Here is a 57671-nt window from a genome sequence, read left to right as displayed (position 1 = left end):
GTGGATCGAGCGGCGTTTGCCGCCGAACAGCCAGGTGAACAGGAACACGCTGAACGCCACCATCACCACGACCTGTACGAGCCAGAGGGTGAGTGGGTCGGCGCCCAGGAACGACGCCGAGCCGAGGAAGAACACGATCACCGTGGAGACGAGCACGTAGAAGGCGTCGAACCCCATGATCGACGGGGTGAGGATGCGATTCTGCGTGATGGTGTGGAACACCACGGTGGACACGCCCACCGCGGTGGCGACGAGCAGCATGGCGAGCACGGTGAGGCTGCGGATCTTGACCGCGAAGGCCAACGAGCCGGGCACATCCGTGAAGAAATACACCGCGACCAGGGTGAGCGCCACGACCGCGAGCAGGGCCAACCGCAGCCCGGGGCGGGCCCAGAGCGCGCCGAGCCGGGCGGGCGCCGGCGTGCGGCCGGTGACGGTGTCAGTGAGCACGACCCCTCCTTCGCAGTAGCAGCCAGAGGAACAGGGCCGCGCCGATGATGCCCACGATGACCGACAGCGGGATCTCGTAGGGGAAGCGCACCAGCCGGGCGATGATGTCGCAGGCGATCACGAACACGGCGCCGAGGCCGGCGATCCACGGGATGGACCGGCGCGCGTTGTCGCCGATGATGAGGCTGACCACATTGGGCACCACCAGGCCGAGGAACGGGATCACCCCGGAGGTCACGAGGACCGACGCCGTGATGAGGGCGACGATGACCATGCCCACGGCCACGACGCGGCGGTAGTCGAGGCCGAGGTTGGTGGCGAAGTCCTCGCCCATGCCGATGACGCTGAACCGGTCCGCGGCGAACCAGGCCACGACCACCATGGCCCCGGCGATCCAGACGAACTCGTAGCGGCCCTGCATCACCGAGGCGAAACTGCCCTGTGACCACTGCCCGAGCGACTGGAGCAGGTCGAGCCGATACGCGAAGAACACCGTGACCGACCCGACGATGCCGCCGAGCATGATGCCCACCAAGGGCACGAGCACCAACTGGCGCACGGGCACCGCGCGCACGACCCTCAGGAACACCCAGGTGCCCAGCAGCCCGAACACCGCGGCGACGGCCATCTTGCCGACCACCGCCATCCCGGGGCAGAAAACGGTGCTGATCAGCATTCCGAGTGTCGCGAATTCGGTGACCCCGGTGGTGCCGGGCTCGACGAACCGGTTTCGCACCAGCATCTGCATGATCAGGCCGGCGATGCCCAGGGAGGCGCCGGCCAGGAGAACGGCGACGGTGCGCGGGATGCGGCTGGTCACCAGGAGGAACGCCGCACTACTGTCGGGCCCGCCGGTGAGCAGCGCCAGCGGCGAGACATCGGAGACCCCGATGAACAGGCTCGCGATCGCGAGGATCCCGAGGATGGCGCCAATGAGCACCCCCACCCCGGTGCGCCGCGGACGGGCGGGCACCGGGGTGGGGGTGCGACGGGTGAGGAGGTCGGTCACAGTGTGCGGGCGATCCCGGGGGTCACTCGGCGATCTGCAGGACGTCGTCGATCATCAGCTGGGTGGTGGTGATGCCGCCGAACACGATGTACCAGGCGGTGGGGTTGAGGTAGACGATCTGGTCTCGCTGCGCGGCGGTGGTCTGCTTGACGATCGGGTTGTCGAGAACGGTCGCGGCCGCCTGGGCGTCCTCGGTGCCGGTCGCGGCGTCACGGTCGACGACCCAGAGGTAGTCGGGGTTCTGCTCGAGCAGGAACTCGAACGAGACCGGCTCACCGTGGGTGGCCGCCTCGATCTCTTCGACGACGGGCGTGACGCCGAACACGTCGTAGATCAGGCCGCCGCGGGCGTTGCGCCCGGTGGCGTCGGCGCCGGCGGGGGCCATGGCGTTGAGCTTGCCGCCGGAGACCATCAGGCCCAGGCCGGTGCCGGCATCCGCCGTCACGGCCTGTGCGTCGGCGATACCGGCCTCGAGGTCGGCCAGGGCAGCCGCGGCCTCGTCCTGAGCGCCGAGCACCTCACCGAGGAACTCGGTGTTGCGCTCGAGAGTCTCGAGGAACGAGCCGCTGATGCTCAGGTCGACGGTGGGCGCGATCGCGCTGAGGTCTTCGTAGAGCGCCGCCGAGCGGCCGCCGATGACGATGAGGTCGGGCTGCTCTGCTTCGATCGCGATGAGGTCGGCCTCGAAGAGAGTGCCCGCGTTGAATGCGTCGCTGGTCAGGTGCTCCTGCAGGTAGTCGGGCACCGAGTCCAGCGGGGCGCCGGAGATCTCGCCGCCGAGGGCACCGATGGTGTCGAGGCTGGCCATGTCGAACACCACGATGTTCTTGGGGTTGGTGGGCACCTCCACCGTGGTCGGCTCGTACTGCGGGTCTTCGTCTTCGCCGGCGATGTTGCGGTCCCACGAGAACGACACCGTCGTGGCCGCGGGGGTTGCGGCGGTGCCGGCAGTGCCGGCGTCGGCCTCGGTTGACGCGCAACCGCCGAGGATCAGCGCGGAGGCCAGGGCGAACGAGAGGGTCGCGAGAGGGCGGGTGAGGGACATCGGCGGGGCCTCCTGAGGCACTTAGGTTAGGCAATCCTTACTGGACCTTGGTTAGGGTAACCTAAGCTCTCAGAGATTGTCCAATGCGCACCCATGGCGCCGGACCCGCCGAGCCCGCCGAGCACGCCGAGCACGCGAGGCGGCGCAACCGTGCCCGAATCGGACAATTGCACCCGGCGTACCGGGTGCAATTGTCCGCTCGGGGAACAGTTGGGCGGGTTAGAAGTCGGTGTGGCCGAGGTCGGGGCGGGGGACGAAGCGGGCGAGGGTGCTCTCGGTGCCGTGCAGGCAGAGGATGACCAGCTCGTTGTCGGCCCGCAGCACCGGGCCGGGCACGTAGAGGGTGGTCTGCGGGCCTCGGTCCCAGAACCGGCCGAGGTTGAACCCGTTGATCCAGGCCTGGCCCTTGCCCCAGCCGGCGGTGCTGAGGAACAGGTCAACGCCGGGCTCGGCGGTGAACCGTCCGCGCACGAAGGCGGGACCGCTGAGCGAGCCGGAACCGGCGAGATCGAGGGCGAAGCGGGCGCTGCCGGATGCGACGAACCCGTCGACGTCGAGCGGCAGCACCTGCCAGTCGGCCAGGGTGACGCCGTCGAGGGTGGCCGGGCCGATCAGGCCCTTGTCCTCGCCGATGCGCGGGCCGTAGTTGACCCGGCCCTGGTCCTCCACGAGCAGGTCGAGGCGCTCCCCCGGCGGTAGGCCGATCGAGCGGTCGTGGTGGTCGCGCTGCAGCACACCGACGGGGTTGCCGTCGACGAAGACCTGGGCGCGGTCGCGCACCTCGCCGAAGGACAGTACCCGGGCACCCGGAGTCAGTCGGCTGCGGTACAGGGCGAACCCGGTGTACTGGCCGAGGGCATCCATGCTGGGAAGCCCGGTGGTCGGAGCGGCGCTTATGTCGGCCAACGCGGGTAGCGCGTCCCACAGCGACACGAACTCGTCGAGGGCGACCTCGAAGGCCGGGGCGGGCACGGCCGGGGCCGGCAACGACCCGGTCACCGCCGCGTACTTGGCGAGCACCTCGCGGAAGGCGAGGTACTTGGCGGTGACCTCACCGCTCTCCGAGAGGGGCGCGTCGTAGTCGTATGAGGTAACCGTGGGCTGGAACACGCCCTTGTCGTTGGCGCCGTTGGTGAAGCCGAAGTTTGTTCCGCCGGTGAACATGTACAGCGACACGCTGGCGCCGGTGGCGAGCAGGTCGTCGAGTTCGCGGGCGGAGTCCTCGGCGGAGGTGGTGTGGTGGTGCGCACCCCAGTGGTCGAACCAGCCGTTCCAGAACTCGGCGCACATCAGCGGGCCGGTGCTCTGGTGGCGGCGGAGCACCGCCAGGCGCTCGGTGGCGCGGGAGCCGAACGAGCCGGTTTTATGCAGGTCAGGCAGGCTGCCGTCGGAGAGCATCTGGTCGGTGGGCTGGTCGATGGTGGTTAGCGGCACCGTGATGCCGCCGGCCCGGTTGAGCTCGACGAGCGCGCGCAGGTAATCCTTGTCGTCGCCGTAGGCGCCGTACTCGTTCTCGATCTGCACCAGGATGACCGGACCGCCCCGGTCGATCTGCCGGGACGCCACGATCGGCAGCAGCTGCTCGAAGTACTCGGCCACGGCCGCCATGTAGAGCGGCTCGTTCCGCCGCACCCCCACGGCCGGGTCGGTGAACAGCCAGCCGGGCAGGCCGCCGTTGTCCCACTCGGCGCAGATGAACGGGCCGGGCCGCACGATGGCGTACATGCCCTCGGCGGCGATCAGGTCGAGAAAGCGGGCCAGGTCCAGCTGGCCCACGGTGTCGAAACCGCCACGAGCCGGCGAGTGCGCGTTCCAGGCCACGTAGGTCTCGATGGTGTTCAGGCCCATCAGGCGGGCCTTGTGGATGCGGTCGGCCCAGTGATCCGGGTGCACCCTGAAATAGTGGATGGCCCCGGCGAGCACCCGGAACGGCTCACCGTTGAGGAGGAAGTGCTCGTCGCCGATCTCGAACGCGCCCATGATCAGGCGGCCGTTCGGGCGCGGCCGAGCACGGCGACGCCGGTGGCCGGGAGGGTGAGCGAGTCCGCGGCGAGGGTGCTGCCGCCGAGGTCGACGGCCACGAGCGTGCCGTCGGCCTTGCCCAGCGGCACGGTCACTGCCCTGTCGGAGTGGTTGATGTAGAAGAGAAACTCCATGTCGTCGGACTGACGCAAGGCGAGCTGCACGATGCCATGCACGGCATCCGGCAGCGGTGAGACGATGTGGGCGGCGGCGGCGAACCGGCCGACCAACGCCACCAACGCGTCGGGGTCGAGGACCGTGGCGACGAAGCTGGCCCGGCCGCCGGACTCCGTCGAGACCACGCGGCTGGTCACCGCCGGCACACCGGGGAACGGGCCGTCCTGGAAGCGGGCGAGCACCTGGACGTCGGAGGCCACGGTGACGTCGTGGGTGAGCAGCGACCCCGTGGACCCGGCCGGCAGGTCGCCGGACAGGCCGACGGTCTGGCCCGGCTGCAGGCCGCCGAACTCCTCGGCGCGCACGCCGAGCAGCTCGCGGAACGCGCCGGGGTAACCGCCGGGGTGGATGTGGTCGTCGGCGTCGGCAATGCCGGAGAACACGCCGACCACCAAGTGGCCGCCGGTGCGGGCATAGTCGGCCAGGGCATCCGCCAGCGGCTGCGGCACGATGTAAAGCATCGGCGCGATGACGAGGTCGTACCCGGCGAGGCCGTGACCGTTCAGCACCGACCGGGCCGGCACAATGTCGGCCTGCAGGCCATTGGTGAGCGCGGCGGTGTACCAGGCCATGGCCTCGGCCTTGTAGCGCAGCAGCTCGGTGGGGTGCGAGTCGAGTTCGGAGGCCCACCAGGAGTCCCAGTCGAAGAGGATGCCGATGCGGGCCTGCTTGGTGCGGCTGCCGGCGACCTCGGCCAGGGAAGCGAGTTCTCCGCCGAAGCGGGTGACGCTCCGGAACACCGAGCTGTTCTCCCCCGCGTGCGGGAGCATCGCGGAGTGGAACTTCTCGGCGCCGGCCAGGGACTGGCGCCACTGGAAGAAGCAGATCGCGTCGGCGCCGTGGGCCAGGTGGGTGAGGCTGTCCCGGCGCAGCTGGCCGGGGGTTTTGGCCTGGTTCACCGGCTGCCAGTTGACGGCGCTGGTGGAGTGCTCCATTAGGAACCACGGCTCCCGGCCGGATATCTGGCCGGTGAGGTTGGCCGAGAACGACAGCTCCTCGAACGCGGCGGGGTCGGCCACGAGCAGGTAGTGGTCGTTGGAGACCAGGTCGATCTCGCCGGCCCAGTCGGCGTAGTCCATGCCGCGGGACTCGCCCATCACCATGAAGTTGGTGGTGATCGGCACGTCGGGCGTGATCTGGCGCAGGACCTCTCGCTCGGCGACGAGGTAGCCCTTGAGAGCGTCGCTGGAGAACCGGGCGAAGTCGAGCTGCTGGGTGGGGTTCGGATGCGTCGCGGCCAGCCGCGGCGGCAGGATCTGGTTCCAGGAGGTGTAGTTCTGCGACCAGAAGGCCGTGCCCCAGGCCCGGTTGAGTTCGGTGAGGGTGCCGTAGCGGGCCTCGAGCCAGGCGCGGAACGCCGCTGCCGCGTCGTCCGAGAAGTCGTAGACGTTGTGGCAGCCGAGCTCGTTGCTGATGTGCCACATCGACAGGGCCGGGTGGTCGGCGTAGCGTTCGGCCATTTTCTCGACCAGGGCCAGCGCGTAACGGCGGAACACCGGTGAGGTGGGACGCCACTGCTGGCGGCCGCCCGGCCAGATGGTTTCGCCGACCCGGTTCACCGGCAGCACCTCCGGGTGCAGCTCGGTGAGCCACGGCGGCGGGCTGGCGGTGGCGGTGGCCAGGTCGACGGCGATGCCGTTGGCGTGCAAGAGATCGATGGCGCGGTCGAGCCAACCGAAATCCCAGCTGTCCGGGGTGGGCTGCAGCAGCGCCCAGGAGAAGATGCCGACGCTGACGATGTTGACACCGGCCTCGCGCATCAGGCGCATGTCTTCGGCCCAGACCTCTTCGGGCCACTGTTCGGGGTTGTAGTCGGCGCCGTAGCCGATGCGGGCGGCGTCGGCGGGCAGGCTCTCGGTGCCGTCGGCGAGGGTGTGCGCCTCGGGCCAGCGCACCCAGCGACGCTCGATGGTCGAGACCGTGCTCACGGCGCTCATGCTGCAGCCTTGGCGGCCAGACGCACGATCGACCAGGACAGCGCGGGCAGCACGACCGTGGCGGCGGTGCCGTCGTCGGCCAGTGTCACATCCGTCAAGTCGACCGGGTGCACGGTGTCTTGATGATCAACAGTGTTGGTGGCGAACCGGTCACCACCCTCCGGCGCGAACAGGCTCTGCGCTGAGAGCACCGAGTCAGCGGGGGCGCCGGCCAGGTCTACCTCGAGGGTGAGCGGGTCGGAGCTGGAACGGTTGACAAGGAACAAGACGATCTCCTCGTCGGTAGCGGTCACCGCGGCATCCGATAGGTCGACGGTGCCGTGTTCCCTGGTGTCGTAGGTGTCGGAGTGGATGGTGGCGGCCAGCACGTCGCCGTGGGCGGCGGTTGCGGTGAGGGCGAACGGGAAGAAGGTGGTCTGGCGCCAGGCCGGACCGCTGGGCTCGGAACGGATCGGCGCGATGACGTTCACGAGCTGGGCGAGGTTGGCCATGCTGACCCGATCGCTGTTCCGCAGCAGGGAGATCAGCAGGGACCCCACCACCACGGCGTCGCTGACGTTGTATTCGTCCTCGATCAGGCGCGGCTGCGTGTTCCAGTCGCCGGTGAACAGGGGTTCCTTGTCGACCTCGTTGAACCGGGTCTGGTACCAGACGTTCCACTCGTCGACGCTGATGCCGATGGATTTGTCGAGGCCCTGCGCCACGGTGACCTCGTCGATGATCTGGGCGACGTCGCCGATGAAGCGGTCAAGGCCCACGCCGGAGGCGAGGAAACTGCCGAGGTCGCCGGGCTTTTCCTCGTAGTAGGCGTGCAGGGAGATATGGTCGACGAGCTCCGCGGTGTGCTCGAGAACGGTGCGTTCCCAGCTGCCGAAGGTGGGCATCTCGGCGTTGGAGCTGCCGGCGACGACGAGTTCGATGGTGGGGTCGACCCACTTCATCACGCGGGCGGTTTCGGCGGCGAGGCGGCCGTATTCCTCTGCGGTCTTGTGGCCGATCTGCCAGGGGCCGTCCATCTCATTGCCCAGGCACCAGACGCGGATGCCGAACGGTTCGGTGCGGCCGTTGGCTTGGCGCTGGCCGCTGAGCGCGGTGCCGGCCGGGTGGTTGGAGTATTCGAGCAGGGCGGCGGCCTCGGCGATGCCCCGGGTGCCCAGGTTCACGGCCTGCATGATCTCGACGCCGGCGCTCTCGGCCCAGTCGGCGAATTCGTGCAGGCCCACTTCGTTGGTCTCCACGGAGTGCCAGGCCACATCCAGGCGCGTGGGGCGGTCGGGGCCGACGCTGTCTTCCCAGCGGAAACCCGATACGAAGTTGCCGCCCGGGTAGCGGATCAGGCTGGGGTTCAGCTCACGCACGAGGTCCAGCACGTCTTGGCGGAAGCCATCCGCGGTCGCGGTGGGGTGCCCGGGTTCGTAGATACCCGTGTACACCGAGCGGCCCATGTGCTCGACGAACGAACCGAAGAGCCGGGGTGAGACGGGGGCCACGATGTCGTCGCGGGAGATGCTGAGCCGGGCGTGAAACACGAAGGAGATCCTCTGGTTGGAAGCTGATGGTGCGCAAAGGGTGGGCCGTCCGGTCGGACGGGCCCACCCTGTGCCGCTGCGTTACTCGGTGACCGTGAAGCCCTGCTCGTTGCCGTAGGCGACGATGGCCTTCTGCCAGTCGGTCAGGCCCGTGTTGAGGTCGGACTTGTCGGCGTAGGACTGGCCGACGGTGTCGGAGAAGATGCTGTTCGAGTAGACCTGGAACGGCAGGTAGCTCCAGCCTTCGACGACGTCCTTGGCGGACTGGACGAGGACCTCGTTGATCTTCTGGCCGCCGAAGTACTCGCTCTCGGCGCCGAGGAACTCCTCGGACTCGAGGTCGGCGACGGTGGACGGGAAGCCGCCGGCGTCGATGGAGATCTGGGTGCCTTCCCCGGAGTTCATGAACTCGACGAAGCCGGCCGCGGCGAGCTTGTTCTTGCTCTGGGCGAGCACGGCGTCGCCGCCGCCACCGTTCTCGGCGCTGGCGGTGTCGCCGGCCTCATAAACGGGCAGCGGGGCCACACGCCAGTTTCCGGAGGCTTCCGGCACGCCGGATTCCAGGTTGCCGGGCATCCAGGCGCCGATGTTGAGGGTGGCGATGGTGCCGTCGCCCAGTCCCCGGTACCACTCGTCGCTCCAGCTGGTCGTCGGTGCGATGAGGTCCTTCTCGAGCAGCTGGTTCCAGGTGTCGGCGAACTTCTTCGACCCCTCGTCCTGCAGGTTGATCTCGACGTTCGTGGAGTCGGTGGTGGTGAACGGCTGGCCGCCGGCCTGCCAGATCATGCTGGTGGCGAAGCCCGCGTCGCCGGTGTCGTTGGTGATGTAGGCGTTCGGGTTGGCCGCGTGGAGTTTCTCGGCGGTGGCGATGTACTCGTCCCAGGTGGTGGGCACGGTCAGGCCGTACTGGTCGAACACGGCCTGGTTGTAGAACATGGCCATGGGGCCGGAGTCCTGCGGCAGGGCGTAGACGCCGCCGTCGAGGTTCACCGATCCCCAGGTGCTGGCGGTGTACTGGTCTTCGAGGGAGTCCAGACCGAAGTCGCTCAGGTCGACGAGGGCCTCGGAGAGAGCGAACTGCGGCAGCGCGTAGTACTCGATCTGGGCCACGTCGGGTGCGCCGGAGCCGGCCTTGATGGCGTTCTGCAGCTTGATGTACTGGTCGTTGCCGGTGCCGGCGTTGACCACGTCGACCGTGACGTTGGGGTACTTCTTTTCGAATGCGGTGGCGATGTCTTCCACGGCCGGGGCCCAGGCCCAGACGGTGAGGGTGGTCTCCTCCTGCAGGGCGGCCTCGATGTCGGCGGCGGTGCCGGTCTCGGCTCCGCCTCCGCCGGTGGAGGCGCAGGCGGCCAGGGAGACGCTCAGGGCGAGTCCGGTGGCGACGGCGAGTGCGGTGCGGCGCAGGCGCGTGTTGCTGTGTGGTGCTTTCATTGGGGTGCCTTTCACTTCCTTGTAAACGGATGTTCGGTGCTGCGGATGACGGATGGTGCGGGGTGGATCGGTAGTGGGGCTACGACTTGACGGAGCCGGCGGCGAGGCCGGACTGCCAGTAGCGCTGTAGGAACAGGAACGCCACGACGATCGGCACGATCGTGAGCAGCGACCCGGTGATGACGAGGTTGTAGATGACGTCGCCGCCCACGGTCTGGGCCTGCATGTTCCACTGCTTCAGGCCCACGGTCAGCGGGTACCAGGTGGGTTCGCTGAGCATGATCAGGGGCAGGAAGTAGTTGTTCCAGGTGGCCACGAGGGTGAACAGGAGCACCGTGACGAGGCCGGGGGCCAGCAGCTTGAGCGAGATGGTGAAGAAGGTGCGGAACTCGCCCGAACCATCCATTCGCGCGGCCTCGAGAACTTCGGTGGGCACCGCGTCCATGGCGTAGGTCCAGATCAGGTAAAGGCCGAACGGGCTGATCAGCGAGGGCAGGATGACCGCCCACGGGGTGTTGGTGAGGCCCATCTGGCTGAACATGAGGAAGGTCGGCACCGCCAGGGCCGTGCCGGGGATGGCCACGGCGCCGAGCACGACGGCGAAGACGGCCTTCTTGCCGGGGAAGTTGAACTTGGCCAGGCCGTAGCCGCCGAGCGCCGCGAGGAAGGTGGCGCCGCCGGCGCCGACGACGACGTAGAGCACCGTGTTGCCGAACCAGCGAACGAAGACGCCGTCGTTGTAGGTGAGGGTGGCGACGATGTTGTCCCAGAGGGCGAAGTCGCCAGAGAACCAGAGGCCGAACGAGTTGAGCAGCTCGGCCTGGGTCTTGGTGGAGTTCACAAACAGCCAGAACAGGGGCAGCAGGCTGTAGATCAGCAGGGCGCCCATGATGATGGTGAGAATGATGGACTTCTTGGTGTGCAGGCCCTGGTTGGACTTGCCGGCCTTCTTCTCGCTGGTGTAGCGGGACATCCGCGGGGCTTTCGCCCGTGCGGCGGGGGCGTGGGTCTGGTCAGTCGTCGACATGTCAGGCCTCCTTCCTGGAACCGGAGTTCTGCACGATGTAGGCGATGACGGCGGTGATGAGGCCGACGATGATCGCGATGGTGGCCGAGTAGTTGTACTGCTGACCCGAGAACGACAGGTTGTAGGCGTACATGTTCGGCGAGAAATAGGTGGAGATGGTGTTGGGTGCCAGAGACTGCAGGATGCTGGGCTCGTTGAACAGCTGGAAGCTACCGATCACCGAGAAGATGCCGCCGATGACGATGGCGGGGCGCAGCGCCGGCATCTTGATGCTGCGGATGATGCGGAACGCGTTGGCGCCGTCGAGCGAGGCGGCCTCGTAGAGATCGGTGGGGATCACTCGGAGGGCGGCGTAGAACAGGATCATGTTGTAGCCGATGAATTCCCAGGTGACGATGTTGCCGATCGCGGCGAGCACCCAGGTGTTGCCCAGCGGGTTGGGGATGGCGATCGAGAAGAACTCATTGAGGTTGCCGACCAGGCCGAACTTGGTGCCGTACATGAAGCCCCACATGAGCGTGGCGACCACGGCGGGAACCGCGTACGGCAGGAAGATCGCGATGCGGAAGAAGCTGGACAGGTGCAGGCGGGCACTGTCGATGGCGAGGGCGGCGAAGAGTGCGATGCCGAGCATGATCGGCACCTGCACGACGAAGAACAGGGTGACCCGGCCCATCGACTCCCAGAACTTGGGATCGGTGAGCGCCTGGCCGTAGTTCTCGAAGCCGACGAAGGAGTTGCCGCCGACCAGCTGGTCCTTGAAGAAGGACAGGTAAATCGAGTACAGCACCGGGGCGATCAGCACGAGGGCGAAAACGATCATGAACGGGCCGATGAACTTCCAGCCGGTCCAGTCGCGCTTCTGCACGTGGGGCTTGGGCTTGCGGCGGTTCGGCTGGGCCCGTGCACTGCGTGTCTGGCCACTGGGGGGGAGTGTTGACAGCGTCGTCATGCCTTTTTCTCTGACTCGGTATGGTGATGCAACGGACGGTGAATCTGACGGCATGTTTACGTAAACATGACGTGTAAGCACGCTAGCATGTTTACGTAAACATACGGAAATCTTTTTTCGGGACCGGGGAGGGCACGTGGCAACGGCGAGCACGACAGACGGTTCTTCGGCCGCTCCCCCGGCCCGCGCGCAGCGCCTGCCGTCGATGGCGGATGTGGCCGCGCTGGCCGGCGTCTCCTCTCAGACCGTCTCCCGGGTGGTGAACGGTCGCAGCAACGTCGACGCCGACACCCGCGACCGGGTGCTCGCCGCCATGGACGAGATCGGCTACCGGCCCAACAGCGCCGCCCGCGCGCTGAAGTCGGGCAAGTTCAGCACCATCGGCGTGATCATGTTCGGCCTGTCCAGCTTCGGCAACATGCGCACCCTCGACGCTGTCGCCACGGCCTCCGCCGAGGCCGGCTACTCGATCACCCTGATCCCGGTGGCGCTGCCCACCCAGGGCGCCGTCGCCGGCGCTGTGAACCGGCTCGCCGAGCAGGCCGTGGACGGCATCGTGATCATCATGGAAGCGCACATCCTGGACCGGATCGACGTGACCGTGCCGACCGGGCTGCCCGTCGTGATCGTCGATTCCGACGCCGGCGAGCGCTACACGGTGGTCGACACCGACCAGACCGAGGGTGCCCGGCTGGCCACCCAGCACCTGCTCGACCTCGGGCACCGCACGGTCTGGCACATCGCCGGGCCGGAGTCGTCGTTCTCGGCCGGGCGCCGCACGGCATCCTGGCGGGCCACGTTGAAGGCGGCCGGCGCCCCGGTGCCGCCCGTGCTCGAGGGCGACTGGAGCGCGCAGAGCGGCTACCGGCACGGGGTGGCGCTGGCCGCCGACCCGTCGGTGACGGCGATCTTCGCCTCCAACGACCAGATGGCCCTCGGCGTGATGCGGGCGATGCACGAGGCCGGCCGCTCGGTTCCGGCCGGCGTGAGCGTGGTCGGCTTCGACGACATGCGCGAGGCGGATGTTTTCTGGCCGCCGCTGACCACCGTGCACCAGGACTTCGGCCAGGTGGGGCGGCTCTGCATCGAGAAGCTGCTGCGCCAGATCGACTCCCCCGCGGCCGTGGGCCCCGGTACGACCATTGTGCCCACGCACCTCGTCGTGCGGGCGAGCACCGCGCCCCCGCCCCGCTAGGCACCCGACCCGGGGGTCGTGGGCGGCCGCACGCCCGCAAAGGCGGAGTTTGTCGGGACACGCCGTGCCACGGGCCGGCGGATGCGGCGTGTCCGCAATTTCTCCGCCCGCTACCTCCTCTACGAGGGGCTCGGTCGCCGGGTGTTGCGGCTCACGCACCGCCACATTCTCGACGAGTGGGAGACCACGTTCCTCGTGATCAAGCGCGTCGTCGAGGATGCTCAGCGGGAGCAACAGAGGCGACACGAGCACCCGCTGGAGTGACGGGAGGATACCCCCCATTGTGGGGTATCCGCTACCCCCTCCAACGTTGCTGCGTAAAGTCCCGCACCCTTTAAATAGACGGCAAAATCAGCGATTCGTCACGGAAAAAACTTAATTTCGCGGGTTCTCTCAGAGTGCTTGTAATCGCGGCTCGCAAGACAAAGGATATTCCCGAACACGACACGGACGTCGATGCCGGGCGTCGTGCACACCCCGATTTATCTAGGAGAGTCATGTCGAATACATACCCAGCATCCGTCCCGGGAAACCCCGACCTGGACACCAGCACGGCGTCCGACAGCGGAGCCGGCCCCGATGCCAAAGAACGCGCCACCGAGGTGAAGGACACCTCGGTCGCCGCTGGCCAGCACGTCGCCGGCGTCGCCAAGGACGAGTTGCACAAGGTCGGCAGCGAGACCAAGCAGCAAGCCAAGGACCTCTATCGCCAGACGCAGGGCGAACTCGCCGACCAGGCGGCCGCACAACAGAAGCGGGTCGCCGCCGGTCTCCGTTCCCTGGGCGACGAGCTGGGTGCGATGGCCGATAAGTCCGATACTCAGGGTGTGGCCAGCGATATCGCCCACCAGGCCGCCTCGCGTGCCGCCGGAATCGCCGACTGGCTCGACCAGCGCGACCCGGGCGCCCTCCTCGACGAGGTCAAGGGCTACGCCCGGCGCAGCCCCGGCATGTTCATCGGCATCGCCGCCGTCGCCGGTGTAGTGGCCGGTCGCCTGACCCGCTCGGTCATCGCCGAGGCCAAGGACTCCTCCGAGACCGCCTCGACGGGCAGCAGCACCCCGGCCACCGCGCCCACCGGCGTCGGAACCGAGTTCGGCACCGGCGCCACCACCGGAATCGACACGGCCTTCGACACCCCCACCACGCCCACCGGCACCGCCACCGGCGTAGGCACCCCGCTCACGGCGGAGTACCCGAATTACACGGAGAACCGCAATGACTGACATGCCCACGCCTTCTGAACGCAAGGCCGAAGAGACCTCACTGGGCGATCTGCTCAGTGAGGTGACACGCGACGTGTCTACTCTCATGCGCCAGGAGGTCGAACTGGCCAAAGCCGAGTTACGGCAGTCGGCCACTCGCGCCGGCAAAGGAGCCGGACTGCTCGGCGGAGCCGGCTATGCCGCCCACCTGACGGTGTTGTTCCTGTCGTTCGCGGCCTGGTGGGGGCTCGGACACGTCATCGACATCGCCTGGGCGGCCGTGATCGTTGCCGTCGTCTGGGGCATCGTGGCCGCCGTGCTCTACTCGCGCGGGCGCAAAGAGATGAAGACCATCACGGGAGCGCCCAAGACAGTCGATTCCCTGAAGCAGATTCCTGACGCACTAAAACGAAATGAGGAAAACCGATGAGCACCTATGACGAATCCAGCACCGACCCCGAGGTTCTTCGGAGCCAAATCGAAGACACCCGACGGGGCCTCGGCGCCGATGTCGACGCCCTTGCCGACAAAGTAACGCCCAGCAAGATCATGGACCGCCAGAAGGACAAGGTGCGGGGCGTGTTCAGCTCGGCCAAGGACAAGGTCATGGGCACCGCTTCCGACCTGGGCGGCTCGGTGAGCGGCGCGACCGGCAACGTATCGGGCGCCGCTCACGACGCGGCCTCCCAGGTCAAGGGCAATCCGCTGGCGGTGGGTCTCATCGCATTCGGCGTGGGTTGGCTCGCGTCGTCTCTCCTGCCCGCCAGCACCGTCGAGAAGAAGGTCGCGGCGAACGTGAAGGAGGCCGCTGAGCCACTGACCCAGGAGGTCACCGACGCGGCGAAGCAGATGGGCGAGAACCTCAAGCAGCCCCTCGCCGACGCCGCCGATGCTGTCAAGGGCACGGCCACGGATGCCGCCGACACCGTCAAGTCCGAAACGACGGCATCCGCCGACGAGGTGCGCGACACCGCCAAGCACGCCGGACAGGGCACCGCAGGCTGACGGCGAAACCCGCACCATCCGCCAGACGATCACGAGGAGTAGTACCGGTGGCCCGCAACGACGCCCGTAGCAAGAAGAACAACGCTCCCTCGCCCGACGATCCACGCAAGCCGGATTCGCCGGGCGAGGTGAAGAAGCCGTCCTGGAAGTACGCGATGCGCAAGACCATGCGCGAATTCACCGCCGACCAATGCACCGACATCGCCGCGTCGCTGACGTACTACGCGGTGCTGGCGTTGTTCCCGGCGCTGATCGCGTTGATCTCCCTGCTGGGCGTGTTCGGTCAGGGCGAGCGGTCCACCGACACCATCCTCGACCTCGTCAACGAGGTCGCCCCCGGCGGCACGGCCGACGTACTGCGCGAACCACTCGAACAGTTCAGCTCGTCACCGGCCGCCGGGTTCGCCCTGGTCTTCGGAATCGTGCTGGCTATCTGGTCGGCATCCGGCTACGTCGGCGCGTTCAGCCGGGCCATGAACCGGATCTACGAGATCGAGGAGGGCCGGCCGTTTTGGAAGCTGCGCCCGATGCAGCTGGTGGTGACCATCGTCACCATCCTGCTGATCCTCATCATGGTCGTGGTCCTGATCGTGTCAGGGCCCGTCACCGATGCCGTCAGCAGTGCCCTGGGCCTCGGCGAAACCGTGCAGATAGTGTGGTCCATCCTCAAGTGGCCGATCCTGGCTCTGGCCGCGGTGCTGATCATCGCAATCCTCTACTACGCCACCCCGAACGCCAAGCAGCCGAAATTCCGTTGGATCAGCTTGGGCGCGCTGCTGGCGTTGGTAGCCCTGGTGATCGCGTCGTTCCTGTTCGGTCTCTACGTCACCAACTTCTCCAACTACGACCGCACCTACGGCTCGCTCGCCGGTGTCGTGGTGTTCCTGCTATGGCTCTGGATCGCCAACCTTGCCCTGCTGTTCGGCGCCGAATTCGACGCCGAACTCGAGCGCACCCGCCAGCTGCAGGCGGGTATCAAGGCGGAGGAAGACATCCAGCTGCCACCGCGGGACACCCGCAAGAGCGACAAAACCGCCGAGAAGGAACGTGCCGACATCATTGCGGGGCGGCGCCTGCGCGAAGACAGCGCGGAACGCCACGACACCAAGAGCTGACCCAGCACCACCCGAATCCGACCGTTGATCCACCACGTCCCAGGAAAGGACAATTATGTATTTCCACGTGCAACGACTCATCCACGACATCGCGCAGGACGAGCCGGATCCGGCAGCGGCCAGCGCATTGCAGGAGGGCCTCGGCGGCCAGTTCGGCGAGATGCGCACCATGATGCAGTACCTGTTCCAGTCGATGAACTTCCGTGGGCCCGCAGCCAAGCCGTACCGCGACCTGATTCAGGGCATCGGCACCGAGGAGATCAGCCACGTCGAACTGATCGGCACCACCATCTCCCGGCTGGTGGACGGCTCGCCGCGCTACCAGGGCAAGGTCACCGACCCGCTGGACAAGGCCGGCTCAGGCGGAGCGATCCCGCTGGAGATCGCCCTCGACCAGGGCAACATCCACCACTACCTGGTGGGTGCGCAGGGTGCGCTGCCGGTGGACGCCGTGGGCAACCCGTGGAGCGGCAGCTACGTGTACAACTCCGGCAACCTGGTGCTCGACCTGCTCTACAACCTGATGTTGGAGTCCACCGGCCGACTGCAGAAGTGCCGCATCTACGAGATGACCGCGAACAAGACTGCACGCTCCACCATCGCTTACCTCATCGTGCGGGACCAGGCTCACGAGAACGCGTACGCCAAGGCGCTCGAGACCCTGGGTGTGCACTGGAACACTCTGCTGCCGATCCCGAAAACCAACGCGGAGAAGTTCCCCGAGGTGAAGAAGCTGCTCGACCTCAACCTGCACAGCAAGCAGTACACCTTCGACCTCGCCGGCCAGTCGGAGGCGGGCAAGATCTTCCAGGGCATGTCCCCCTCCAAGGACGGCACGAACCTGGTCGCCGACGAACAAGCTCCTGAGGGTGTGCCGTCGGTGATCGCCGGCGAAAGGATGGAGGAGTTCGCGCCCGGGTTGGATCCGGCTCTGATGGAGCTGATCCAGGCCACCGCCGACATGGAGATGGCCGAGGTGGACGTGTCGTACGGCCCGGCGAAGGCCGCGGCAAAGGCCGCGCCGAAGACCAAGTAAGAGCCGATGCCGCCTTACCGGCCGGCAGACCAAAGGGCCCCGGGACTGTGTCACCGGGGCCCTTCACTCTCGCCAGGGTAGGCGAATCAGCTCAGTGTGAGCGGGTTCCGCTCACTTGCCGAGGCCGACCTTGTCGACCCTGTGGTGGAACCGCATGCCGGCGAGGCCGCCGAGCATCGCGCCGCCGAGGCTGACGATGGCGATCGCAACGGCCGTGAGGATGCTGCCCAGGGCCAGGTCGCCCTCCTGGACCGGGATCCGCGGGAAGCTGTTGAGGTTGGCGAGCACATTGAACTGGCTTCCCGCGATAGCGGCCACAATGGCCAGAACCACGGCCACGATCAGAGCCCACAACCACACGGCGATGCCCTGCTTTGCGCCACTGAACCGCGCCATGCGGCCGGCGACATAGCCTCCGCAGAAGTAGGACACGAAGACGACGACGGCCAGGGCGATGGCACCGATCAGGCCGACGGTCGAGGCATTCTCGGCCGCGGCATCCGCCGTCTGCGCGGGGTCGGCCTGGTTGCCGAGGCCGACGGCTGCGCCGGCGCCGGCCACCAGCGCGGTGAGGAGCACGGCTGCGCCGGTGGCGGTGAGCCAGCCGAAGAAGGCCGTGCCGAACTTCATGCCGCCGAACTGCGCCTTCTGCTTGGCGACGACTTCCTGGCGGATGGTGGTGCCCGAGGTCGCCGGCGGGGCGGCGGGTTCGAGGGGGTCGGGTGCCGTGGGACGCGAGTCGTGGGATGCCGTGGGGCGCTGGTCGTTGGGTGTCATGGGGCGCGGGTCGTTGGGTGCTGACGTCATGATGTTCTCCTCTGAAGGATGGTGCGGGGTGCGGTGGGAAATCCCTGTCGGGCATCCGCCTGACATGCTCTGCTGCTTCTTAGACGGTCCGAACCCCGCACCTGTCATGCTCCAGCGTGAAGAAATCTCACTCCGGCCTGGTCAGTCGGTGTGATTCTGGTCGGCATCCCGACCACGCGGTTCGCTGCTCAACAGCAACCCGTCTGCACTGTCGGCCGACGTCGCGAGCACCTCGATCCAGGCCCGGTTGAGCCCGGGGGTCGTGGTCCCGGTGAACTTGAAATACAGCGGGATGCCGGGGTGCAGCCACAGACTGGGCTGCGCCTCGTCTGGCGCGGCCGGGTCGCTCCAGAAGAGGGCGAAGCTCTCGCCGCGGCGAAGCTTGAGCCGATGACGCTCTGCAAGTGCACCAGCGCGCGGTCCTCGAAATCGACCTCGGTGGCGCCGGAGATGAGCTTTCCCATGTCCATTTCCCCTTAGGGCTCTCGCTGCCCTGTCCTGGATGGCGGGCGCCGCTATGGGTAGGACGGTGGCGGGTCGTCAAACGTCACGCCGAATCGGAAAATCGCCCACCGGGCACGGCGGCCCGGCGCCTCCGGACGCGCGGCATGCGCTGGCGCGCCGGGGTGGTGCGGCTAGGCCGCGGTGCGCTGGGCGCGGGCCTGGTCGAACGCGCCGCCGCCGATGGGCACGATTTCCTTGCCGAGCGGCGCGAGCGAGATCGGCACCATCTTGAAGTCGGCGATGCCCAGCGGGATGCCGATGATGGTGATGCAGAGTGCGATGCCCGACACGATGTGGGCCAGGGCGAGCCACCAGCCGGCCAGGATCACCCAGATCACGTTGCCGAGGAACGAGAAGGCTCCGCTCGACGGCTTGGCGACGACGGTGCGGCCGAACGGCCAGAGCGCATAACCGGCGATGCGGAACGACGCGATGCCCCACGGGATCGTGATGATCAGGATGCAGAGCACAATGCCGGCGGCGACATAGCCGAGGAACAGCCAGAAGCCGGAGAGGACGAGCCAGATCAGGTTGAGGAGTGTGCGCACGCCGGAATTCTACTCGCGGTCGGCCGGTCGGCATCCGTTGATCGGCGTAGACCGACAGCAAAGGCGGAGATTCTCGGGACACGCCGCGCTGCGTGGCAGCGGATGCGGCGTGTCGGGAGAATCTCCGCCTTCAGGTCTCGACGAGCTCGACCAGCGGCCGAGTTGTTAGATGACCGCGCGGGTTTCGCGGGCGATCTCGAGCTCCTCGTTGGTGGGGATGACGAGCACGGTGACGCGGGACGCATCCGTCGACACAACACGGGCGACGCGCGAGAACGGGTCGTTCTTCGCCGGGTCGATCTCGATGCCGAGGCCCTCGAGGCCGCGCAGGGCGCCCTCGCGGATGATGCCGGAGTTCTCGCCGACACCGGCGGTGAAGACGATCACGTCGAGGCCGCCGAGCTGGGCCATGTAGTTGCCCACGTAGCCCCTGATGCGGTGGTAGTAGACGTCGAGCGCGGCCTGGGCCACGGCGTCGCCGGCCACGGCCGCGTCTTCGACGTCGCGCATGTCACCGTTGCCGGTGAGGCCGAGCATGCCGCTCTTCTTGTTGAGCAGGGTGTCGAGCTCTTCGATCGACAGGCCGGCCTTGCGGTGCAGGTGGAACAGCACGGCGGGGTCGATGTCGCCTGAGCGGGTGCCCATGACCAGGCCCTGCAGCGGGGTGAGGCCCATCGAGGTGTCGATCGACTTGCCACCGTCGACGGCGGTGGCGGACGCACCGTTGCCGAGGTGCAGCACGATGGTCTTCAGCTCGCTCAGGGGACGGCCGAGGAACTCGGCGGCGGCCTCTGAGACGAACTTGTGCGACGTGCCGTGGAAACCGTAACGACGGATGTCGTGCTTGGCGGCCAGCTCGGTGTTGATCGCGTAGGTGTACGCGGCCGGCGCCATGGTGAGGTGGAACGAGGTGTCGAAGACGGCCACGTGCGGCACGTCGGGGAAGTTGGTGCGGGCGGCGACGATGGCCTGCACGTGGGCGGGGTTGTGCAGCGGGGCGAGGTCGGCGAGGTCGCTGATCTGCTGCTGAACGGCGTCGTCGATCACGGTGGGGCCGGTGAAGATGGCCCCGCCCTGAACGACGCGGTGGCCCACGGCGATGAGGTTGGCGTCGGACAGCTGCGGGCCGTGCTCGGCGAACGCGGCGATCATGACGTCGAAACCGGCGGTGTGGTCGGGGATCGGCAGGTTCGCTTCCTGGCGGCCGGCCTCCGAGGCGGTGTTGGTGTGCCGGGCGTGTCCGCTGGCCTCACCGATGCGCTCGACGAGTCCGCCGGCCAGTTCGGTCTCGGTGTCGATGTCGATCAGCTGGTACTTGAACGAGGACGAACCTGAGTTGATGACGAGGATGGCGGTCATACGGCTGCCACCACCGCTGCGAGAGATGCGGCCTGAATGGCGGTGATCGCCACGGTGTTCACGATGTCCTGCACGAGGGCTCCTCTGGAAAGGTCGTTGATGGGTTTGCGCAGACCCTGCAGGACGGGGCCGATCGCCACGGCGCCAGCGCTGCGCTGCACCGCCTTGTAGGTGTTGTTGCCGGTGTTGAGGTCGGGGAAGATGAAGACGGTGGCCTTGCCGGCCACGTCCGAATCCGGCATCTTGGCGGCGGCCACGGCGGCATCCGCTGCGGCGTCGTACTGGATCGGGCCTTCGACGGCGAGGTCGGGGCGGCGTTCGCGAACGATCGCGGTGGCCTCCCGCACCTTTTCGACGTCCGCTCCGTTGCCGGAGACGCCGGTGGAGTACGACAGCATCGCGATGCGCGGCTCGATGCCGAACTCGATGGCCGTCTCCGACGCCGAGATGGCGATGTCGGCCAGCTGGGCGGCGGTGGGGTCGGGGTTGACCGCGCAGTCGCCGTAGACGAGCACCCGGTCGGCCAGGGCCATCAGGAACACGCTGGAGACCACGGACACACCGGGGCGGGTCTTGATGATCTCGAAGCTGGGCCGGATGGTGTGCGCGGTGGTGTGCGATGCGCCGGAGACCATGCCGTCGGCCAGGCCGAGCTGCACCATCATCGTGCCGAAGTACGAGACGTCGGTGACGACGTCGCGGGCCTGGTCGATGGTGACGCCCTTGTGGGAGCGCAGGCGCGCGTATTCCTCGGCGAAACGCATCCGCAGCACGTCGTCGAACGGGCTGACGACCTGCGCCTTGGCGATGTCCAGGCCCAGGCCGATGGCGCGCGAGCGCACCTCGAACTCTTCGCCGAGAATGATCAGGTCGGCCACATCGCGGGCCAGCAGGGTGGCGGCGGCGCGCAGCACGCGGTCGTCGTCGCCCTCGGGCAGCACGATGCGCATGCGGTTCTGCCGGGCACGCTCGAGCAGGGTGTACTCGAACATCAGCGGGGTGACCACGTCGGCGCGGCTCACCTTGAGCCGGTCGAGCAGGGCGGCACCGTCGACGTGCTGCTCGAACAACGCCAGGGCGGTGTCGTGCTTGCGCTGCGAGTCGGCGGCCAGGCGGCCGCGGGTGTGGGTGATACGGAGGGCCGCCTCGTAGGAGGCCAGGTCGGTGCGGATGATCGGCACCGACGGGGCGAGGCCCTTCATGAGCTGTTCGATCGACTCGGGCAGCGCGAAACCGCCGACGAGAACCACACCGGCCAGCGACGGGAAGGTCGCGGACGAGTTGGCCATCAGGGCGGCGAGGAGCACCTCGGGGCGGTCGCTGGGGATGACGACGACGGCGCCCTCGGCCAGGCGGGGCAGCACGTTGACCATCGACATGGCGGCCACGACGACGCTGAGCGCCTCACGGGAAAGCAGCTCCGGGTCACCCTGCACCAGGGTGCCGTGGGTGGCTTCGAGGATGGTCTTCATGCTCGGGGCCACGAGGAACGCGTCCTCGGGGATGGCCCAGACGGGCACAACGGCGGCGTGCAGCGCATCCGCGGTGGCCGGGGTGTTGTCGACGCCCTCGCGCACCGCGGCGATGAGGCCGTTGAGGTTGGCGGGGTCGGCGCGGTTGACCACGACGCCCAGCAGCGAGACGTGCTCTGACGCGAGTTCGGTCAGGGCCACATCGGTGAGCTGGCGGATGTCGTCACTGGTGCGCGGTTCGCTCTGGCCGAGCTGGTCGCTCTGGTTGAGCCCCTCGCCCTGACCGAAGGCCACCCGGCCGGCCAGCACGAGCAACACCGGCACGCCGAGGTTCGCGGCGATGCGGGCGTTGTAGGCCAGTTCGGTCGGGCTTCCGACGTCGGTGAAGTCGCTGCCGATGACCACGACGGCGTCACACTGCGCTTCGACGGCCTTGTAACGGGCCACGATGCGCGCCAGCGCGGCATCCGGGTCGGCGTGCACGTCGTCGTAGGTGACGCCGACGCACTCGTCGTAACTGAGCGCCGGCTGCGCGACGGAGTGGGTACCGACGGGCTTGCGGGCCTGCAGGTGATTGAGCAGGAGTTCCAGCACATAGTCGGGCTTGTGCTTGGAGCGAGCGATCGGACGGAAGACACCCACCCGCTCAATGGAGTGCAACAGGGTGTCAAGAACACCCAGGGCGATAGTAGATTTGCCGGTATTTCCCTCGGCGGAGGTGATGTAAATGCTTCGAGCCACGGTTATACGTTATCCCCGCCGGTGGTATCTAGTGCGCGCGCAGCGGCTGCCGCGGCATCGTTCCCAGCCCACACCCAGTCGGTGACCTCGGGAATGTCTTCTCCGTGATCGCGGGTGTACTGCCGGGCACGCAGGCGGGCATCCTGCATCTGCTGGCGAAGCAGTCCGGCACGGGCTCCGAGTCCGGGCACCCGGTCGATGACATCCATCACCAGGTGGTACCGGTCGAGGTCGTTGAGCATGACCATGTCGAACGGCGTCGTCGTCGTCCCGTTCTCCTTGTACCCGCGGGCGTGCAGGTTGCCATGGCCGTGGCGCTTGTAGGTGAGCCGGTGGATCAGCCACGGGTAGCCGTGGTAGGCGAACACGATGGGCTTGTTCGCGGTGAAGTAGGCGTCGAACTCCCGGTCGCTCAGGCCGTGCGGGTGGTCGTCCTCGCTCTGCAGGCGCATCAGGTCGACCACGTTGACCACGCGCACGCTGAGGTCGGGCATGGCCTCGCGCAGGATCTTGGCGGCGGCGAGCACCTCGAGGGTGGGCACCTCGCCGGCGGCGGCGAGCACCACGTCGGGTTCGGTGCCGGGAATCTCGGTACCGGCCCACTCGAAGATGCCCAGGCCCCGCTCGCAGTGCGCGACGGCCTGATCCATGGTGAGCCAGTTCGGCGCCGGCTGCTTGCCGGCGACGACCACGTTGACGTAGTCGACGCTGCGCAGGCAGTGGTCGTAGATCGACAGCAGGGTGTTGGCGTCGAAGGGCAGGTACACCCGCACGACGTCGGCGCTCTTGTTCACGACGTGGTCGATGAAACCGGGGTCCTGGTGGCTGAATCCGTTGTGGTCCTGGCGCCAGACGTGCGAGGAGAGCAGGTAGTTCAGGCTCGAGATGGAGCGGCGCCACGGGATCTCGCGGGTGACCTTGAGCCACTTGGCGTGCTGGTTGAACATCGAGTCGATGATGTGGATGAATGCTTCGTAGCAGTTGAAGACGCCGTGCCGGCCGGTGAGCAGGTAGCCCTCGAGCCAGCCCTGGCACTGGTGCTCGCTGAGCATCTCCATGACCCGGCCCGCGCGGGCAAGGTTGGTGTCTTCGGGCAGGTATTCGCCGTTCCACTGCTTGTCGGTGGCGGCGTAGACGGATGGTGCGAGCCGGTTGGATGCGGTCTCGTCGGGTCCGAAGATACGGAAGTTGTCCGGGTTCTGGCGGATGACGTCGGCCATCCAGATGCCGAGCACCTTGGTGGCCTCGTCGACGGTGGCGCCGGGGGTCGGCACCTCCACCGCGTAGTCGCGGAAGTTGGGCAGCTTGAGCTCGCGGCGCAGCAGCCCGCCGTTGGCGACGGGGTTGGCGCTCATGCGCAGGTCGCCGTGCGGGGCGAGCGCGGTGATGTTGGCGGCGGGGGCGCCGGCGTCGTCGAAGAGTTCCTCCGGACGGTACGAACGCAGCCAGGATTCGAGCACGTCGGTGTGCGACTGGGTGTCGCGGGCGTTGACGAGCGGCACCTGGTGCGAACGCCAGGAGTCTTCCACCTGCACGCCGTCGATGACGGGCGGGCAGGTCCAGCCCTTGGGGGTGCGCAGGATGATCATCGGCCAGCGCGGCCGGCTGGTGTCGCCGGCGAGGGCGGCGCGCTTGATCGAGGCGATTTCGTTGAGCACCTCGTCCATGGTCTGCGCCATGCGCTGGTGCACGGCGAGGGGGTCTTCGCCGTCGAAACCGCCGGAGACGATGTGCGGGTTGTGGCCGTAGCCGCGCATGAGTTCGAGCAGTTCGCTCTCGGGGATGCGGGCCAGGATGGTGGGGTTGGCGATCTTGTAGCCGTTGAGGTGCAGGATCGGCAGCACGACGCCATCCTGCAGCGGGTCGACGAACTTGTTGGAGTGCCAGCTGGTGGCCAGCGGGCCGGTTTCGGCCTCGCCGTCACCGACGACGGCGGCCACGAGCAGGTCGGGGTTGTCGAACGCGGCGCCGTAGGCGTGGCTGAGCGCGTAGCCGAGCTCACCGCCCTCGTGGATCGAGCCGGGGGTCTCGGGTGAGGCGTGGCTGGGGATGCCGCCGGGGAAGGAGAACTGGCGGAACAGGCCCTTGATGCCGTCTTCGGACTGGTCGATGCTCGAGTAGACCTCGGAGTAGGTGCCGTCGAGGTAGGCGTTGGCGACCATGCCGGGCCCGCCGTGGCCGGGGCCGGTGATGTAGAGGGTGCTGATCTCGCGTTCGCGGATGACCCGGTTCAGGTGCGCGTAGAGGAAGTTGAGGCCGGGGGTGGTTCCCCAGTGGCCGAGCAGCCGCGGTTTGATGTGCTCTTTCTGAAGCGGCTCCCGCAGCAGCGGGTTGTCGAGCAGGTAGATCTGCCCGACCGAGAGGTAGTTCGAGGCTCGCCACCACGCGTCGACGCTGGCGAGAGCTTCGGCGCTCAACGCGTGCGGCAGGCGGCTGGGCCAGGTGAATGAGGTGGCGTTGGACGAATGAACCATCACGGACTCCAAGTGCTCTATGGGCGCCACAGGCGCCGTCCAAGTCTAGGAGCGACGATTCCTGCTCCGGGGGGACGTTGGTCCCCTTTGCTCGCCGGCGATAGGGCTAGGCTGACCGGTTCGCATCCGGGGCGCACTCGGGGGCGCATCCGGGCAGCATCCGGGCAGCATCCGGGCAAAGTAAAACTCCTCGCGCACCCACCAGAGCCCAGTTACCCTTGCTACGTTTCCGTCCTGGGGGAGTTGGCTGAGATAGCGCCACGCGAGGAGCCATTGCCAGTTTAGGGCGTCCGGGCCCCGGGCCCAAAACCGGCGGTTTGGTGACGTGTCACTCGGGGCCCCCGGAAGCAGGTAAGATTTTCCCTGGTCGTTGTCTTCACGATTCGGCCGGCTCAGGAGAATTCGCCTAGTGGCCTATGGCGCACGCTTGGAAAGCGTGTTGGGTGAAAGCCCTCGGGGGTTCGAATCCCCCATTCTCCGCCAGTGAAACGCCCGCTTTCGAGCGGGCGTTTCCGTTTTTAACGCCCAACTGTCGCCGAAGCAACAGCCAGTGCGGGCCGGAACGGTTCGGCGGGTGTGCGGCGGGCTGCTGCCGGCTGTCGTTGTGGCCGCATCCGCTCGGGTTGACCTCAACCACGGTTGAGGTCTTACTATCGCTCTCGTGCCCCTCCCCTCCTCGCCGCCTTCGGTCCCCCTGCGCCCGGCCTCGATCTTCGGCCGGGAGCACGTCTGGGTCACCGTCGGGATCCTCGCGCTGATCTTCCTGGCCGCGTTCGAGGCCTTGGCCGTGACCACGGTCATGCCCATCATCAGTGCGGCGCTGGACGGCGACTCGTTGTACGCCCTGGCGTTCTCCGGTCCGCTCGCCGTGGGCGTAGTGGGCATGGTGGCCGCGGGCAACTGGGCGGACCGCTCGGGGCCGGTGCCCGTGGTGCTGACCGCCGTGGTTCTGTTCGTGGTGGGCCTGGTGATCGCCGGCACCGCCGCATCCATGCCCGCCCTCATTGTGGGACGCCTGGTGCACGGCCTCGGTGGCGGGGCGCTGAGCGTGTCGCTGTACGTGGTCGTCGCACGGGTGTATCCGCAGCGGATGCATCCGGCGATCTTCGGCGCCTTCGCCGGCGCCTGGGTGGTGCCGTCGCTGATCGGGCCGTTCATTGCGGGTCTGGTGGCCGAGTACACCAGCTGGCGGTGGGTGTTCCTCGGCGTAGTGGTGCTGGTGGTGGCGGCGATGGGGATGCTGCGGCCCGGGCTGGTTGCGATCGCGGCGGCGGAGCGGGAGCGGCCGGTCGGTGTGCGGGAACCGTGGCGGCTGTCGCGAACGCTGTGGTCGCTGGGTGCGGCGGCGGCGGTGCTCTGCGCGTCGATGGCGGCGCAGCTGCCCGGCGCGCTGCTGTGGGTGGGCACCGGCGCCGCGTTCGTGCTGGCCGGGGTGGCGCTGCGTCCGCTGCTGCCGGCCGGGACGCTCAGCGGCCGGCGTGGACTGCCCGTGGTGATGACGATCCGCGGGTTGGTGTCGGGGGCGTTCCTCTCCACCGAGGTGTACCTGCCGGCGCTGCTCACCGGCGAGTACCGGCTTTCCCCCGTGTTGGCCGGGCTGGCGTTGAGTTGCGCGGGGGTCACCTGGGCTCTGGCGTCCTGGTTGCAGGGGCGGTATGCCACGGTTCTCAGCGATGCGGGCAGCATGCTGCTGGGCAGCGCGTTGCTGCTGGTGGCGATCGCCGCGTCGGCGCTGACCAGCGCCCTGGGCCTGGCGCCCGCCGTCGCCATCGCCGGCTGGGCCGTTGCCGGGGCCGGCATGGGCACCCTTGTGCCGCGGCAGAGCGGCCGGGTGCTGCGGCTGTCGGCGCCCCAGCAGCAGGGCTTCAACTCTTCCGCGCTACTGATCGCCGACTCCATCGGCGCGGCGCTGGCCCTGGCGGCCACGGCCGTGGTGTTCGTGGCCTTCGCGCCGCTGGGCGGCACCGCCACCTATACGGCCTCGTTCACGCTCTCGGCGCTGCTTGCGGTCGGCGGCCTGCTGCTGGTGGGCCGGGTCGGCCGCGACGAGGCGCCCGCGGCCGTGGCGGTTCCGTCCGCCTGAGCCGCACGGCGGCAGCAACTGTTGCCGAAGCGGACAAATGGTCCCGGTGCGCCGGGCGCAAATGTCCGCACGGGCAACAGTTGCGGGGCGGATGTCGATTGGGGACTGGTTCAGTCGTCATAGGGGTGTCAGTATCCGTAACGCGTGAAAGGACAGCTCATGCAATATTCGCTCATCAGCCAGGAGTCCGGGGACGCCGGAATCACCGAAGAGGACATGGAATGGGGCCGGGCGGCGTTCGACGCCTATGGAAAGGCCCTCGACGCGGCGGGCGTGCTCGTGTCCGCCGACATCCTGCAGCCCGTGTCGGCCTCGACGACGGTGTCGCTGCGGGATGGCGCCCTGCAGATTCAGGACGGCCCGTTCGCCGACACCAAGGAACGTCTGAACGGCACCTTCGTGATCGAGGTGCCCGACCTCGACGCCGCCCTCGACTGGGCCGGGAAATGCCCCGCCGCCCAGTACGGGGCGATCGAGGTGCGCCCGTCGGCGATCGTGTTCACCGACGGCGAATGGCACCAGGTAGCGTGACCGCCCTGGCGCGGGCGGAATTGGCCGCCCGCGCCTCCTATGGGCGCCTGCTCGCCGTGCTGGCCGCGCCCACCGGCGACATCGCGGCCGCCGAAGACGCGCTCTCGGACGCCTTCGAGCGTGCGCTCATCACCTGGCCACGCGATGGTGTTCCCCACAATCCGGAGGGATGGTTGCTCACCGTGGCCCGCAATCGGCTCAGGGACCTGTGGAAATCCGCGGCGGTGCGGCTGAGTGCCCCTCTGGCGGAGGGCGCGCTCGACGGCACCGCGCGGGACGGCGCCCGATCGACAGCAAACGGACCCGGGCGCACGGGGCCGGACGCCTGGGTCGGCAGCGCCGGCACGGTGGGGATTGATGCGCTCGAGTCCCTCGACACCGAGGCGATTCCCGACAAGCGCATCGAGCTGCTCTGCGTGTGCGCGCACCCGGCCATCGACCGGGCCGTGCGCACCCCGCTGATGCTGCACACCGTGCTCGGCCTGACCGCGGCCGACATCGCCGCCGCATACGCCGTGCCGGAGCAGACCATGGCGCAGCGGCTGGTGCGGGCCAAGCGGCGCATCCGCGCCACGCGCATCCCGTTCGTGCTGCCGTCGCTCACCGACCTGCCCCAGCGGTTGCCCGCCGTGCTCGAGGCTGTCTATGGCGCCTACGCGATCGACTGGGCCAGCGCCGAGCCGGATGCCCGTGCCGTGCCGGACTCGTTGGCCGGCGAAGCACTGTACCTGGCCGAGACCCTCGCCGCGCTGCTGCCCGAGGAGCCGGAGGTGCTCGGCCTGGCCGCCCTGCTGGCTCTCTCGATCGCGCGGCTGCCGGCCCGGATGAGCGGCAGGGGTGAGCTCGTCGCCCTCGACGACCAGGACCCGGCTCTGTGGGACACCGCCCTCATCGAGCGCGGGGAGCGCTACCTGCGGCGAGCCCAACCGTTGGGCCGGATCGGCCGGTTCCAGCTGGAAGCGGCGATCCAGTCGGCGCACTGCGACCGGGCCCGCTCGGGGGTGACGGACTGGGCGGCGCTGAGGACCCTGCACACCGCGCTGGTGCGCCTCTCCCCCACCGCGGGCGCCCGGGTGGCGCTGGCCGCGGTCATCGGCGAGGTGGACGGGCCGACGGCCGGGCTCGACGTGCTCAACGCGGTGGCCCGGGACCGCCCGGACACGGCGTCGTTCCAGCCGTTCTGGGCCACCCGGGCGCACCTGTGCGCCGAGGCCGGGCGGGTGGGGGATGCCCGCGCCGCGTACGACCGGGCGGTGGAGCTGGCCGGTGATGAGCGGCTGCGCGCGGCATTGCGGCGTCGGGCCGGGGCCCTGCCGCCCGGTTGAGCCGCAACCCGTCCGCGGGCCGCGCCCAGTTCACGCCCCGGCAGCAACTGTTGCCGAAGCGGGCTTCTGCGCACGGGCAACAGTTGTCGGGCGGGGCTACTCGCCGACGTGGCGGCGGGGGCGGGGTGGCGGGGGCGGCGGCACCTCTTTGGCGGCGACGACCTCTGCGAGCGCCAGCGTCAGTGTGCCGCGCTTGGTCTCCACTGTGCAGTGCGTGGTGTCGCAGGAACGCAGGTAGCCGAGGGCATCCGTGTAGCCGCCGGCGATGCGGGTGCGCACCACGACCCGGGTGCCGAGGGCGGTGCCGGTGAGAAACTCGACGGGACCCGTCACGGCAGTCGGCTGAACGATTCGACGCGCTCGGTCTGCCCGGCTACCAGGATGATGTCGCCGGCGAGAATCACGGTCTGCATGGTGGCGTAGCTCCAGCCCTGGCCGGCCCGGTGGAACGCCGTGACGGTGATCCCGTGCACCGTGCGCACCCTGGTCTCGCTCAGCGGTTTGCCGAGGATCTCCTGGGGCGGGGCGGTCTTCACCAGGGCGAAGTCCTCACCGATGTCGATGTAGTCCTGCATCACCCCGCGCACCAGGTGCGCGACGCGCTTGCCCATGTCTTTCTCCGGGGAGATCACGTGTTTGACCCCCAGCTGACGCAGGATCTCGCCGTGCGGTTCGCTCACCGCCTTCGCCCAGATGTTGGGGATGCCCATCTTGATCAGCAGCGACGCCGTGAGGATGTTCGCCTGGATGTCGCTGCCGATGGCGACCACCACGCTGCTGAACTCCGGCACCGACAGCTGCCGCAGGGTCTCCTCTTTGGTGGAGTCGGCCCGGACCACGTGGGTGAGCAGCCGGTTGTGCGCCTGCACGATCTCCTCGTCGCCATCGATGCCGAGCACCTCGGTGCCGCTGTCCATCAGTTCCAGCGCGAGGGCGCTGCCGAATCGGCCGAGGCCGATGACCACCACGGAGTCCTCCTCGGCCAGGCGGGCGGTCTGCCGCTGGCCGAACAGGGAATACGATGACGACCTGAACTTAGCCAATGATGGGCCTCTCTTTCGGGAGTTCGTACGTTACCGGGTGCTCGCGCAGGGCGAGGGCGGAGGCGAAGGTGATCGGCCCGAGCCGGCCGATGAACATCAGCATGATCAGGATGGCCTGACCGGCCGGCGGCAGATTCGCCGTGATGCCGGTGGACAACCCGACGGTGCCGAACGCCGAGATCGCCTCGAACAGCAGCACGTCGAGGGTGAGGTCGGTGAGCACCATCAGAACGGCCGTCGACGCGACGACCACGAACACGGCCAGGAGCACCACCGAGATGGCCTGTCGGTGCACGGCCCTGGACAGCCGCTTGCCGAACACGTTCACCACACCGTCGCCGCGGATCTCGGCGACGAGGATGAAGTACAGCACCGCGAAGGTGGTGATCTTGATGCCACCGGCGGTGCCGGCCGGGCCGCCACCGATGAACATCAGCACATCCATGCCGAGCAGGCTGGCGGAGTCCATCGCCCCGATGTCCACGCTGTTGAACCCGGCGGTGCGGGTCTGCACCGACTGGAAGAAGCCGACCAGGATCTTCGCCGGCCAGTCCATCGGGCCGAGCGTGGCCGGGTTGGACCATTCGACGGCGGTGATGTACACCGTGCCGGCCACGAGCAGGGTGATGGTGCCGGCAAGCACGATGCGGGTGTTCATGCTCCACAGGAGCGGCGACCGCAGGTGCTTCCGCAGTTGCACGATCACCGGGAAGCCCAGCCCGCCCAGGATCACGGCCGCCGCGATCGGTAGGCAGATGAACGGGTCGACGGCGTAGCTGATCAGGTTGTCACTGAACAGCGCGAAGCCGGCGTTGTTGAACGAGGACACCGCGTGGAACACCCCAAACCAGATCGCCCGGCCGAGCGGCTCGCCGTAGCCGAACAGGAACCGCAGGCTGAGCAGCACCGCCACGACACCCTCCACGATCAGCGAGATGGTGACGACGCCGAGCACCAGGCCCTTGACGTCCTCGAGGCCCACGCTGCGCACCTCGGATGCGGCGGTGACGCGGGAGCGCAACGACAACCGTCGCACCACGGCCAGCCCGATAACCGACGCGAAGGTCATCACGCCGAAACCGCCGATCTGGATCAGGACCAGGATCACGACCTGGCCGAACGGGGTCCAGAAGGTTTCGGTGTCGACCACGGTGAGCCCGGTGACACAGACCGCGGAGGTGGCCGTGAAGATCGCCTCCGCGAACGACGCCCCGCCGGGGCCGACCTTGGCGATCGGCAATGAGAGCAGTCCGGTGCCGAGGAGGATCGTGAGGGCGAAACCCGCGGCCACCGCCTGGGCGGGGTGCAGGCGGAATCTCGGCCGGCCGAGGCCCGGCCCCGTCTTCGCCCGCGAGTTCACTGTGTCACTCTACGACCCTTGGGCGACCCCGTGCGCACGAGATTTTCGCCCTGCCCTATCGCGCGTACCCCCCGAACGGTGTCTACTGGGTTGCCGGGGCATGGGGCATACTCTGTAGTACACCGGGGGGAGGGGATACGAGGGTGGGCAAAATCACGGGTACGGCCTTGCGTGTGCAAGTGCTGCGACCCCACGGGCATCTGCTGCGTCAGACGACCCTCTCGATACTGGCCTTCTTCGCCCCCGTCTTCGCAGTCCTTTACTGGCTCACCATCCCCCTCGGGGAGTGGATTCCGGTCCTCATCGTGCAGCTGTTGGTGATGCTCGGGGCCGCCGTCGGCATCGTCGGTTTTCTGCGCACCTGCGTCTGGGTCGACGACACCGGCATCTCCGAGCGGGGCTTCTTCGGCCAGGTGACAAGTTTTCCGGTGGAGCAGGTCGCCAGTGTCGTGGTTCTCGAGCTGTACCAGAGCGGCGCGATCGACACGCACCCGCAGCTTTTCGTGACCGGCGCCGACGGTCAGCTCCTGGTGCGGATGCGCGGACAGTTCTATTCTCGCGGCGCGATGGACACGGTCGTGGACGAGCTGGGCGCCCCCGTGGTGCGTGTGCCGGACCCGATGACCCTCACCGAGCTCAACCGGCTGCGCCCCGAACTCCTGTACTGGTTCGAACGCCGGATCACCGGCCGGGCACCGCAAGACTTCGACCCGGGCGCCGACCTCGGCCGTTGACGGTTCCTCGATTCCCCCGGGTTGAAGTGCGGCGGCGGCCGGACCCTAGCCGAGCGGGTCGCTGGCGTCGGTGGTGAAGACGTAGTCGTTGTCCGCCGTGAGCTCGGGGCGGAGTTCGCGGCCGAGCGCCTCGGCGAAGACCAGCCTGGAGTCCTCCCGGCGTCGGGCGGCGCCGACAGGGTCGTCGGCCCGCAGCTGCTCGAAATCCACGTCGAGCGGCCAGCTGGTCACGGCGGTCCAGTCCCGGACGGGTCCGCCGGCGAGAGCGTGCAGCACCCTTGGGGAGTCCAGACTCCAGCGCACCTCGAACCTGTCGCTGCGGTCGCTGCCCGAGATGACGTCGTCGAGCCGGCCGTAGAAATCGGGTAGGAACCCGGTCACCTCGGCCCCGAGCTTGACCAGGTTGAAGTGCGCGTTGCGGCGGATCAGCGGGTCGAAGGTCCAGCGCATCTCGGTGATGCCCTGCTCGAGGCACAGCGCACGCTGAAAGAGTTTGAGGGCGTAGCCCACGCCGCCGCCCCGGTGCCACGGCACCACCGCGGCCATGTGCGAGTGCAGGTGCACCCCGTCGGTCCAGCCCAGGAACCCGAGCGTCGCGCCGACCGGCTTGCCGTGCTGGGTGGCCAGCAGCACCGGGTTTCCCGCGAAGTCGAGCGCGAGCAGCATCGCCCGGTCGGGGCTGCGCCCCACCCCCCAGGTGCGTTCGAAGAGGCCGATGATGCCGTCGAGGTCGCGCGGTTCCGCCGCTCGCACCGTCACCGCGGCCGACGCCGCGGCGATGGTGGCCAGCCTGTAGGCCTCGGTCACGCTCTGCTCAGCAACGCTCATTCCACGAGTACACCACAGGACGGCGCCTGAATCGAGGGCCGGCGGGGGCGAGGCGCGGGCGGCGGGCGGATGCCGAGCTAGTGGCCGCGGCCGGAGACCCGGTCGGCGAGGGTCGCCAGGGGCGAGGTGCTGCGGCGGCGGGTGAGCTCGGCCCGGTCGGCGTGCGTGTAGGCCTGGTACAGGGCGGTCACGGCCAGCCAGCGTAGCGGCTCCGGCTCCCAGTTGCGCACCCGGTGGTTCACCCACGGCAGCGCCGTCAGGGCGCTCTCGCGGCCGAGGATCAGGTCGGTGAGCGTGCGGCCGGCCAAGTTGGTGGTCGCCACGCCGGTGCCCACGTAGCCGCCCGCCCAGGCCAGACCGGTCTGCCGGTCCAGGCCCACCGTCGCGGCCCAGTCGCGGGGAACGCCCAGCACGCCGCTCCAGGCATGCTCAATGGCCGCATCCGCGGTGCCGGGGAAGAACCTGTGCAGGATGCCGGTGAGCGCCTCGATGGTGCTCGCCGGGGTCTGGCCGTCGGAGTCGGTCTGGGAGCCGAACCGGTACGGCACCCCACGGCCGCCGATGGCGATGCGGTCATCCGCTGTGCGCTGGGCATACATGTAGGCGTGCGCCATGTCGCCCAGGGTGGCCCGGTCGTCCCAGCCGATGCCGGCCCAGACGGCGGCGGGCAGCGGTGCGGTGACGATCAACGAGGAGTTCATCGGTAGCCAGGCCCTGTGCAGTCCGGCCAGGCCCGCGGTGAAGCCCTCGGTGGCGCGCACGATGAACTCGGCCTGCACGGTGCCGTGTCGGGTGCGGGCGGTCTGCGGGGTGATCTCGCTCACCCGGCTGTCGTCGTAGATCTCCACGCCCAGCGCCAGGACGGCGCGGGTGAGCCCGGCGACCAGCTTGGCCGGCTGGATGCGCGCGCAGTGCGGGTGCCACATCGCGCCGGTGCTACCGGCGACATTGATGCGCGCCGTGGCGGCCTCGGCGCTCAGTAGCTCGACATCCGTGTGCGGCCAGGCCTGCTCGGCCCGCACCGCGGCCTCGAGGCGTCGCTGTTGCGGCCGGTCGTAGGCGACGGTGAACTCGCCGCCCTTGACGATGTCCGCGTCGATGCCCTCGACCGCGGCGACCCTGATCACCTCGTCGACGGTGTCGTTCATGGCGGCCTGGAAACCGGCGGCCGCGTCACGGCCGTGGCTCCGCAGGTACTGTTCGCGCCCACCGGTGACCGAGTTGGTCAGCCAGCCGCCGTTTCGGCCGGATGCGCCGTAGCCGGCGAAACGCTGCTCGAGGATCACGATGCGCAGCTGCGGGGCAGCCTTCTTGAGGTAGTAGGCGGCCCACAGGCCGGTGTACCCGGCGCCGACGATACACACGTCGGCGCGGGTGGAGCCGGGCAGCGGCGGCCGCGGCGCCGGCCGGCCGATCTGGTTCCACCAGAAAGAGACGTCTCCGTTGATCATGCGCGCACCGCTTTCGTCTGCCGGATGGTCCCACTCGATAGGGAGATCATCCCGCATCCGCGCCCGGTAGGCGCCTAGCGCAGGCCCGAGCCCTGGAAGGAGAGTCCGGGCGCCTTCGGCTGCCGGGTCACGTCGAACCGGGCGCCGGCGGCGTTGCTGGGCAGCAGGGTGAAGACCAGCAGGATGATGGCGCCCACGCCCGGGATCAGGCCCAGCAGCGCGAACCAGCCGGAGAAGTTCGCGTCGTGCAATCGGCGCACGAGCACCGCGATGCCGGGCAGAAGCACGCCGATCGCGACGATCGGGGCCACCAGCATGTAGACGATCTCAAAGTTGTGCGAGGGGTACCCGTTCCGGTCGATGCCGGTCGGGATCAGCTGCAGCAGCGACAGGGCCCCGAAGAAGACCCAGAGCAGCAGCGCGAACCACCAGTATTCGCTGCGCGGCGCCCGGCCGGTGAAGTCGGCGTACTTACGGAATACGGAGGCAATCGCCGCGGCGGGTGTCAGCATGGGGTCTCTTTCGTCGGCTCCATCGGGTCGGCGCAGGCCGACAGAGGCCGTGCGCCCCCACCTTCAGGCTACCGGGGCGGCGCGCGCATCCGGTCTATTGAAAGAGGAACAGCAGCGACGTGGCGCCGACCGTGATGGCGATCAGGGACAGGATCAGCACCCAGGTGAGCCCCTTGAGCCCGCCGCGCATCTTTCCCATGAAACCGACCGGGCGGCTCTCGTAATCGTCGTCATCCATGGGGAGACTCTAGCGCCGCCGGTCGAGCACGAGCTGTGCCGGCGGCACCGGGCGGGCTGGCTACTCCGCCCAGGACGACTGGGTGAGCGTCGTGGTGCGGATGTCGCCGACGCTGGCGGCGGGCACCGTGATCTCGTAAACCCCGGCATCCACCTTGGCCAGCCGCAGCCCCTCGGCGAGGTCGGCGTTGTGGTCGAGGTAGCAGCCGCGGTACAGCTTGGTGCCGTCGGTGTCGGCGAACTCGTCGACGATCCGCAGGTTCAGGCCGTTCCAGTTCGCCTCCATGTCGAGTTCGAGCACACCCTGCGCCTCGTCGAACGGGATCTCGTACTTCCACATGCCGCGGCCGGTGCGCACAAAACGCTCATCGGTGGGCTGCGAGTGCGTCGCCAACACGATGCGGCGGCCCTGGTCGATCACGTCGGCGGTGAGGTGCACCCCGTTCCACTCGGCCAACGTGCCGATGTAGCGCGAGAACGGGGTCGAGCGACCCACGGATGCGCCGTCCACCATCCAGCCGTCGGCGATGTTGGGGAACACGGCCAGCTCGGTCGAGGTCCCGTCGGCGAACACCCGCACCAGGTGGGTGTCGGGGACCAGCCGGGTGTGCCGCATCCACCAGACCGGCACGATGTGTCCGGCGACCGGGGCGAAACCGGTGCCGGTGAACGGCGGCCGGTCCACGAACGGGCCGCCGGTGAGCGCCCGGGTGGCCTGGTCGACGCCGCCGATCGCGTTCTCCAGCCGCAGGCTCGCCCGCGCCGGAAACCGGATCACGTCGACGTACGGGTCGTCAGGAGTGAACGGCGACCCCGGGAAGCCCAGCCCATGCACGTCGAAAAGCTGGGCGGGTGTGGTGGCGAATGCCGCGGCGGGCACGGTGACCACGAACCCGGACACCCGGTCCCACCCGGCGGTGAGATAGGCGTGGCTGAGCTGCGGGGTGACGGCCTTCTGGAGAATTGTCATGCGACTCCTCGGGGTGTCACGTCGGCGTCAGGAGAGCGTCTTGCTCGTGTTCCAGGCCGGCATGGCGCTGCCGGTGTTCGGGGCAGCGTCGAAGCGGGCGCCGTTCGGTTGGCTGGGCAGCAGCGCGAAGACCACCATCACAATGACGCCGAGGTACGGGATGCAGGCGAGGAAGTAGAGCCACCCGGAGAAGTCGGCGTCGTGCAGGCGACGCACGTAGACCGTGATGTTCGGAATGATCAAGCCCAGTCCCACGACCACGACGATACCGAGGGCGATGGCCATCGACGGGGGCACCGAGTCGGGCTCGGGCGAGTTACCGACGCCGAGACCGCCGAGCACCATCACGACGACGTAGAGCACAACCTGGAACAGCGTGAACCACCAGAACTCGCTGCGCGGCGCCCGCCCGGCCAGGGTGGCGTAGTTACGGAAAACGGACTTAATGGCCGCGAGCGGAGTCAGCATTGTGTTCTCAAATCCCCCATTTGATGGGCCGTCCGGAGGGGACTACCGCAGTGGTTCACCCTAGCAGCGGCGTCGAACCGGCCCGGGCCGGTGCATCCGTGGCCTGAGAGCGTGGATGCCGGCGTGCCGGGCCCGGTCAGGGGGCGGGGGTGCGCTCGTCCAGGCCCCAGGGCTGGCCGTAGCCGGCGGGTTCGGGAGCGGCCATCAGGTCGAGGTAGGGCTTGGCGTCGAAGGCCTCCGGGCCGAGCACCCCGGTGCCGGTCCATACCCCGGTCGCGAGCAACTCCAGGGCGATCGCGGGGTTCAGCGCGGTCTGCCAGACCACGCACTGGGCGTCGTATTCCGCCATCGTCCACTCGTTGTCGCTCACGTGATAGAGGTAGACCTCCCGCGGCGCACCATCCAGGCCCAGGCCGGTCACCCAGACGCCGGCGCAGGTCTTGCCGGTCATCCGCGGGCCGATCGTGGCCGGGTCGGGCAGGCTCGCCGCGACCACGTCACGTGGCGCCACCATCGCCGGGCCGTCCGCGGTGCGCACCCGCACCGGCGCGACGCTGTCGAGGCCGAGCAGGTGCAGGGTGCGCAGCACCCCGATGAACTCCTCGCCGAGGCCGTACTTGAAGGTGACCCGCTTCGCATCCAGCCAGCGCGGCATCAGCAGCACCTCTTCGTGCTCCACGTTCACGCACTCCACCGGGCCGATGCCCTCCGGAAAGTCGAAGACCTCGGGCTCGCTGAACGGCGGCGTCGTGAACCAGCCGCGGTCCTTCTCGAAGATCACCGGCGGGTTCAGGCACTCCTCGATGGTGGTCCAGATGCTGAACGACGGCGCGAAGATCTCGTTTCCGGCCTCGTCGCGCACGACCAGGTTGGCGCCATCCCGGGTGCCGAGCTCGTCGATCTCGCTGAACAGGTGATCGGACGCGTACCGGGCGAAGACGTCGCTCAGGCCGGGCTCCACGCCCATGCCCACCAGCGCGAGCCGGCCGCTGGTCTCCCAATCACCCGCCTGTTCGAACTGGTCGTCGCCGAGCTTGATGCCGGTCTGCGCGTGCGGATCGGTCGGATGCGGCTCGCTCAGGCTCATCGCCATGTCGAGGTAGTCGGCGCCGGCGGCCAGCGCACCCGTGAAGATGCTCTGCACGAACTTCGGTTCCACGGCATTCATCACGTGGGTGACCCCGTGCTCGCGTGCCACCCGGGTCACCACCTCGGGGTCGGATGCGTCGATCTGCGCCGCCGTGAACCGGGCGGCGGTCTCCCCGCCGTGGCGGGCGGCGATCGACGCGATCGTGCGCTCCGCCCGGCCCAGGTCGTAGTCGCTCACCACGACGTGCTCGTAGAAGGAACGGCGGGCAATGATCTTCGCGAAGGCGTCACCGACGCCACCCGCCCCAACGAGAAGGATCTTCATTCCCCGAAGCTAGCGTGCGGGGGCCGGGATGTCAGCCCTCCGGCCCACATCCGTCTGCCAGCCGGATGGTTCCCGCCGCTACCAGAAGATGGAGTCGACGGGCAGAACACTTCGATCGGCGGGCTGCGCCGTGTAGACGAAGGGTGTCGTCTCGTTCGCGTCGACCGAGGTGCGGTTGAGGTACACGAGTGCCCCGCTGTCATCTCCGCCCTCGACGGTGTAGGTCTGGCCCTGCCAGGTGGTGGTCGCGGTCACCTGCCGGAGGTCGGACACCTCGCTCTCGTCAACGGTCACCCGCCAATCCCACGCACGCCCATAGCGGGAATACGGAAGCACGACGAAATCGTCGGTGACGGTCTGGCCCCGACCTTTCTTGGCGACGATCTCGCTCCCCGGGGCCGGCACCGGGTCCTCGCCGGGCCCGAATGGCCCTGCGGGGCGCGCGACCAGCGCAGAGCGCCCCCGCACCAGGCCCACGCAGTCGGCCACGACTCCGGCACCCAGCGGACGCTCGGTGGAGGTCCACGACCGCAGGCTCAGCTGCTCGAACGGAACGACGGCCGACCAGCCGCTGTGGATGTTCTCGGCACGCGCGATCTCTGGAGCATCGAACGGCGGCAACCCGCCCTTCGGGGCGAAGATCACCGCCCGTCCGTTGCGGATGGTCGCCACCTGCACCGTGAGATCCCGCCAGATGGCCGTCCACTCCACGTGGCGCACCACCGAAACCAGGCTACGGTCCACCAGCTTCGTGAACGCCCCGTAACCATCCAGAGCCCAGCCGTCGCCGGCCGGCTCGCCCGCACCCAGCCAGATCAGTTGCAGCTGCGGTACCCCGGCCAGGCTCACGGTGCCGCAGGTGTCGGCCAGGCCGACCTCCAGCCCATCGATCTGCGCCAGCACGCCGGGCCGCGGGGTGGTCTCGTCGATGGTGTCGAAGGTCGACGTGCGGGTCAGCCAGAACCGGCTCAGCCAGCCGAAGTCCACCCGGCCGAACACCCCGTTCACCTGCGGGTCGTCGTGGCGCCCGTAGACCCCGTGTGGCGGGAGATCACCGAAAATTTCGATCTGGCCCTGGGAACTCACCCCATCCACCCGCACGCGCACGGCCTGGAAGGTCGCGAACCCGCCGACCTCGACTCGGCCACCCGGGATTGCCCGGGCCCGCAGAACGTACAGCCCGGCAGGATTGACCAGGGAGTCATCGGCACGGTCGGGCAGCCCGGCGCCGCCCGATGCGGTCATCTCCGGTTCCCGATCGGTGAGTCCCGGTGGATCACCGGTTGGACTCTGGTGCCTTCGCTGGTGCGGCCGCCCGCCGCCTGGCTATGGTGTTCTCGCCGTCGAGCTTGGCCGCCAGCGGCGCCCACAGGACCACAGCCACGCCGGCGCCGAGCAGCAGCCCGCCGATGGTGTCGGTGAGCCAGTGCGCGCCGAGGTAGGTGCGGCTGACCATCATGGCGACCGTGTACACGGCACCGGCGATCCACACCCACAGCCACGGGAAAATGATCCCGAGCGCCACTGCCATGGTGGCGGCGTTGGCAACGTGCCCCGAGGGGAAGGAACCGAAGTCCGACGTGATCAGCATGTCTTCGGGGCGGGCCCGGCCGAAGAGGGTCTTCAGCAGCTGTACCAGGCCGGCGCTGACCACGGTGGCGATCACGAAGTAGAGTGCCGCCCAGGGCCGCCGGAGCACAAGCAGGGTCACCACGATCAGCAAGGGGATCACGATCACCCCGGCGATGCCGGCGCCGAGGAAGTTCATCACCAGCGCCGGGACCTCCCAGACCGGGGAGCGGTGCTCGAGGATCTCCTCCATCCACTCCGCGTCGGCCTCGATCGGGCGGCCGTTGCCGCGGGTGAGGATCAGGGCGCCGAGCAGGAAGGCGAGCACGACGGCGACGGCGCCGCTAATCAGCGGCCAGCGCCTCGCGATCCGGCGGGCGGGCGCATCCGCCGCGGCGTCGGGCCCGGTGCGCTCGGGTGGAGTGGGCTCAGTCTCAGGCGTTCGGGATGGGTCCATCACCCCATGGTAGATCGGCTCCGGTGGGAGCGGGCCCCGACCGGCGTTGTGAGACCCGGTTTCAGGCCCTGATGAGAGGATCGCGGCCCATGCCGGCGCGCTTGGCGGCGAGCATCGCCTCGTCGGCGCGGGCGATGAGGGCGTCAGGGGTGGCCGCCTGTGTGGCACCGGGCCTGAAGACGCTGATGCCGATGCTCGCTGAGACCGTCGACCCCTGCGCGACGCCGTGCAGGGGTTGGCACACCGCGTCCCAGATCCGTCGGGACACCTCGAGCGCCGACTCCTCGTCCACACCGTCGCAGGCGATCACGAACTCGTCGCCGCCGAACCGGCTGCACAGGTCCCCCACCCGCATGATCCCGGTAAGGCGCTCCGCGACCTGCCGTAGAACCCCATCGCCGGCCTCGTGGCCGAACCTGTCGTTGATGGCCTTGAAGCCGTCCAGGTCGAGGAACAGCAACGCCACGGTTCGGTCGTGCAGCACGGCCTCCGCCAGCAGTTGCTCCAACCGGCTCTGCATCGCGAAACGGTTGGGCAGCCCGGTGAGCGCGTCGTGCAGCGACTGGTGTTCGATCTGGCGCTGCAGGTGGATGCGTTCGAGCACCGGTGCCGCCTGCGTGGCCAGGGCAGCGAGCAGGTCGAGCAGATTCGCATCCAGCATCCGCGGCCGCTGGAACCAGCAGGCGACCGCGCCGCTGACGGCGCCGTCCTCGGTCAGCGGAATCAGGCAGAGTGCCTCGACGCCCTCGGCATCCAGGCCCGCCGCCAGGGTCGGGAAGCTCGCCGCGATGTCGGCGGGGCTGCGGCAGAGCACCGGCCGACCGTTCTCCAGGCACTCCCGGACCGGTAGCAGGTCGGCCAGGTCGACGCTGCCCGCCAGCGGCCGGGAGCCGGAGACCAGCTCCAGCCGACCGTCGGATTCGGCGACGATGACCGACACCGTCGCATCCGTCGCCGTCTCGGCCGACACCCGCAGCACCGACCCGAACTCCGCCATCGTGGTGGCCGGGGCCAGGCCGGCCGCGGCCTCCTGCATGATGCGTACCCGGGCCACCGCGGCCTCGGCCGTGCGCCGGGCGTCGAGCAGGTCCCGCTCGTACTTGAGCCGGATCCCGGCATCGAAGACGGCGGCGTAGATCAGTTCGTCGGCACCCGAATCGTCCACGACCAGGCTGACCAGCACGTCCCGGGTGCCGCCGGCGCGGGTGGCCAGGCTGAGCAACATCTCGTTGAGCGGGTGCCGCGTCTGCAGGAGCGGCATGAACCGGGTCTCGAAGACCAGCTTGCTGCCCCTGGAGAGCAGGGACAGGAAGTAGCGGCCGACGATGTCGTCCTGCGGAGAGCCCGTCCAGTCGCAGAACGTGTCGTTCGCCGCGCGGATGACGCCGTCGGTCGACATCGCGAACAGGCCCGCCGGCGCGTGCTGGAACAGCGCCCGCGAGACGTCGTCCGGTGTCACAAGCGGCGCCGGATCTGCCGTTCGATCTCGGTCGGATCGGACAGGTGGGCGTAGTGTCCGGCCGCGCTGAGCACGACCAGTTCGCTGCCCTCGATGTTCTCGTGCAGGTACTCACCCACCTCGAGCGGGGCGATCAGGTCGTCGGCGGACTGCAGGATCAGCGTGGGCGTGCTGATGTTCTTGAGGAACCGGCGCATGTCCGAGAGGAAGGTGACCCTGGCGAAGTGCTGGGCGACCATCGTGTCGGTGCGGGCCATGCTTTCGGCCAGTTCCGCGGCCAGTTCGGGGCGTTCCGGGTTTTTCATCAACGCCGGCGCCATCTCGGCGGCCCAGCTGACGTGGTTGACTTCCAGAGCGTCGAGCAGACCGTCGATGTCGGCGCGCTCGAAACCGCCCACGTAACCGTCGTCGTTCAGGTAGCGCGGCGACGGGCCCAGCATGATGAGCTGGGCGAACCTGTCCGGTTCCTCGATCGCGGCCAGCGCCCCGATCATGGCGCTCACCGAGTGCCCGACGAAGACCACGTCGTGCAGGTCGAGGTGACGCAGGATGTCGAGCAGGTCGGCCGCGTACCCGCGCAACGAGTCGTACTTGCGGCGGTCGTACGCCGACACATCCGAGTCGCCGGACCCGACGTGGTCGAAGCGCACCACGCGTCGCTCGCCGACGAATTGCGGTGCGACCAGGCGCCACATGTCCTGGCTGGTGCCGTAGCCCGGTCCGAAGACGATGGGCGGTGCGGCCGGATCGCCCTCGACGCTCACGGCGTTGCGCCGGAGCACGTCGACTGCCGCCAGGTCGGAGGTTTCTGGGCCTGAAAGCGCGCTGGGGATCACTCTGGTGATTCTTCCATAATGACCGGTGCCGCGGGGTTCCCCGACGGCACCCGACCGGGTCAGTGGGTCAGCGCCGACACCGTTCGCGGGCGCACGATGAACCAGAGGCTGAGGATGGAGATGATCGCGCAGACACCCATCACCGAAGCCATCGGGACGGCGGTGCCGACCCCGAGCAGGCCCACGACCGGGGAGATCAGCCCGGCGATGCCGAAGTTGGCGGCGCCGAGCACGGACGCGGCGGTGCCGGCCTCGCTGCCGTGCGAGTTGAGGGCGATGACCTGCACGGTGGGGAAGGTGAACCCGCAACCGGCGATGAAGAACCACAGCGGGATGAGGGTGCCCCACAGGCCCGCGCCCAGCAGGTCGAGGGTGAGAATCGTTGCCGACGTGATCACGAGTACCGTGGTGGCGCCGATCAGGATGTTCTGCGGCCCCACGTTGTAGCGGTGCATGAGCCGCGAGCTGGTCTGCACGCCAACGACGATGCCGAGGGAGTTGACGGCGAAAAGCACCCCGTACTGCTGGGCACTGAACTCGTAGACCTGCTGGAAAAGGAACGGTGAGGAGGAAAGGTAGGAGAACAGACCGGTGAAGGTCATCGCCCCGATGATCGCGACGCCCACGAAGGTGCGGTCGCTGAGCACGGCCCGGTAGCGCTGGCCCAGGCTCGAGTGGCCCGGCACCGTGCGACGATCCTGCGGCAGGGTTTCCACGATCCAGATCGCGACGGCCACCATCACCACGATGCCGTAACCGGCGAGCACCCAGAAGATGCCGCGCCACGGCATCACGAGCAGCAGCTGCGAGCCGACGACGGGGGCGATCACCGGCGCCAGGCCGCTGACCAGGGCCAGGCGGGAGAGCATTTTGACCAGCGGCTTGCCGCCGAACAGGTCGCGCACCATGGCCATGGCCACGACCGCGCCGGCCGCGGCGCCGAAGCCCTGCAGCACCCTGAAGATGCCCAGCGTCACGATCTCGGTCGAGAGTGCGGCGCCGACACAGGCGAGCACGTGGAAACCCGTGGCCAGCAGCAGCGGCAACCGGCGGCCGACCTTGTCGCTCCACGGGCCTACGATCAGCTGGCCGAAGCCGAAGCCGATCATGGTGCCGGTCAGGGTGAGCTGGATGGCGGCGGCCGAGACCCCGAGTTCGCTTTCGAGGGTGGGGAACGCGGGCAGGTACAGGTCGATGGTGAACGGGCCGAGGGCCGTGAGCGCGCCGAGGATGATGATGTAGACGATGCGCTGCCCGCGGGAAAGCGCGTCACCCGGGTGCCGGGCGGTGGAGGCGAGCTGCGCCTCGGAGATCACGGGGATGACGGCAGTAGTCACGTTGAAGAGTCCTCGGTCGGAGTCGTGCGAAAGGAGTGCGGGCGATCGCCCAGTAGCAAAAAGCGTGCGCCGCTCGGTTCTATTCCACCTCAGCGGCATCCCGGCAAAGATTGCGCGGATCCGGCCTTTTCTGCATGTTCCCGGGCGCCGGGTGCGTCTGAATCCGCCCGGCCTGGTCGACTTTGGAGTTATGCCATCCAGCCGGGGTCGGGGTCGGCAGGGGGGCAGGGTTAGGGAGACTCGGCGGGCGTGCCGGCGGGCACCCCTGCCGGGAGTCCGGCCGGGTCGTCGAGCAGGCCCTCGAAGGCCAGCTCCGCGGCGCCGATCATCAGCAGGTTGGAACCGAGCTCCGCGGCGCTGAGCCGCACGGTGCCGAAGGCGGCGTCGAGCGAGTGCTTCGCCACGGCGGAGCGCAACCTGTCGGCATCCACCGCCAGCAGCGCGGCAAGAAACCCGCCGAGCACCACCACCTGTGGGTTGAGGATGTTGATCGCCCCGGCCAGCGCCACCGCGAGGTGGTCGATCTGACGGTTGACCTCGGCGCGCACCTCCGGCGACGTGGATGCCCGCAGCGCCTGTTCGAGCTCGTCGGCATCCGCTCCGGCCAGGCCGAGCACCTCGAGCAGCTCGCGCCGGGTGACCTCTGCCTCCAGGGTGCCGCGGATGCCGGCGGAGTCGACCCGTTCACTGTCGCTGACCCTGGTGTGCCCGAACTCGCCCGCGTAACCGGCGATACCGCCGGCCGGCGCACCCCCGACGATCATGCCGCCGCCGATTCCGCTCGCACCGCCGTTGAGGTAAATGAGATCGGTGATGCCCTTGCCGGCGCCGAAGAACCGCTCGGCCATGGCGCCCAGGCTGGCGTCGTTGGCGGCGAGAACCGGGTAGCCGGTCGCGGCCTCGAGCATTTCGGCGAGGGGTTCGTCGATCCAGCCCAGGTGCGGCGCGTGCCGCACGAGTCCGTCGTGGGCGCGCACCAGGCCGGGCACGGCCACGCCGATTCCCACGACCTTGAACCTGGCCTCGAGTTCGCCGCGCATGCCGTCGATCACGGCTGCGGCGATGTTGACGGCCTCGAGCACGCTCGGGGACTGGTCGGTGGGGTAGCGCACCCGGCGGTGCACCTGACCGTCGAGGCCGACGATGCCGATGGTGACGGCGTCGATCTCCGGGTTCACGGCGAGCGCCACGACCTGCTCGCTGACACTGACGATGGGACTGGGCCGGCCGACCTGATTGGTGGAGCTCGGTTCGCGCTCGACGACCAGCCCGCGATCGACCAGCTCGGCGACGAGGGCGGCGATGGTGGACCGGTTCAGCCCGGTGACCCTGGTCAGCTGGGACCGCGACGCCGCCCCGCTGCGGTGCACGAGTCGCAACACCACAGACAGGTTGTGTCTGCGCACGTCGTCATGGCTGCTGCCCTGCACGGTTCCTCCGTCTGGCTGACGCCCGATTCTGCGAGCGTGAGTCACTCTGGCCCCCAGAATACCCGGCATCTCCCCCGACCCGGCGTGATACGTTGCAGAACGCTACAAATCGACCCAGACAAGGAAGTCCATGGAATTCCCCAGCATGAGAATCGCCCTCACCGGCGGAAGCGGCAAGCTCGGCAGGACCGTGCTCGCCCGGCTCCGCGCCGAGGGCCATCACGTGATCAACTTCGACCTGGCCGGCAGCCGCGAAGCCGGCTTCGTGCGCATCGATCTCACCGACTTCGGACAGGTGGTCGACGCCTTCGCCGGCGTCAACGACCAGGTGGACGGCTTCGACGCCGTGGCGCACCTGGGCGCAATCCCGGCGCCGGGCCTGGCGCCCGATGTCGCCACCTTCCACAACAACATGCTCTCCAGCTACAACGTGTTCCAGGCCGCCCGCCGCAATGGCATCAAGCGCATCGTGTACGCGTCGAGCGAGACGGTGCTCGGCCTGCCGTTCGACGTCGACCCGCCCTACATCCCGGTCGACGAGGAGTACCCGGCCCGGCCGGAGAGCACATACTCGCTGGTGAAGCACCTCGAGGAGCAGATGGCCATCGAGCTGGTGCGCTGGGACCCCGAGCTCTCGATCACGGCGCTGCGGTTCTCCAATGTGATGGACCCGGAGGACTATGCCAGGTTCGAAGGGTTCCAGACGGATGCGACGCTGCGCAAGTGGAATCTCTGGGGCTACATCGACGGCCGCGACGGTGCCCAGGCCGTGCTCAAGGCGCTGCAGACCGCCCCGCCCGGCTTCGAACGCTTCATCATCGCCGCCGCGGACACCGTGATGCGCCGGCCCAGCGCCGAGCTCGCCGCCGAGGTCTTTCCGAACGTGCAGCTCACCCGCCTGGTCCCCGGGACCGACACCCTGCTCGCCATCGACAAGGCCCGGCGCCTGCTCGGCTACTCCCCCGAGCACTCCTGGCAAGACCCCCGCTGACCCCTCGTAATCTGTGAGAAAAGCCCCAGAATCTCGAGATTTCTGGGGCTTTACTCACGGTTCGCGGACCGGGGCGGGGCCGGTCGAACCCCGCTCGACGTAACGCGGCGGCAGCAGGTCGACGTGCGGGGTGCGGTCGCCGGTGATCTGGCGGATGGTCAGTTCCACCGCACGTACTCCGGAGTCCTCCGCGGACAAAGGGATCTCGTCCAGCGGCGGACTGAACGCCGAGGTGTCGAAGACCGCGCAGGCCGAGATCACCGACAGCTGGCCGGGAATCGAGATCCCCCGGGCGGCGAGGATCTCCAGCACCGTGACCTGCACGGATTCGCCGGCGTGCATGACCAGGGCCGTCATGGTCGGCATGGCGCTGAACAGCTCGTCGATACCGCGGCGGATGCTGTCCATGTCGCCGTCCGGCATCACGAAGGCCGTCGCGATGTCACGGTCGTCCGACGCGGCGAAGAACCCGTCCCGGAACCGAAGCGGGTAGTTCGCGCCCCAGTCATAGGTGAGGCGTGACATGCCGAGCAGCCCGATCGAGCGGTGCCCGAGGTCGGCGAGCCGGCCGACGGCCAGGTGCGCGGCCTCCTCGAAGTCCAGGTCGACGCAGACCAGCCCGGAGGTGTCGGCCGGCACGCCGATGACCGTGGCGGGGATGTTGAGAGCGCGCAGCAGCGGCATCCGCTCGTCGTCCAGGGAGACGTCCAGCGCGATGATGCCGTCGGCGAGTCGGCTCGAGGTCACCCGCTCCAGCCCTGTGGAGGCCTCGTCGGCGGTGAGCAGAAGCACGTCGTAGTCGATCTTGCGGGCCGCCGTGGCTACGGCGAGCACGAAGGACATCAGCACCCCGGCCTGGGTGTCGGGGCGCACCGGGGCGGTCAGGGCGAAGATGCGGGTGCGGGTGCCGGCGAGCATCCTGGCCCCGGCATTGGGCCGGTAGCCGAGCTCCTGGATGGCGCTGACCACCCGGTTCCTGGTGGACTCGGCGATGGAGCGGTTGCCGCTGAGCGTGTACGACACCGTGCTGATCGACACCCCGGCGAGACGGGCTACGTCGTTGATAGTTGCCATGCGTCCTCTGATACCTGGATGGAGCCGTCGGTGCGTCACCGCTAAGAATACCCAGCGACCGGCCGGCTGCCGCCCGGGCGCTGGGTACTGGAATCAGCCCTTGACGGCGCCGATCATGACTCCGGAGCTGATGTGCTTCTGCAGGAACGGGTAGACGATCAGCACCGGCACCAGCGCGATGATCACGACGGCCATCTGCACCGCCAGGGTGGCGACCTCACCGCTGCCCACACTCACCTGGCCGGGCACCGAGACGCCCTGTAGCACGTAGGAGCGCAGGATCACCTGCAGCGGCAGCTTTTCGCTGTCGTTGATGTACAGGGTGGCGTTGAAGAACGCGTTCCAGTAGCCGACGCCGTAGAACAGGCCGATCACGGTGATCACCGAGCGTGACATCGGCAGCACCATCTTGGTGAGGATGCGCCAGTCGCCGGCGCCGTCGATCCGCGCGCTGTCGATGATCGACTGGTCGATGCCCATGAAGAAGCCGCGCATCAGGAAGATGTTGAACACGCTGATGCAGCTGGGCAGGATCAGCGACCAGTACGAGTTGATCAGGCCCAGGTTGCTCACCAGCAGGTAGCTGGGGATCATGCCCGCACCGAAGAACATGGTGATCAGCAGGAAGAACAGGATCGGCCGGTGCGCGTATGAGCCGGGCCTGGAGAGGCCGTAGGCGGCCATCACCGACACCACCAGGCTGATCAGGGTGCCCACCGCGGTGATGCCGACACTGACCATGACGGCCCGGGTGACCACTCCGCCGGAGAGGATCTGTTCGTAGGCGGAGAAGGTGAGCTCGCCGGGCACCATCACCATGCCACCGGCCGCCGTGATGGTGGCCTGCGAGGAGAAGCTGGTGAGCACGACGATGTAGAGGGGTATGACGATCAGGGCGGCCATGCCGAAGAGCACGATGCCGCGGGCACCGGCTTCGAGCGGAGCGCGGGGCTCCTCCCAGGCCGGCCGGATGACCCGGGGAGGACGGGAGCGCGCTGAGGCGCGTGGTTTGGTGGTGATACTCATGATTTCTGGTAGACCCCGGCTTCTCCGAATAGGTGCGCGAGTTTGTTGGCGCCCAGCACCAGGATCACGCTGATCACGCCCTTGATCAGGCCTGCGGCGGCGGCGTAACTCCAGTCGCCGTTTTGGATGCCTGAGTAGTAGACGAAGGTGTCCAGCACCTCCGCCGCACCCGCTCCGACCGCGTCACGTTGTAGCAGCAACTGCTCGAAGCCCACGGTGAGGGAATCCCCCAGGCGCAGGATGAGCAGCAGGATGATGATCGGCCGCAGGGCGGGCAGGGTGATGTGCCACATCCGCTTGAGCCGGCCGGCGCCATCCATCGCCGCAGCCTCGTACTGGCTCGGGTCGATGGCGCTGAGCGCGGCGAGGAACACGATGATTCCCCAGCCGGCGTCCTTCCAGAGCGCCTGAGAGGTGACCAGGATCAGGAAGGTGTCTGGCTGGGTCATCAGGTTGACCGCCTCGATGCCGTTGTCGCGCAGGAACTGATTGAGCAGCCCCGCCCCGCCGAGGATCTGCTGGAAGATCGAGATCACGATCACCCAGGACAGGAAGTGCGGCAGGTAGACGATCGACTGGAACAGCGACCGCACCCGCGGGCTGAGCAGCCCCTGCAACAGGATCGCCAGCATGATCGGCACCGGGAAGAAGAAGACCAGCTGGAACGCTGTGATGGTGAGGGTGTTGCGCACCGCCGACCAGAAGGCCTCGTCGGCCAGCACCCGTTCGAAGTTGGCGAAGCCGACCCACGGGTTCTCGAACGCTCCCACGTAGGGCGAGTAGTCCTGGAAGGCGATCGCATTGCCGACGATCGGCACGTAGGCGAACAACGCGGTGAGCAGCAGCGCCGGCAGCACCATGATCAACAGGGTGCGGTCGCGCTTGAACAGGGCGCGGCGCTTCTTCCGCTTTTTCGCCGTCGCGGCCTTCAGGGTGGCGGGGTCTGCGGGCGGCGCCGCCGAAGTGGGGCGCCGCTCGTCGGTTAAGGTCATCGGCCCGACCTACGCGTCCAGGTACTTCTGGTAGAACTTGCGCAGCTCGTTGCCACCGTTGGACTTCCAGGTCTCGATCGCGCCGTCCAGGGCCGAGAGTTCCTTGCGCCCGTTGGCCACGTCGGCCTTGAGGTCGTCGAAGGGCTTGCCCAGCGAACCGAACTTGGCCGGTTCCTGGATCTGCACCCCGTAGAGCACCGGGTCGGCCGCGAAGGCACTCATCCGGGCGCTCCAGTTGCAGTAGTCGGTCACGAACTGCGGGTACTCCACGTGCGCCTGCACGACCGGCGGGTGCACCAGGAACGAGTAGGTCGAGGTGACCTCGGCCTGGCCCTTGGCGTTGAGCACCGGGGCGCCGTTCGCGTCGAGGTCGTAGTGGGTGCCCTGAACCCCGGAGTTGAGGAGCTGGTACTCCGCGGTGCCGAACGGTGCCGCGATGAAGTCGGCCACGGCGAGCATCTCCTTGATGGCCTTTTCGTCGGCCTTCTTGTTGATGAAGCTGAAGATGTTGGTGGGGCTGCCCTTGTACAGGGTGGGGTCGCCGCCGTCGGCCGCGAAGAAGTCCATGGCCTGGGTGTTGTAACCCGGGTTGGACGGCAGCACCCTGGCGAGGGACTCGGCCCAGCCGCCCACGCCGTCGCTCTTGACCAGCGTGTTCCCGGCCTCGTAGCGACTGTTGGCCTGCTGGTCATTGCCGGCCATGGCGTCCGGGTGCACCGCACCGGACTTGAACAGGCGGGTCAGCCAGTCCAGGGCCTCGCGGTACTGGTCGGTCTCGAACTTGTGCACCAGCTTGCCGTCGGCGACGGTCCACTTGTCTGGCACGCCGAACATGATCTGACCGGCGTTCCACAGGTCATCGGCGCCCCAGCGGTTCTTGGACGCATCCGTCGCCTCGGTGAGGATGGTGATGAAGCTCTCGGCGTCGGTGGGCAGCGGCAGGCCGAGCTCGTCGAAGATGTCCTTGCGGTAGAAGAACGCGTTCTGGATGACCTCACCCGGGTACGGAAGCCCGAAGAGCTTGCCCTGGAAGACCGAGTACTTCCACGAGTCGGTCGGAATGTTGGCCAGGTTGGGGTAGTCCTTCACCTTGTCGCCGGCGAGATACGGGCTGAGGTCGGCGAACAGGGAGGTGACGGCCTGGTCGAATTTGGGCGGCAGGTTCCAGGACGGGATGACCACCATGTCCGGCACGTTGTTCGGCGACGCGAGCACGGCCTGGATCTTTTCGCCGTAGGTGTTGCCGTCGGAGACCTGGAACTTGATCGTCGCGCCCAGTTCCTTGTTCACGGCCTTGAAGTAGTCGTTGTTCGAGCTGGGGATGGTCCACCAGGCCGGGGAGAGCGCGGTGTACGACCCGCCGGCGCCCGGTACCTTCGCCACGGACTTGCGCAGCGTGGTGGGCAGCTTCAGGTAGCCGGCGGTGGAGCCGTTGACGCTGACCAGGTCCGGGACCGCGAAGTCCACCGGATAGTAGTTCGGGATGACGCCGGCGATGTCCTCGGCGCTGAACAAGCCGCCCGACGTGCTGGCCGTTCCGGTGCTGCAGCCGGCGAGAGTGGCTGCGGCCGCTCCGGCACCTACGAAGCCCAGGAAGGACCTCCGGTTCAGCGGCTTCTTGGCGAATGCTCTCAGATCAGAACTGGCCGTTTGGATGCTCATGCTGCCTCACTTCTTCGTAAGTTGCTGTTCTTGCCGAGGCCTGGAAAAGCAAGAATTGCCCCCAAGTCCAACTCCCTGCGGAAGCGCTTCGACAATCGGGAGTGTACAGGGAGGAATTACGCGGAGGCAACCACAAATCGCGAATTGTGACCTAGACTCGGCATGTCGACGTAGTTTTCGCGACAACTGTCGAAACGCTTCGACGGTCACCGAACCAGGAAGAACTTGATGACGCACGGCACCGACGCCGCAACGGCACACCACCTACTCGACCAGCTCACCGTCGAGGAGAAGCTCAGCCTGCTGCATCAGGCCAATCCCGCCATCGAGCGCCTGGGCCTGGACGCCTTCTCCACCGGTACCGAGGGCCTGCACGGCCTGTCCTGGCTCGGCGAGGCCACGCTGTTCCCGCAGCCGGTCGGCCTCGCCGCCTCTTGGGACCTGGACCTGGTGCGTCGGGTAGGCGAAGCCGTGGGCATCGAGGTGCGGGGCAAGCACGCCGACTCCCCCGCGGTGAGCCTGAACGTGTGGGCGCCGGTGGTGAACCCGCTGCGGCATCCGCTCTGGGGCCGTAACGAGGAGGGCTACTCCGAGGACTCCTGGCTGACCGGTCTGCTCGGCTGCGCCTACTCGTGGGGCCTGCGCGGGAACGATCCCGTGCGCTGGCGCACGGTGCCCACCCTCAAGCACTTCCTCGGCTACAACAACGAGGTCGACCGCTCCACGACCAACTCGCAGCTGCGCCAGCGAGTGCTGCACGAGTATGAGCTGCCGGCCTACCGCCCGGCCATCGAAGAGGGCGCCGCCGGCGCCGCGATGCTCTCCTACAACCTGGTGAACGGCCGCCCGGCGCACGTCTCCGACCTCGTCGCGGCACACCTGCGCACCTGGGTGGCCGACAGTGCCGACCTGTTCATCGTCAGCGACGCCGCCGCGCCCACCAACCTCTTCGTGTCCGAGGAGTTCTTCGACGGACCCGTGGCCGCTCACGCCGCCGCGTTGATCGCCGGCGTCGACAGCTTCACCGACAACGACACCAACACGGAACCCACGGTCTCGGCCATGCGCCGGGCCCTCGCTGAGGGACTCATCGGCATCGAGCACGTGGATGCCGCGGTGCTGCGCCTGCTCACGGCCCGCGCCCGCACCGGCGAATTCGACACCGAACCGCATCAATACGCCGGCATCACCGCCGACGTGATCGGCTCACCTGCCCACCTGGCCCTGGCGAGGGAGGCAGCCGCGGCCGGTACCGTGCTCCTGAAGAACGACCCTGTCGCCGGCACCCCGGTGCTGCCGCTGGCCCCGGCGTCCCGGGTCGCCCTCCTCGGGCCGATCGCCGACCGGGTCCTGGCCGATTGGTACAGCGGCAGTCTGATCGCCCCGGTGAGCCTCACAGATGGGCTGGCCACGGCGCTGGCCGCCACCGGCGGTGGCGTCACCGTCGCCAGCGGCAGCGACCTGATCGCGCTCCGCGACCCGCGCACCGGCCGCTACCTCACCTCCGGCGGACCCGTCGGCGGGCGTCTGCACGCCGCGAGTGTCACCGTCGGCGACGCACAGACCTTTGAAATGACCGAGTGGGGTCATGGCCACGTCACCCTGCGGAACACCGCAACCGACCGCCTCGTCACCCGCGGCGCGCACGGCTATCTTGAGGACACCGCCACCCGGGTGGGCGGCTGGGTCGCCCAGGAAGACCTGCGCCTGCTCCGCCACGACGACGGCAGCGTGTCGCTGCAGCACCGCGGCTCCGGTCTCTGGCTGCACGCCGACCTCGGCAACGGCGCCATCCTGGCCCAGCCGGCCACCGAGGCCACGGCCGACAGGTTCGGCCTCCGGGTGCTGCGCTCCGGGCTCGCCCACGCCGCCCAGGTGGCCGCCGCGGCCGACACCGTTATCGTCACCGTCGGCAACGACCCGCACCTGGGCGGCCGTGAGACCGAGGACCGTCCGGCCCTCGCGCTGCCGGAGCATCAGGCCGAACTTGTCGGCGCGGCCGCCGATGCCAATGCGCACCTGGCGCTGCTGGTGATCTCCTCCTACCCGTTCGCCCTTGGCGGGGCACTCGAGAAGGCCCCGGCCATCCTGTGGTCGTCGCACGCCGGCGAAGCGCTCGGCCACGGCCTCGCCGACGTGCTCACCGGCGCGGTGGAGCCCACCGGGCGTCTTGCACAGACCTGGTGGTCCGGCGAGTCCGACCTCGCCGACGTGCTCGACTACGACATCATCACCAGCGCCAGCACCTACCTCTATTCCTCGGCAACACCCGACTTCGCCTTCGGCCACGGGCTCGGTTACGCCCGGGCATCCGTGTCGGCCGCCACGCTGTCCGCCAGCCGGGTTCGGTGGACCGACGAGACCGGACTGACTCCGGTCACCGTGACCGTCGGAGTGAACGGCGACCCCAGCGACGGGCAGCCCGCGGGGCCGGCCGTTGCCACCGTGCAGCTCTACGTCGCGGCGAACGCGCACCGGCTGCCGTTCCCCCGCCGCCGCCTGGCCGGCTTCGGTCGGGTGAGCGTCGCGGCCGGCGGTGCCGCAGAGCTGACCATCACCCTCGACCCTGCCGCGTTGATGGTCTGGGACGTGACCACCCAACGCCTCATCGTGGAAACCGGCGAATACGAGCTGCTCGTCGGCCGCTCGGCCGAGAGCATCGACCACCGGCTGCTGTTGCACGTCGACGGTGTCTCCGTCGCACCCCGCAACCCTGTGGCCGGGTTCGGCGCCGATTCCTTCGACCACACCGGGCACAGCGACACCGTGCGGAGCGAGCTGGTGGCGTACACACCGCTGGCCGGCACCGCCGTGGCGGTGGCCGCCGATGCGCGGCGCGCCCGCCTGGTCTACCTGACGGTGGACCTGGCCGCCCTGGCCGGAGTGCTCGCGGTCGAGGCCCGCGGCACCGGCCGGATCGAGCTGGAGAGCCGTCGCGATGGACTCTGGTCACCGCTCGGCAGCGCCGAGGTCGGTACGCTCGACTGGCAGACCGTGTCGATTCCTCTCGAGGGTGCGGGCACCAACACCGCACCGGCCGACCTTCGGGTCACTCTGTCGCGGGGGGTGCAGCTCGCGTTCCTCGGCGGGCCGCACGTCGCGCTTTCCTAGATTCGCCGCATCCATTCACCATCAGCATCACCGACTAGACGGGACATCATGCTCAGCAATCTGACCGGATGGCACTTCATCATCATCCTCTTCGTCGTACTCCTGCTCTTCGGCGCACCCAAACTGCCCGCGCTGGCGCGCAGCATGGGCCAGTCGATGAAGATCCTCAAGACCGAGCTGGCGCCCACCGACGCCGCCGTGCCCGACGAGAAGCCGGCCACCGCCCCTGCCGCAACGACGCTCGACAAGCCCAAGCCCTAACCCCCGTCCCGGCCCCGCAAACTGTGAGCTCAGCCCCGAAAACTCGAGGTTTTTTGGGCTGGGCTCACCGTTCGCGGGACGAGAGGGTGCCGTCGGGTGCCCTGAAGAGACGGATGCCCGTGGTGGGCACAACGACCTCGTGCCGGCGGCCGCGGTAGCCGATGAGCCTGGCGCCCGCGAAGCGCTCCGCGCTGGCGCGCAGGGTCACGCTCACCAGGGTTCCGTCGGACCAGGTGAGGTCGACGAGCACGCCGCCCCGGGCGGCCAGCCCGGTCACCCGCCCCTCGGGCAGTGACGCGGGCAGCGCGGGCAGCAGCTCGAGGGTGCCGGTGTGCGACTGCAGTAGCAGCTCGCAGACCGCGGCGACAAAGCCCAGGTTGCCGTCGATCTGGAACGGCGGGTGCGCGGCGAAGAAGTTGGGGTACAGCCCGCCGGCATGGGGACCGGCGTCGTCGCGGGCCGGCCGCAGCACCAGCTCGAGCAGGTCGTCGACCTTGGTGGGCTGGTGCAGCCTGGCGCGTAGGCACAGTTTCCAGGCCAGCGACCAGCCGGTGGAGTCGTCACCGCGTCGGTCCAGGGTGGCCGACGCCGCCCGGGCGTGCTCGGCGTTCAGACCGTCGCCGGGGTACAGCCCCACCAAGTGCGAGACGTGCCGGTGCTGCGGGTCGGTTTCGAGGCGCTCCCGGTCCCACTCGAGCAGGGTGCCGTCGCTGCCGATTCGGGGGCCGGGGATGCGCACCAGCGCGGCCGCCGCCTCGGCGAGGATCGGGTCGTCGCCCTGCCCGCTGTCGGCGGCGAGGCCGGGCAGCAGTGCGAACAGTTCGCGCAGCAGGGTGCGGTCCATGGTCGACCCGGTGCCGGCCGCGACCGGCCGGCCGTTCTGCAGGAACTGGTTCTCTGGCGACGTGGAGGGCCGGGTGGTCAGGCTGCCGCCGGGCAGTTCCACCAGGAAGTCGAGGCAGAACCGGGCGGCCCCGGCCGCGAGGCGCCACAGCCGGGCGAGCTGGTCGGGCGTGGCGGTGCCGAACCGGCGCACCTCGTCGAGCTGCCGCACCAACCAGACCCCGGCCATCGGCCACTGCGCCCAGGAGGCGTCGCCGGTGACCGGCGAGCTGAACGCCCATCCGTCGGAGTTGTGGTGCGCCGCCCAGCCCCGGCAGCCGTAGAGCCGGTCGGCGGTGTGCGCGCCCCGCTCGGCGAGGGCCTCCACAAAGGTGAGCAGGGGCTCAGCGGTCTCGCCGAGCCGGGCCACGTGGGCGCCCCAGTAGTTCATTTGGGTGTTGATGTTGAGGGTGTAGTTGCTGCTCCACGGCGGCTGCATGGAGTCGTTCCAGAGGCCCTGCAGGGTGGCGGGCAACCCGCCGGGTCGGGAGGACGCTATCAAGAGGTAGCGGCCGTAGTCGAAGAGGAGCGACAACAGGCCGGGATCGGTCAGCGCGGCCGGGCGGGGGTCGGTGGCGGCGCGGTCGAGCCGGTCGGGAGCGGTCCAGCCGTCGGCACCGGCCGGCCCGGGCAGGTCCAGGCTGACCCTGTCGAACAGGGCCGTGTAGTCCAGCCGGTGCCGGGCGGCGAGGTCGTTGACGGATGCCCCGGCGACAGCGCCCAGGCGGGCCGAGGCGGTGGCGGCGCTATCCGCTGCGGTGCCGGAGGCCGGGCGGCCGGCGGCGGTGAAGGTGGTCTCGGTGGCCACGCAGACCAGGATCTCCGTGGCACCCTCGATGCGGAGGGCACCTGACCCGTCGGGTGCGGCGTGACCGTCATGCCGCACAGACACCACGATGGCGCCCTGCAGCGGCTGGATGCCGTCCAGTTCCCAGACGGCGGCGGGCCGGTCGGGCCGGTGCCCCGGCGCCACGTCGGCCGGCAGCTGCAGCCGAAGACTCAGGCCGTCGGTCGTGACCGTGCGGCCCAGGTCGGCGAGCGGGCTGCTGACCGAGACCGTGAAGACCGGGTCGGGCAGGGCGGCGTCGGCCACGATGTGGTGCACGAGCACCCCGTCGGGGTGGCTGGCGAAGCTGGTCTGTTCGAGGCCGGCCCCCTGGATGTGGTGGACGGCGTCGGCCAGGTCGAGCCACCGCCGGGTCAGGGCGTGGCCGCCGGGCAGGTCGATCTGCACGGTGCCCAACGGCAGGTAGGCCTGGGTGTACTCGGCGCTCAGCGCGGCCAGTTCCGCCTCGGCCTCGGCCGCCCGGTCCTCGGCGAGGTGCGCCCGTGCCGCGGCGAGCGCGGCCGCGGCGGTCGGGGCATCCACCGGCCCGTGGCGGTGTTCGCTCTCCGGCGAGCCCGACCAGGCGGTCTCGTCGTTCAGGTGCAGCCGGGTGCACCGGTCGGTGGTGTCGACCATGGCACCCAGTGCGCCGTTGCCGAGCGGGAGGGCATCCAACCAGTTCCTGCTCGGCGCGGTGTAGGATAGCTCGCTCATCAGGGCTGCGGCGGGGAGTCCGGCAGGGCACTCTCGCGGAGCACGATCGAGGCGGCCGGGGCCAGCTCGACGTCGCCGGAGAGTTGCGCCTCGGTGAGCAGGTCGTAGCCGTTCAGGGCGACCGTGCGGGCGCTCTCGCCGTGGTTGAAGACGAAGAGGTAGCTGCGGTCGCCGGCGTAGCGGCGCACGATTTCGACGCCGTCACCGGCCTGCGGGTGTTCCGGGCCGATGCCGGCTTCGGCGAGCATCCGGGTCAGATGCGCGCGCAGCGCAGCCTGGTCGAGCCGGGTGGCCAGGTAGTGCACCGTGCCGGCGCCGAGCCGGTTGCGGGTGATCGCCGGCCGGCCGGCCAGCGGAGCGTGGGTGAAGGTGGCCAGCACCTCGGCGCCGGTGGCCTGCAGGTCTTCGGCCCAGGCATCCGCCCGCGACCCGTCGGAGAGCTGCACGGTCTCGCCTGCGGCGAGCGGGTGGTGCTCTTCGACGCGGATGCCCGCCAGCGGGGCGAAGGCGCCGCTGAAGCCGCCGGGGCGCACGCTGAGGTTCTCGTCGGTGCTGCCGGAGAAGAACCAGACCGCCGCGTGACCGCCGGCCGTGACGAAGGCGCGCAGCGTCTCGGCCTCGGCGTCGGAGGCGGCGATCTTGTTCGGCACCAGCACCAGGTCGTAGCCGGAGAGGTCCTGATCGAGCCGCACCACGTCGCAGGCGATGCCCTGCCACCAGAGCGCCCGGTGCACGGCGCGCACGGCGGGTAGGAAGGCGAGGTCGTCGGAGGGCAAGGCGCGCGTCTCGGCGGCCCACCAGGCGATGGAATCCCAGACGATGGCGACCCGGGCGACGTTCACCCGGCGGCCGTCCGCGGGCGGTTCGGCGATCTCGGCCAACGACGTGAGGGTGTGCCCGAGGGCGACGATCTCGCGGAACACCCGGGAGTCCTCCCCCGCGTGCGGCACCATCGGCGAGTGGAAGAACTCCGCGCCGACCCGCGGCGAACGCCACTGGAAGAACAGGCTGCCGGTAGCGCCCCTGGCCAGGTATTGCAGGGTGT

50 protein-coding genes, 1 tRNA gene and 1 other RNA gene (2 of these 52 only partly in view) are annotated in these 57671 nt (G+C 68.7%); 15 read left to right on the top strand and 37 right to left on the bottom strand.

The features are described 5' to 3' along the window. The 9 genes from E3O57_RS13905 to E3O57_RS13865 form a co-directional block, all read right to left on the bottom strand. A protein-coding gene (locus E3O57_RS13905) for an iron chelate uptake ABC transporter family permease subunit (RefSeq protein WP_198416841.1) crosses the window boundary here: on the bottom strand, window positions 1-450 show its 5' end (the start). The gene continues 558 nt to the left of window position 1, outside the view; only the first 450 of its 1008 coding nucleotides appear in the window; its start codon is at window positions 448-450; its stop codon lies beyond the left edge, outside the window. Continuing rightward, window positions 440-1459 carry an ABC transporter permease gene (locus E3O57_RS13900; RefSeq protein WP_198416840.1) on the bottom strand — a complete coding sequence of 340 codons (1020 nt, stop codon included), beginning with the start codon at window positions 1457-1459 and terminating at the stop codon, window positions 440-442. Before E3O57_RS13900 ends, E3O57_RS13905 begins: the two co-directional genes overlap by 11 nt. A gap of 22 nt (window positions 1460-1481) precedes the next feature. Next, window positions 1482-2504, bottom strand: coding sequence for a siderophore ABC transporter substrate-binding protein (locus tag E3O57_RS13895; protein WP_198416839.1), 1023 nt, complete (start codon window positions 2502-2504; stop codon window positions 1482-1484). Window positions 2505-2723: 219 nt separating this feature from the next. After that, entirely contained in the window at window positions 2724-4484 is a 1761-nt protein-coding gene (locus E3O57_RS13890; protein ID WP_103479817.1) for a glycoside hydrolase family 35 protein, read from the bottom strand. 2 nt (window positions 4485-4486) lie between these two features. Next, the gene (locus E3O57_RS13885) at window positions 4487-6640 is read right to left on the bottom strand and encodes a beta-galactosidase (protein ID WP_103479818.1); all 2154 of its coding nucleotides are present in this window, start codon (window positions 6638-6640) and stop codon (window positions 4487-4489) included. Further along, window positions 6637-8169, bottom strand: a complete 1533-nt coding sequence (locus tag E3O57_RS13880) for an alpha-N-arabinofuranosidase (RefSeq protein ID WP_241990423.1) — start codon at window positions 8167-8169, stop codon at window positions 6637-6639. The genes E3O57_RS13885 and E3O57_RS13880 overlap by 4 nt, the downstream gene beginning before the upstream one ends. Window positions 8170-8250: 81 nt before the next feature. Beyond that, complete coding sequence (locus E3O57_RS13875) at window positions 8251-9603, bottom strand: ABC transporter substrate-binding protein (protein ID WP_103479819.1); 1353 nt, start codon at window positions 9601-9603, stop codon at window positions 8251-8253. Window positions 9604-9682: 79 nt separating this feature from the next. After that, window positions 9683-10630 carry a carbohydrate ABC transporter permease gene (locus E3O57_RS13870; protein ID WP_103479820.1) on the bottom strand — a complete coding sequence of 316 codons (948 nt, stop codon included), beginning with the start codon at window positions 10628-10630 and terminating at the stop codon, window positions 9683-9685. 1 nt (window position 10631) lies between these two features. Further along, on the bottom strand, window positions 10632-11582 hold the full coding sequence (locus tag E3O57_RS13865; RefSeq protein ID WP_088455136.1) for a carbohydrate ABC transporter permease: 951 nt from the start codon (window positions 11580-11582) through the stop codon (window positions 10632-10634). A 205-nt stretch (window positions 11583-11787) separates the two neighbouring features. On the opposite strand from E3O57_RS13865, the gene E3O57_RS13860 reads away from it, so the two are divergent. From E3O57_RS13860 to E3O57_RS13830, 7 genes are all read left to right on the top strand, one after another. After that, the gene (locus E3O57_RS13860; RefSeq protein WP_103459737.1) at window positions 11788-12777 is read left to right on the top strand and encodes a LacI family DNA-binding transcriptional regulator; all 990 of its coding nucleotides are present in this window, start codon (window positions 11788-11790) and stop codon (window positions 12775-12777) included. An 81-nt stretch (window positions 12778-12858) separates the two neighbouring features. Beyond that, window positions 12859-13041 carry a hypothetical protein gene (locus E3O57_RS13855; RefSeq protein WP_103479821.1) on the top strand — a complete coding sequence of 61 codons (183 nt, stop codon included), beginning with the start codon at window positions 12859-12861 and terminating at the stop codon, window positions 13039-13041. Between the two features lie 233 nt (window positions 13042-13274). After that, window positions 13275-14003, top strand: a complete 729-nt coding sequence (locus tag E3O57_RS13850) for a hypothetical protein (RefSeq protein ID WP_088455134.1) — start codon at window positions 13275-13277, stop codon at window positions 14001-14003. Beyond that, window positions 13996-14412 carry a phage holin family protein gene (locus E3O57_RS13845; RefSeq protein ID WP_103479822.1) on the top strand — a complete coding sequence of 139 codons (417 nt, stop codon included), beginning with the start codon at window positions 13996-13998 and terminating at the stop codon, window positions 14410-14412. Before E3O57_RS13850 ends, E3O57_RS13845 begins: the two co-directional genes overlap by 8 nt. Beyond that, window positions 14409-14987, top strand: coding sequence for a DUF3618 domain-containing protein (locus E3O57_RS13840; protein ID WP_103479823.1), 579 nt, complete (start codon window positions 14409-14411; stop codon window positions 14985-14987). The genes E3O57_RS13845 and E3O57_RS13840 overlap by 4 nt, the downstream gene beginning before the upstream one ends. Before the next feature lie 47 nt (window positions 14988-15034). Further along, complete coding sequence (locus E3O57_RS13835) at window positions 15035-16102, top strand: YihY/virulence factor BrkB family protein (RefSeq protein ID WP_241990422.1); 1068 nt, start codon at window positions 15035-15037, stop codon at window positions 16100-16102. A gap of 55 nt (window positions 16103-16157) precedes the next feature. After that, window positions 16158-17138 (top strand): manganese catalase family protein, encoded by a 981-nt coding sequence (locus tag E3O57_RS13830; RefSeq protein WP_103479824.1) that lies wholly within the window; start codon window positions 16158-16160, stop codon window positions 17136-17138. A gap of 111 nt (window positions 17139-17249) precedes the next feature. Here the strand turns inward: E3O57_RS13830 and E3O57_RS13825 are convergent, their stop codons facing one another. The 6 genes from E3O57_RS13825 to ffs all read right to left on the bottom strand — a co-directional run bounded on the left by E3O57_RS13825 (window position 17250) and on the right by ffs (window position 25318). Then, on the bottom strand, window positions 17250-17945 hold the full coding sequence (locus E3O57_RS13825; protein WP_103479825.1) for a hypothetical protein: 696 nt from the start codon (window positions 17943-17945) through the stop codon (window positions 17250-17252). Between the two features lie 635 nt (window positions 17946-18580). After that, window positions 18581-18997, bottom strand: coding sequence for a YccF domain-containing protein (locus E3O57_RS13815; protein ID WP_088455129.1), 417 nt, complete (start codon window positions 18995-18997; stop codon window positions 18581-18583). Between the two features lie 165 nt (window positions 18998-19162). Beyond that, entirely contained in the window at window positions 19163-20356 is a 1194-nt protein-coding gene (locus tag E3O57_RS13810; protein WP_103432747.1) for an acetate/propionate family kinase, read from the bottom strand. Continuing rightward, the gene (gene pta, locus E3O57_RS13805; protein WP_088455127.1) at window positions 20353-22569 is read right to left on the bottom strand and encodes a phosphate acetyltransferase; all 2217 of its coding nucleotides are present in this window, start codon (window positions 22567-22569) and stop codon (window positions 20353-20355) included. Before pta ends, E3O57_RS13810 begins: the two co-directional genes overlap by 4 nt. Window positions 22570-22571: 2 nt before the next feature. After that, window positions 22572-25043: a phosphoketolase gene (locus tag E3O57_RS13800; RefSeq protein WP_103459713.1), complete on the bottom strand. Its 2472-nt coding sequence runs from the start codon at window positions 25041-25043 to the stop codon at window positions 22572-22574. A gap of 178 nt (window positions 25044-25221) precedes the next feature. Beyond that, an RNA gene (gene ffs / locus E3O57_RS13795) (signal recognition particle sRNA small type) lies at window positions 25222-25318 on the bottom strand. A 120-nt stretch (window positions 25319-25438) separates the two neighbouring features. Between ffs and E3O57_RS13790 the strand changes: the two genes are divergently transcribed. The 4 genes from E3O57_RS13790 (at window position 25439) to E3O57_RS13775 (ending at window position 28982) form a co-directional block, all read left to right on the top strand. Next, window positions 25439-25526, top strand: a tRNA-Ser gene (locus E3O57_RS13790). A gap of 178 nt (window positions 25527-25704) precedes the next feature. Continuing rightward, a complete protein-coding gene (locus E3O57_RS13785; RefSeq protein ID WP_241990421.1) occupies window positions 25705-27126 on the top strand; it encodes an MFS transporter in 1422 nt (473 codons plus the stop codon). Between the two features lie 159 nt (window positions 27127-27285). Continuing rightward, entirely contained in the window at window positions 27286-27657 is a 372-nt protein-coding gene (locus E3O57_RS13780; RefSeq protein ID WP_103479826.1) for a YciI family protein, read from the top strand. After that, window positions 27639-28982, top strand: a complete 1344-nt coding sequence (locus tag E3O57_RS13775; protein ID WP_103479827.1) for an RNA polymerase sigma factor — start codon at window positions 27639-27641, stop codon at window positions 28980-28982. The genes E3O57_RS13780 and E3O57_RS13775 overlap by 19 nt, the downstream gene beginning before the upstream one ends. A 96-nt stretch (window positions 28983-29078) precedes the next feature. Here the strand turns inward: E3O57_RS13775 and E3O57_RS13770 are convergent, their stop codons facing one another. The 3 genes from E3O57_RS13770 to E3O57_RS13760 are packed head-to-tail and all read right to left on the bottom strand — an operon-like array spanning window position 29079 to window position 31385. Further along, complete coding sequence (locus E3O57_RS13770) at window positions 29079-29315, bottom strand: ferrous iron transport protein A (protein WP_088455122.1); 237 nt, start codon at window positions 29313-29315, stop codon at window positions 29079-29081. Then, window positions 29312-30025 carry a TrkA family potassium uptake protein gene (locus tag E3O57_RS13765; RefSeq protein WP_241980260.1) on the bottom strand — a complete coding sequence of 238 codons (714 nt, stop codon included), beginning with the start codon at window positions 30023-30025 and terminating at the stop codon, window positions 29312-29314. The genes E3O57_RS13770 and E3O57_RS13765 overlap by 4 nt, the downstream gene beginning before the upstream one ends. Further along, window positions 30018-31385 (bottom strand): TrkH family potassium uptake protein, encoded by a 1368-nt coding sequence (locus tag E3O57_RS13760; protein WP_174776278.1) that lies wholly within the window; start codon window positions 31383-31385, stop codon window positions 30018-30020. The genes E3O57_RS13765 and E3O57_RS13760 overlap by 8 nt, the downstream gene beginning before the upstream one ends. Window positions 31386-31564: 179 nt before the next feature. On the opposite strand from E3O57_RS13760, the gene E3O57_RS13755 reads away from it, so the two are divergent. Next, on the top strand, window positions 31565-32119 hold the full coding sequence (locus E3O57_RS13755; RefSeq protein WP_103459712.1) for a hypothetical protein: 555 nt from the start codon (window positions 31565-31567) through the stop codon (window positions 32117-32119). 45 nt (window positions 32120-32164) lie between these two features. Here E3O57_RS13755 and E3O57_RS13750 read toward each other — a convergent pair whose 3' ends face one another. From E3O57_RS13750 to E3O57_RS13695, 13 genes are all read right to left on the bottom strand, one after another. Further along, the gene (locus E3O57_RS13750) at window positions 32165-32947 is read right to left on the bottom strand and encodes a GNAT family N-acetyltransferase (protein WP_103479828.1); all 783 of its coding nucleotides are present in this window, start codon (window positions 32945-32947) and stop codon (window positions 32165-32167) included. 77 nt (window positions 32948-33024) lie between these two features. Next, window positions 33025-34398, bottom strand: coding sequence for an FAD-binding oxidoreductase (locus E3O57_RS13745; RefSeq protein ID WP_103479829.1), 1374 nt, complete (start codon window positions 34396-34398; stop codon window positions 33025-33027). A 74-nt stretch (window positions 34399-34472) separates the two neighbouring features. After that, complete coding sequence (locus E3O57_RS13740; RefSeq protein ID WP_103479830.1) at window positions 34473-34910, bottom strand: DUF805 domain-containing protein; 438 nt, start codon at window positions 34908-34910, stop codon at window positions 34473-34475. 94 nt (window positions 34911-35004) lie between these two features. Then, window positions 35005-35148 (bottom strand): hypothetical protein, encoded by a 144-nt coding sequence (locus E3O57_RS18740; protein WP_165787989.1) that lies wholly within the window; start codon window positions 35146-35148, stop codon window positions 35005-35007. A gap of 60 nt (window positions 35149-35208) precedes the next feature. Next, complete coding sequence (locus E3O57_RS13735) at window positions 35209-36117, bottom strand: hypothetical protein (protein WP_103479831.1); 909 nt, start codon at window positions 36115-36117, stop codon at window positions 35209-35211. A 27-nt stretch (window positions 36118-36144) separates the two neighbouring features. After that, window positions 36145-36585 (bottom strand): DUF805 domain-containing protein, encoded by a 441-nt coding sequence (locus E3O57_RS13730; RefSeq protein ID WP_103459707.1) that lies wholly within the window; start codon window positions 36583-36585, stop codon window positions 36145-36147. 136 nt (window positions 36586-36721) lie between these two features. Further along, window positions 36722-37999, bottom strand: coding sequence for a saccharopine dehydrogenase family protein (locus E3O57_RS13725; RefSeq protein ID WP_103479832.1), 1278 nt, complete (start codon window positions 37997-37999; stop codon window positions 36722-36724). A gap of 78 nt (window positions 38000-38077) precedes the next feature. Next, window positions 38078-39244, bottom strand: a complete 1167-nt coding sequence (locus tag E3O57_RS13720; RefSeq protein WP_103479833.1) for a hypothetical protein — start codon at window positions 39242-39244, stop codon at window positions 38078-38080. A 31-nt stretch (window positions 39245-39275) separates the two neighbouring features. After that, entirely contained in the window at window positions 39276-40025 is a 750-nt protein-coding gene (locus E3O57_RS13715; RefSeq protein ID WP_103459704.1) for a phosphatase PAP2 family protein, read from the bottom strand. Window positions 40026-40086: 61 nt separating this feature from the next. Continuing rightward, window positions 40087-41484: a sensor domain-containing diguanylate cyclase gene (locus tag E3O57_RS13710; protein ID WP_103479834.1), complete on the bottom strand. Its 1398-nt coding sequence runs from the start codon at window positions 41482-41484 to the stop codon at window positions 40087-40089. Next, complete coding sequence (locus E3O57_RS13705; protein WP_241990420.1) at window positions 41481-42320, bottom strand: alpha/beta fold hydrolase; 840 nt, start codon at window positions 42318-42320, stop codon at window positions 41481-41483. Before E3O57_RS13705 ends, E3O57_RS13710 begins: the two co-directional genes overlap by 4 nt. A 59-nt stretch (window positions 42321-42379) precedes the next feature. Beyond that, window positions 42380-43657: a multidrug effflux MFS transporter gene (locus tag E3O57_RS13700; RefSeq protein WP_241983721.1), complete on the bottom strand. Its 1278-nt coding sequence runs from the start codon at window positions 43655-43657 to the stop codon at window positions 42380-42382. A 230-nt stretch (window positions 43658-43887) separates the two neighbouring features. Continuing rightward, window positions 43888-45087 (bottom strand): ROK family transcriptional regulator, encoded by a 1200-nt coding sequence (locus E3O57_RS13695; RefSeq protein ID WP_241990419.1) that lies wholly within the window; start codon window positions 45085-45087, stop codon window positions 43888-43890. A 145-nt stretch (window positions 45088-45232) separates the two neighbouring features. Here E3O57_RS13695 and E3O57_RS13690 point away from each other — a divergent pair, with 145 nt between their 5' ends. After that, window positions 45233-46078: an NAD(P)-dependent oxidoreductase gene (locus E3O57_RS13690; RefSeq protein WP_103479862.1), complete on the top strand. Its 846-nt coding sequence runs from the start codon at window positions 45233-45235 to the stop codon at window positions 46076-46078. Window positions 46079-46132: 54 nt separating this feature from the next. On the opposite strand, the gene E3O57_RS13685 is transcribed toward E3O57_RS13690, so the two are convergent. The 4 genes from E3O57_RS13685 to E3O57_RS13670 all read right to left on the bottom strand — a co-directional run bounded on the left by E3O57_RS13685 (window position 46133) and on the right by E3O57_RS13670 (window position 50832). Continuing rightward, the gene (locus E3O57_RS13685; RefSeq protein ID WP_103459700.1) at window positions 46133-47152 is read right to left on the bottom strand and encodes a LacI family DNA-binding transcriptional regulator; all 1020 of its coding nucleotides are present in this window, start codon (window positions 47150-47152) and stop codon (window positions 46133-46135) included. Between the two features lie 93 nt (window positions 47153-47245). Continuing rightward, window positions 47246-48178 (bottom strand): carbohydrate ABC transporter permease, encoded by a 933-nt coding sequence (locus E3O57_RS13680; protein WP_103479835.1) that lies wholly within the window; start codon window positions 48176-48178, stop codon window positions 47246-47248. Beyond that, window positions 48175-49170, bottom strand: a complete 996-nt coding sequence (locus E3O57_RS13675; RefSeq protein WP_103479836.1) for a sugar ABC transporter permease — start codon at window positions 49168-49170, stop codon at window positions 48175-48177. The genes E3O57_RS13680 and E3O57_RS13675 overlap by 4 nt, the downstream gene beginning before the upstream one ends. A gap of 9 nt (window positions 49171-49179) precedes the next feature. Further along, entirely contained in the window at window positions 49180-50832 is a 1653-nt protein-coding gene (locus E3O57_RS13670; RefSeq protein ID WP_103459697.1) for an extracellular solute-binding protein, read from the bottom strand. A gap of 228 nt (window positions 50833-51060) precedes the next feature. On the opposite strand from E3O57_RS13670, the gene E3O57_RS13665 reads away from it, so the two are divergent. Together E3O57_RS13665 and E3O57_RS13660 are read left to right on the top strand one after the other, a co-directional pair. Further along, complete coding sequence (locus E3O57_RS13665; RefSeq protein WP_103479837.1) at window positions 51061-53943, top strand: glycoside hydrolase family 3 C-terminal domain-containing protein; 2883 nt, start codon at window positions 51061-51063, stop codon at window positions 53941-53943. A 48-nt stretch (window positions 53944-53991) separates the two neighbouring features. Then, window positions 53992-54204 (top strand): twin-arginine translocase TatA/TatE family subunit, encoded by a 213-nt coding sequence (locus E3O57_RS13660; RefSeq protein ID WP_103459695.1) that lies wholly within the window; start codon window positions 53992-53994, stop codon window positions 54202-54204. A gap of 64 nt (window positions 54205-54268) precedes the next feature. Here the strand turns inward: E3O57_RS13660 and E3O57_RS13655 are convergent, their stop codons facing one another. After that, the gene (locus E3O57_RS13655) at window positions 54269-56626 is read right to left on the bottom strand and encodes a glycoside hydrolase N-terminal domain-containing protein (protein WP_103479838.1); all 2358 of its coding nucleotides are present in this window, start codon (window positions 56624-56626) and stop codon (window positions 54269-54271) included. Further along, window positions 56626-57671 carry the 3' portion of a beta-galactosidase gene (locus E3O57_RS13650; protein WP_241990418.1) on the bottom strand. 985 nt of this gene lie beyond the right edge of the window, so only the last 1046 of its 2031 coding nucleotides appear in the window; its start codon lies off the right edge, out of view; the stop codon is at window positions 56626-56628. The genes E3O57_RS13655 and E3O57_RS13650 overlap by 1 nt, the downstream gene beginning before the upstream one ends.

Source organism: Cryobacterium sp. TMN-39-2 (assembly GCF_004402745.1).
Classification (GTDB): domain Bacteria; phylum Actinomycetota; class Actinomycetes; order Actinomycetales; family Microbacteriaceae; genus Cryobacterium; species Cryobacterium zongtaii.
The sequence above is the reverse complement of the archived record's forward strand: the minus strand, read 5'-3'. Positions and strand labels throughout refer to the sequence as shown.

Excerpts from the sequence above, each read along its gene's own strand:
- E3O57_RS13655 (WP_103479838.1), bottom strand. The coding sequence starts at position 56,626 with ATGAGCGAGCTATCCTACACCGCGCCGAGCAGGAACTGGTTGGATGCC.
- E3O57_RS13895 (WP_198416839.1), bottom strand. The coding sequence starts at position 2,504 with ATGTCCCTCACCCGCCCTCTCGCGACCCTCTCGTTCGCCCTGGCCTCC.
- E3O57_RS13725 (WP_103479832.1), bottom strand. The coding sequence starts at position 37,999 with ATGAAGATCCTTCTCGTTGGGGCGGGTGGCGTCGGTGACGCCTTCGCG.
- E3O57_RS13750 (WP_103479828.1), bottom strand. The coding sequence starts at position 32,947 with ATGAGCGTTGCTGAGCAGAGCGTGACCGAGGCCTACAGGCTGGCCACC.
- E3O57_RS13775 (WP_103479827.1), top strand. The coding sequence starts at position 27,639 with ATGGCACCAGGTAGCGTGACCGCCCTGGCGCGGGCGGAATTGGCCGCC.
- E3O57_RS13735 (WP_103479831.1), bottom strand. The coding sequence starts at position 36,117 with ATGACAATTCTCCAGAAGGCCGTCACCCCGCAGCTCAGCCACGCCTAT.
- E3O57_RS13740 (WP_103479830.1), bottom strand. The coding sequence starts at position 34,910 with ATGCTGACACCCGCCGCGGCGATTGCCTCCGTATTCCGTAAGTACGCC.
- E3O57_RS13680 (WP_103479835.1), bottom strand. The coding sequence starts at position 48,178 with ATGAGTATCACCACCAAACCACGCGCCTCAGCGCGCTCCCGTCCTCCC.
- E3O57_RS13670 (WP_103459697.1), bottom strand. The coding sequence starts at position 50,832 with ATGAGCATCCAAACGGCCAGTTCTGATCTGAGAGCATTCGCCAAGAAG.
- E3O57_RS13865 (WP_088455136.1), bottom strand. The coding sequence starts at position 11,582 with ATGACGACGCTGTCAACACTCCCCCCCAGTGGCCAGACACGCAGTGCA.
- E3O57_RS13665 (WP_103479837.1), top strand. The coding sequence starts at position 51,061 with ATGACGCACGGCACCGACGCCGCAACGGCACACCACCTACTCGACCAG.
- E3O57_RS13780 (WP_103479826.1), top strand. The coding sequence starts at position 27,286 with ATGCAATATTCGCTCATCAGCCAGGAGTCCGGGGACGCCGGAATCACC.
- E3O57_RS13660 (WP_103459695.1), top strand. The coding sequence starts at position 53,992 with ATGCTCAGCAATCTGACCGGATGGCACTTCATCATCATCCTCTTCGTC.
- E3O57_RS13825 (WP_103479825.1), bottom strand. The coding sequence starts at position 17,945 with ATGACGTCAGCACCCAACGACCCGCGCCCCATGACACCCAACGACCAG.
- E3O57_RS13800 (WP_103459713.1), bottom strand. The coding sequence starts at position 25,043 with ATGGTTCATTCGTCCAACGCCACCTCATTCACCTGGCCCAGCCGCCTG.
- E3O57_RS13875 (WP_103479819.1), bottom strand. The coding sequence starts at position 9,603 with ATGAAAGCACCACACAGCAACACGCGCCTGCGCCGCACCGCACTCGCC.
- E3O57_RS13840 (WP_103479823.1), top strand. The coding sequence starts at position 14,409 with ATGAGCACCTATGACGAATCCAGCACCGACCCCGAGGTTCTTCGGAGC.
- E3O57_RS13890 (WP_103479817.1), bottom strand. The coding sequence starts at position 4,484 with ATGGGCGCGTTCGAGATCGGCGACGAGCACTTCCTCCTCAACGGTGAG.
- E3O57_RS13885 (WP_103479818.1), bottom strand. The coding sequence starts at position 6,640 with ATGAGCGCCGTGAGCACGGTCTCGACCATCGAGCGTCGCTGGGTGCGC.
- E3O57_RS13730 (WP_103459707.1), bottom strand. The coding sequence starts at position 36,585 with ATGCTGACTCCGCTCGCGGCCATTAAGTCCGTTTTCCGTAACTACGCC.
- E3O57_RS13685 (WP_103459700.1), bottom strand. The coding sequence starts at position 47,152 with ATGGCAACTATCAACGACGTAGCCCGTCTCGCCGGGGTGTCGATCAGC.
- E3O57_RS13830 (WP_103479824.1), top strand. The coding sequence starts at position 16,158 with ATGTATTTCCACGTGCAACGACTCATCCACGACATCGCGCAGGACGAG.
- E3O57_RS13690 (WP_103479862.1), top strand. The coding sequence starts at position 45,233 with ATGAGAATCGCCCTCACCGGCGGAAGCGGCAAGCTCGGCAGGACCGTG.
- E3O57_RS13860 (WP_103459737.1), top strand. The coding sequence starts at position 11,788 with ATGGCGGATGTGGCCGCGCTGGCCGGCGTCTCCTCTCAGACCGTCTCC.
- E3O57_RS13745 (WP_103479829.1), bottom strand. The coding sequence starts at position 34,398 with ATGATCAACGGAGACGTCTCTTTCTGGTGGAACCAGATCGGCCGGCCG.
- E3O57_RS13675 (WP_103479836.1), bottom strand. The coding sequence starts at position 49,170 with ATGACCTTAACCGACGAGCGGCGCCCCACTTCGGCGGCGCCGCCCGCA.
- E3O57_RS18740 (WP_165787989.1), bottom strand. The coding sequence starts at position 35,148 with ATGGATGACGACGATTACGAGAGCCGCCCGGTCGGTTTCATGGGAAAG.
- E3O57_RS13855 (WP_103479821.1), top strand. The coding sequence starts at position 12,859 with ATGCGGCGTGTCCGCAATTTCTCCGCCCGCTACCTCCTCTACGAGGGG.
- E3O57_RS13845 (WP_103479822.1), top strand. The coding sequence starts at position 13,996 with ATGACTGACATGCCCACGCCTTCTGAACGCAAGGCCGAAGAGACCTCA.
- E3O57_RS13715 (WP_103459704.1), bottom strand. The coding sequence starts at position 40,025 with ATGGACCCATCCCGAACGCCTGAGACTGAGCCCACTCCACCCGAGCGC.
- E3O57_RS13870 (WP_103479820.1), bottom strand. The coding sequence starts at position 10,630 with ATGTCGACGACTGACCAGACCCACGCCCCCGCCGCACGGGCGAAAGCC.
- E3O57_RS13850 (WP_088455134.1), top strand. The coding sequence starts at position 13,275 with ATGTCGAATACATACCCAGCATCCGTCCCGGGAAACCCCGACCTGGAC.
- E3O57_RS13720 (WP_103479833.1), bottom strand. The coding sequence starts at position 39,244 with ATGACCGCATCGGGCGGCGCCGGGCTGCCCGACCGTGCCGATGACTCC.
- E3O57_RS13810 (WP_103432747.1), bottom strand. The coding sequence starts at position 20,356 with ATGACCGCCATCCTCGTCATCAACTCAGGTTCGTCCTCGTTCAAGTAC.